The organism is Photobacterium piscicola, from assembly GCF_900166965.1.
GTDB lineage: Bacteria > Pseudomonadota > Gammaproteobacteria > Enterobacterales > Vibrionaceae > Photobacterium > Photobacterium piscicola.
This window is the reverse complement of sequence record NZ_FUZI01000005.1, coordinates 116,271-173,941: the sequence shown is the minus strand read 5'-3', so window position 1 is coordinate 173,941 and position 57,671 is coordinate 116,271. Positions and strand designations below refer to the sequence as shown.

At 43.4% G+C, this 57,671-nt stretch carries 46 protein-coding genes and 8 tRNA genes (1 of these 54 only partly in view); 23 read left to right on the top strand and 31 right to left on the bottom strand.

All coding sequences use genetic code 11. The features are described from left to right. From murC to lpxC, 5 genes are all read left to right on the top strand, one after another. Positions 1 to 1,091, top strand: partial view of a UDP-N-acetylmuramate--L-alanine ligase gene (gene murC, locus CZ809_RS14610; RefSeq protein ID WP_080158312.1) — the 3' portion only. The gene continues 373 nt to the left of window position 1, outside the view; the window shows 1,091 of its 1,464 coding nt (coding positions 374–1,464); its start codon lies beyond the left edge, outside the window; it ends in the stop codon at positions 1,089 to 1,091. Positions 1,092 to 1,364: 273 nt separating this feature from the next. Continuing rightward, a complete protein-coding gene (locus CZ809_RS14605; protein WP_080158311.1) occupies positions 1,365 to 2,150 on the top strand; it encodes a cell division protein FtsQ/DivIB in 786 nt (261 codons plus the stop codon). 12 nt (positions 2,151 to 2,162) lie between these two features. Next, on the top strand, positions 2,163 to 3,419 hold the full coding sequence (gene ftsA, locus CZ809_RS14600) for a cell division protein FtsA (RefSeq protein ID WP_080158310.1): 1,257 nt from the start codon (positions 2,163 to 2,165) through the stop codon (positions 3,417 to 3,419). A gap of 32 nt (positions 3,420 to 3,451) precedes the next feature. After that, positions 3,452 to 4,582: a cell division protein FtsZ gene (gene ftsZ, locus CZ809_RS14595; protein WP_080158309.1), complete on the top strand. Its 1,131-nt coding sequence runs from the start codon at positions 3,452 to 3,454 to the stop codon at positions 4,580 to 4,582. Positions 4,583 to 4,807: 225 nt separating this feature from the next. Further along, positions 4,808 to 5,725 carry a UDP-3-O-acyl-N-acetylglucosamine deacetylase gene (gene lpxC, locus CZ809_RS14590; RefSeq protein ID WP_045028092.1) on the top strand — a complete coding sequence of 306 codons (918 nt, stop codon included), beginning with the start codon at positions 4,808 to 4,810 and terminating at the stop codon, positions 5,723 to 5,725. Between the two features lie 65 nt (positions 5,726 to 5,790). Here lpxC and CZ809_RS14585 read toward each other — a convergent pair whose 3' ends face one another. Further along, positions 5,791 to 6,249, bottom strand: coding sequence for a DUF721 domain-containing protein (locus CZ809_RS14585; protein ID WP_080158308.1), 459 nt, complete (start codon positions 6,247 to 6,249; stop codon positions 5,791 to 5,793). A 448-nt stretch (positions 6,250 to 6,697) separates the two neighbouring features. On the opposite strand from CZ809_RS14585, the gene secA reads away from it, so the two are divergent. Further along, positions 6,698 to 9,433, top strand: coding sequence for a preprotein translocase subunit SecA (secA, locus tag CZ809_RS14580; protein ID WP_080158307.1), 2,736 nt, complete (start codon positions 6,698 to 6,700; stop codon positions 9,431 to 9,433). A 236-nt stretch (positions 9,434 to 9,669) separates the two neighbouring features. On the opposite strand, the gene mutT is transcribed toward secA, so the two are convergent. The 9 genes from mutT to nadC form a co-directional block, all read right to left on the bottom strand. After that, positions 9,670 to 10,077 carry an 8-oxo-dGTP diphosphatase MutT gene (mutT, locus tag CZ809_RS14575; RefSeq protein WP_080158398.1) on the bottom strand — a complete coding sequence of 136 codons (408 nt, stop codon included), beginning with the start codon at positions 10,075 to 10,077 and terminating at the stop codon, positions 9,670 to 9,672. A 132-nt stretch (positions 10,078 to 10,209) separates the two neighbouring features. Further along, the gene (gene yacG / locus CZ809_RS14570) at positions 10,210 to 10,410 is read right to left on the bottom strand and encodes a DNA gyrase inhibitor YacG (protein WP_080158306.1); all 201 of its coding nucleotides are present in this window, start codon (positions 10,408 to 10,410) and stop codon (positions 10,210 to 10,212) included. 7 nt (positions 10,411 to 10,417) lie between these two features. Further along, positions 10,418 to 11,155: a cell division protein ZapD gene (gene zapD / locus CZ809_RS14565; protein WP_080158305.1), complete on the bottom strand. Its 738-nt coding sequence runs from the start codon at positions 11,153 to 11,155 to the stop codon at positions 10,418 to 10,420. A 46-nt stretch (positions 11,156 to 11,201) separates the two neighbouring features. Beyond that, positions 11,202 to 11,807, bottom strand: a complete 606-nt coding sequence (gene coaE / locus CZ809_RS14560; RefSeq protein WP_080158304.1) for a dephospho-CoA kinase — start codon at positions 11,805 to 11,807, stop codon at positions 11,202 to 11,204. A 3-nt stretch (positions 11,808 to 11,810) separates the two neighbouring features. Continuing rightward, positions 11,811 to 12,686, bottom strand: coding sequence for a prepilin peptidase (locus CZ809_RS14555; RefSeq protein WP_080158303.1), 876 nt, complete (start codon positions 12,684 to 12,686; stop codon positions 11,811 to 11,813). Positions 12,687 to 12,749: 63 nt separating this feature from the next. Beyond that, the gene (locus CZ809_RS14550; protein ID WP_080158302.1) at positions 12,750 to 13,970 is read right to left on the bottom strand and encodes a type II secretion system F family protein; all 1,221 of its coding nucleotides are present in this window, start codon (positions 13,968 to 13,970) and stop codon (positions 12,750 to 12,752) included. A gap of 52 nt (positions 13,971 to 14,022) precedes the next feature. Further along, positions 14,023 to 15,708 (bottom strand): type IV-A pilus assembly ATPase PilB, encoded by a 1,686-nt coding sequence (pilB, locus tag CZ809_RS14545; RefSeq protein WP_080158301.1) that lies wholly within the window; start codon positions 15,706 to 15,708, stop codon positions 14,023 to 14,025. Positions 15,709 to 15,710: 2 nt separating this feature from the next. Beyond that, positions 15,711 to 16,127, bottom strand: a complete 417-nt coding sequence (locus tag CZ809_RS14540) for a pilin (RefSeq protein WP_080158300.1) — start codon at positions 16,125 to 16,127, stop codon at positions 15,711 to 15,713. Positions 16,128 to 16,497: 370 nt separating this feature from the next. Next, on the bottom strand, positions 16,498 to 17,385 hold the full coding sequence (nadC, locus tag CZ809_RS14535) for a carboxylating nicotinate-nucleotide diphosphorylase (RefSeq protein ID WP_080158397.1): 888 nt from the start codon (positions 17,383 to 17,385) through the stop codon (positions 16,498 to 16,500). 294 nt (positions 17,386 to 17,679) lie between these two features. On the opposite strand from nadC, the gene ampD reads away from it, so the two are divergent. From ampD to lpdA, 5 genes are all read left to right on the top strand, one after another. After that, positions 17,680 to 18,225, top strand: coding sequence for a 1,6-anhydro-N-acetylmuramyl-L-alanine amidase AmpD (ampD, locus tag CZ809_RS14530; protein WP_080158299.1), 546 nt, complete (start codon positions 17,680 to 17,682; stop codon positions 18,223 to 18,225). Positions 18,226 to 18,532: 307 nt separating this feature from the next. Further along, positions 18,533 to 19,306: a pyruvate dehydrogenase complex transcriptional repressor PdhR gene (gene pdhR, locus CZ809_RS14525; RefSeq protein WP_080158298.1), complete on the top strand. Its 774-nt coding sequence runs from the start codon at positions 18,533 to 18,535 to the stop codon at positions 19,304 to 19,306. Positions 19,307 to 19,387: 81 nt separating this feature from the next. Further along, positions 19,388 to 22,051, top strand: coding sequence for a pyruvate dehydrogenase (acetyl-transferring), homodimeric type (aceE, locus tag CZ809_RS14520; protein ID WP_080158297.1), 2,664 nt, complete (start codon positions 19,388 to 19,390; stop codon positions 22,049 to 22,051). Between the two features lie 12 nt (positions 22,052 to 22,063). Next, positions 22,064 to 23,935, top strand: a complete 1,872-nt coding sequence (gene aceF, locus CZ809_RS14515; RefSeq protein ID WP_080158296.1) for a pyruvate dehydrogenase complex dihydrolipoyllysine-residue acetyltransferase — start codon at positions 22,064 to 22,066, stop codon at positions 23,933 to 23,935. 196 nt (positions 23,936 to 24,131) lie between these two features. Continuing rightward, positions 24,132 to 25,562 (top strand): dihydrolipoyl dehydrogenase, encoded by a 1,431-nt coding sequence (gene lpdA, locus CZ809_RS14510; protein WP_080158295.1) that lies wholly within the window; start codon positions 24,132 to 24,134, stop codon positions 25,560 to 25,562. 93 nt (positions 25,563 to 25,655) lie between these two features. Here the strand turns inward: lpdA and CZ809_RS14505 are convergent, their stop codons facing one another. Further along, the gene (locus CZ809_RS14505; protein ID WP_080158294.1) at positions 25,656 to 27,575 is read right to left on the bottom strand and encodes a methyl-accepting chemotaxis protein; all 1,920 of its coding nucleotides are present in this window, start codon (positions 27,573 to 27,575) and stop codon (positions 25,656 to 25,658) included. Between the two features lie 426 nt (positions 27,576 to 28,001). Here CZ809_RS14505 and acnB point away from each other — a divergent pair, with 426 nt between their 5' ends. Next, entirely contained in the window at positions 28,002 to 30,599 is a 2,598-nt protein-coding gene (acnB, locus tag CZ809_RS14500; RefSeq protein WP_080158293.1) for a bifunctional aconitate hydratase 2/2-methylisocitrate dehydratase, read from the top strand. 111 nt (positions 30,600 to 30,710) lie between these two features. Here acnB and CZ809_RS14495 read toward each other — a convergent pair whose 3' ends face one another. The 3 genes from CZ809_RS14495 to CZ809_RS14485 form a co-directional block, all read right to left on the bottom strand. Further along, a complete protein-coding gene (locus CZ809_RS14495) occupies positions 30,711 to 31,844 on the bottom strand; it encodes a glycerate kinase (RefSeq protein WP_080158292.1) in 1,134 nt (377 codons plus the stop codon). 15 nt (positions 31,845 to 31,859) lie between these two features. Continuing rightward, entirely contained in the window at positions 31,860 to 33,125 is a 1,266-nt protein-coding gene (locus CZ809_RS14490; protein ID WP_080158291.1) for a GntP family permease, read from the bottom strand. Positions 33,126 to 33,255: 130 nt separating this feature from the next. Beyond that, the gene (locus CZ809_RS14485) at positions 33,256 to 34,413 is read right to left on the bottom strand and encodes a sugar diacid recognition domain-containing protein (RefSeq protein WP_080158290.1); all 1,158 of its coding nucleotides are present in this window, start codon (positions 34,411 to 34,413) and stop codon (positions 33,256 to 33,258) included. Positions 34,414 to 34,507: 94 nt separating this feature from the next. Here CZ809_RS14485 and CZ809_RS14480 point away from each other — a divergent pair, with 94 nt between their 5' ends. The 6 genes from CZ809_RS14480 (at position 34,508) to CZ809_RS14455 (ending at position 40,713) form a co-directional block, all read left to right on the top strand. After that, a complete protein-coding gene (locus tag CZ809_RS14480; RefSeq protein ID WP_080158396.1) occupies positions 34,508 to 34,876 on the top strand; it encodes a YacL family protein in 369 nt (122 codons plus the stop codon). Positions 34,877 to 35,068: 192 nt separating this feature from the next. After that, a complete protein-coding gene (locus CZ809_RS14475) occupies positions 35,069 to 35,407 on the top strand; it encodes a P-II family nitrogen regulator (RefSeq protein WP_080158289.1) in 339 nt (112 codons plus the stop codon). A gap of 50 nt (positions 35,408 to 35,457) precedes the next feature. Beyond that, positions 35,458 to 36,687: an ammonium transporter AmtB gene (locus CZ809_RS14470; RefSeq protein ID WP_080158288.1), complete on the top strand. Its 1,230-nt coding sequence runs from the start codon at positions 35,458 to 35,460 to the stop codon at positions 36,685 to 36,687. 176 nt (positions 36,688 to 36,863) lie between these two features. Continuing rightward, on the top strand, positions 36,864 to 37,877 hold the full coding sequence (locus tag CZ809_RS14465) for a Fe(3+) ABC transporter substrate-binding protein (protein WP_080158287.1): 1,014 nt from the start codon (positions 36,864 to 36,866) through the stop codon (positions 37,875 to 37,877). A gap of 170 nt (positions 37,878 to 38,047) precedes the next feature. Next, positions 38,048 to 39,676, top strand: a complete 1,629-nt coding sequence (locus CZ809_RS14460) for an ABC transporter permease (RefSeq protein WP_080158286.1) — start codon at positions 38,048 to 38,050, stop codon at positions 39,674 to 39,676. Next, the gene (locus tag CZ809_RS14455) at positions 39,676 to 40,713 is read left to right on the top strand and encodes an ABC transporter ATP-binding protein (protein ID WP_080158285.1); all 1,038 of its coding nucleotides are present in this window, start codon (positions 39,676 to 39,678) and stop codon (positions 40,711 to 40,713) included. The genes CZ809_RS14460 and CZ809_RS14455 overlap by 1 nt, the downstream gene beginning before the upstream one ends. A gap of 52 nt (positions 40,714 to 40,765) precedes the next feature. On the opposite strand, the gene CZ809_RS14450 is transcribed toward CZ809_RS14455, so the two are convergent. Next, positions 40,766 to 41,374 carry a TetR/AcrR family transcriptional regulator gene (locus CZ809_RS14450; protein ID WP_080158284.1) on the bottom strand — a complete coding sequence of 203 codons (609 nt, stop codon included), beginning with the start codon at positions 41,372 to 41,374 and terminating at the stop codon, positions 40,766 to 40,768. Between the two features lie 226 nt (positions 41,375 to 41,600). Between CZ809_RS14450 and hpt the strand changes: the two genes are divergently transcribed. Then, positions 41,601 to 42,134, top strand: a complete 534-nt coding sequence (gene hpt / locus CZ809_RS14445; RefSeq protein ID WP_080158283.1) for a hypoxanthine phosphoribosyltransferase — start codon at positions 41,601 to 41,603, stop codon at positions 42,132 to 42,134. A 48-nt stretch (positions 42,135 to 42,182) separates the two neighbouring features. Here hpt and can read toward each other — a convergent pair whose 3' ends face one another. Next, positions 42,183 to 42,878, bottom strand: coding sequence for a carbonate dehydratase (can, locus tag CZ809_RS14440; RefSeq protein ID WP_080158282.1), 696 nt, complete (start codon positions 42,876 to 42,878; stop codon positions 42,183 to 42,185). A gap of 118 nt (positions 42,879 to 42,996) precedes the next feature. Here can and CZ809_RS14435 point away from each other — a divergent pair, with 118 nt between their 5' ends. Then, positions 42,997 to 43,935, top strand: a complete 939-nt coding sequence (locus tag CZ809_RS14435; RefSeq protein WP_080158281.1) for an ABC transporter ATP-binding protein — start codon at positions 42,997 to 42,999, stop codon at positions 43,933 to 43,935. Continuing rightward, complete coding sequence (locus CZ809_RS14430; protein WP_080158280.1) at positions 43,932 to 44,702, top strand: ABC transporter permease; 771 nt, start codon at positions 43,932 to 43,934, stop codon at positions 44,700 to 44,702. Before CZ809_RS14435 ends, CZ809_RS14430 begins: the two co-directional genes overlap by 4 nt. A 101-nt stretch (positions 44,703 to 44,803) precedes the next feature. Here CZ809_RS14430 and panC read toward each other — a convergent pair whose 3' ends face one another. The 7 genes from panC to sfsA all read right to left on the bottom strand — a co-directional run bounded on the left by panC (position 44,804) and on the right by sfsA (position 50,992). Continuing rightward, positions 44,804 to 45,697 carry a pantoate--beta-alanine ligase gene (gene panC / locus CZ809_RS14425; protein WP_080158279.1) on the bottom strand — a complete coding sequence of 298 codons (894 nt, stop codon included), beginning with the start codon at positions 45,695 to 45,697 and terminating at the stop codon, positions 44,804 to 44,806. Positions 45,698 to 45,707: 10 nt separating this feature from the next. Beyond that, entirely contained in the window at positions 45,708 to 46,502 is a 795-nt protein-coding gene (panB, locus tag CZ809_RS14420; RefSeq protein ID WP_080158278.1) for a 3-methyl-2-oxobutanoate hydroxymethyltransferase, read from the bottom strand. Positions 46,503 to 46,526: 24 nt separating this feature from the next. Next, positions 46,527 to 47,012: a 2-amino-4-hydroxy-6-hydroxymethyldihydropteridine diphosphokinase gene (gene folK, locus CZ809_RS14415; RefSeq protein ID WP_080158277.1), complete on the bottom strand. Its 486-nt coding sequence runs from the start codon at positions 47,010 to 47,012 to the stop codon at positions 46,527 to 46,529. After that, positions 47,009 to 48,439 (bottom strand): polynucleotide adenylyltransferase PcnB, encoded by a 1,431-nt coding sequence (gene pcnB, locus CZ809_RS14410; protein WP_080158276.1) that lies wholly within the window; start codon positions 48,437 to 48,439, stop codon positions 47,009 to 47,011. The genes folK and pcnB overlap by 4 nt, the downstream gene beginning before the upstream one ends. Positions 48,440 to 48,493: 54 nt before the next feature. Then, on the bottom strand, positions 48,494 to 49,378 hold the full coding sequence (gluQRS, locus tag CZ809_RS14405; protein WP_080158275.1) for a tRNA glutamyl-Q(34) synthetase GluQRS: 885 nt from the start codon (positions 49,376 to 49,378) through the stop codon (positions 48,494 to 48,496). 321 nt (positions 49,379 to 49,699) lie between these two features. Continuing rightward, on the bottom strand, positions 49,700 to 50,149 hold the full coding sequence (gene dksA, locus CZ809_RS14400) for an RNA polymerase-binding protein DksA (RefSeq protein ID WP_080158274.1): 450 nt from the start codon (positions 50,147 to 50,149) through the stop codon (positions 49,700 to 49,702). A gap of 129 nt (positions 50,150 to 50,278) precedes the next feature. After that, complete coding sequence (gene sfsA / locus CZ809_RS14395) at positions 50,279 to 50,992, bottom strand: DNA/RNA nuclease SfsA (protein ID WP_080158273.1); 714 nt, start codon at positions 50,990 to 50,992, stop codon at positions 50,279 to 50,281. A gap of 91 nt (positions 50,993 to 51,083) precedes the next feature. On the opposite strand from sfsA, the gene hrpB reads away from it, so the two are divergent. Together hrpB and mrcB are read left to right on the top strand one after the other, a co-directional pair. Beyond that, positions 51,084 to 53,570: an ATP-dependent helicase HrpB gene (gene hrpB, locus CZ809_RS14390; protein WP_080158272.1), complete on the top strand. Its 2,487-nt coding sequence runs from the start codon at positions 51,084 to 51,086 to the stop codon at positions 53,568 to 53,570. A gap of 127 nt (positions 53,571 to 53,697) precedes the next feature. Next, entirely contained in the window at positions 53,698 to 56,124 is a 2,427-nt protein-coding gene (mrcB, locus tag CZ809_RS14385; protein ID WP_080158271.1) for a penicillin-binding protein 1B, read from the top strand. A gap of 591 nt (positions 56,125 to 56,715) precedes the next feature. Here the strand turns inward: mrcB and CZ809_RS14380 are convergent. From CZ809_RS14380 to CZ809_RS14345, 8 genes are all read right to left on the bottom strand, one after another. Beyond that, a tRNA-Thr gene (locus tag CZ809_RS14380) sits at positions 56,716 to 56,791 on the bottom strand. A 45-nt stretch (positions 56,792 to 56,836) separates the two neighbouring features. After that, positions 56,837 to 56,912: transfer RNA gene (locus CZ809_RS14375), tRNA-Phe, on the bottom strand. Positions 56,913 to 56,967: 55 nt separating this feature from the next. Then, positions 56,968 to 57,043, bottom strand: a tRNA-Thr gene (locus CZ809_RS14370). Between the two features lie 49 nt (positions 57,044 to 57,092). Then, positions 57,093 to 57,168, bottom strand: a tRNA-Asn gene (locus tag CZ809_RS14365). Between the two features lie 46 nt (positions 57,169 to 57,214). Further along, positions 57,215 to 57,290, bottom strand: a tRNA-Phe gene (locus CZ809_RS14360). Between the two features lie 55 nt (positions 57,291 to 57,345). Further along, positions 57,346 to 57,421, bottom strand: a tRNA-Thr gene (locus CZ809_RS14355). A gap of 48 nt (positions 57,422 to 57,469) precedes the next feature. Beyond that, positions 57,470 to 57,545: transfer RNA gene (locus CZ809_RS14350), tRNA-Asn, on the bottom strand. 45 nt (positions 57,546 to 57,590) lie between these two features. Then, positions 57,591 to 57,666 (bottom strand) — tRNA-Phe (locus tag CZ809_RS14345). Positions 57,667 to 57,671 lie beyond the last annotated feature (5 nt).

Here is a 57,671-nt window from a genome sequence, read left to right as displayed (position 1 = left end):
TTGCGATTGCGGGAACGCATGGTAAAACCACCACCACCGCACTGACGACACAGATTTATTCTGAAGCGGGTCTTGATCCAACGTTTGTTAACGGCGGTTTAGTTAAAAGTGCTGGTACTAATGCGCGTTTAGGTTGTAGTCGGTATTTAATCGCTGAAGCTGATGAAAGCGATGCGTCATTTTTACACTTACAACCAATGGTGTGTGTAGTCACTAACATTGAAGCTGATCATATGGATACTTATGGTGGCGACTTTGAAGTGTTAAAACAAACCTTCATTGATTTCCTCCATAACCTGCCATTTTATGGTTTAGCGGTAATGTGTATTGATGATCCAGTGGTACGTGAATTATTACCACGTGTTGGTCGTCCAATGTTGACTTATGGTTTTGCTGAAGATGCCGATGTGCGCTTAGTTAACTATACTCAAACGGGCCAACAGGGTCATTTTACGGTATTGCGTAATGATAAGCCGGCATTGAATATTACGCTTAATATTCCAGGTAAACACAACGCATTGAATGCAACGGCTGCAATTGCAGTGGCAACTGAAGAAGGTGTCAGTGATGATGCTATCATGCGCGCTTTAGTTGAATTTGAAGGCACAGGGCGTCGTTTTGATCACTTAGGTGAGTTTGAAACGGGTAATGGTAACGTGATGCTGGTGGATGATTATGGTCATCACCCAAGCGAAGTGGATGTTACTATTCAAGCTGCACGTGCAGGTTGGCCTGATAAGCGTTTAGTGATGATATTTCAGCCCCACCGCTACAGTCGTACCCGTGATTTATACGATGATTTTGCTAATGTATTAGAGCAAGTCGATGTGCTAGTGATGCTGGATGTGTATGCTGCGGGTGAAACCCCGATTGCTGGTGCTGATAGTCGTTCGTTGTGTCGTACAATCCGTTCACGCGCGAAAATTGATCCTATCTTTGTGCCACAAGCAGAGCATTTGCCTGCAGTATTAGCCAATATTATCCAAAATGATGATTTGGTTCTGACACAAGGCGCGGGTGATGTTGGCAAAATAGCCCGCCAATTGGCTGAATTACAGCTGAATATTCCAGCTATGCGTCAAGATGCTTAATTGGTATTTTTTGCTTTGATCGAGAGCATAAACACCGATCACTGGCTGTAAAAGGGTAATTCCAGTGCCAGTGATCGCTATTTTTTGCGATTTCTCGACAAATAGATAAATTTATTGTCAGGTTATGCTCGGAAAACGCCTTATGAGTGTTGGAGTGGGTCGAGTTGCTCGGTATAATCGTTTAACTTTGCTCGTTATACCTGACTGAGCGCACCATCATAAAATACCTTTATGGAATGGTTTGGCTTAAATGGTAAGGTAAATAGACACGCGATGACTGAACAAGTCGTAAATAAAGAGCATATATCATCCTCTCCTCGTGGTTTGAAGCGTTGGGGCGGATTAGCGTTTTTTCTCTTTGTCATTGGTTTTACGGTTTGGCTTGTCAGTGCTACCAAAGACTGGATGACAGATGCAAACCGATTACCCTTGTCAAATTTAGTCATTCAAGGGCAGCTACATTATCTGACTAAAGATGATGTCAGACAGTCAATTTTACATCTTCATCATCTGGGTAGTTTTATGACCCAAGATGTAAATAGTATTCAAGCATCCGTCGAGGCATTGCCTTGGGTTGCTCAAGCTGCTGTACGTAAACAATGGCCGAATACCATTAAAGTGTTTTTGGTTGAAAATCAACCTGTCGCTGAATGGAACGGAACCTATTTAGTTAATCGTGCAGGGGCTGTTTTTAAAGCACCAGCATTGCAAGTGGCAGGATTAGGGTTAACCAACCTGATTGGCCCAAAAGGCAGTAGCGAAGAAGTTTTAGCTGGATTGCGTGAAATGCGTCCGGTACTGAAAAAAGCGGGTTTTGGGATTGCGTCATTATCATTTAATGAACGTCGTGCTTGGCGCGTGGTATTAACAAACGGCATTAGACTTGAATTGGGGCATGACGCTCGAATGCAACGTATAAAACGTTTTATCGAGATTTATCCTGAGTTATTAAAGCAGGGTAAGCCGATTGATTATGTAGATTTGCGTTATGATACTGGCGCAGCTGTGGGTTGGAAAACAATGCCGGAGTATGATAAACATGCGCCGGATAAAAAATAAGAGCGTGCACTGATGACTAAGGCTGCAGATAAAAAACTCATAGTTGGTCTTGATATCGGCACTTCCAAAGTTTGCGCTTTGGTTGGGGAGGTCCTACCTGATGGCAATGTTAATGTCATTGGTGTGGGTAGCAGCCCATCACGCGGAATGGATAAAGGTGGGGTTAATGACCTCGAGTCAGTAGTAAAGTCAGTTCAGCGTGCTGTTGATCAGGCTGAACTCATGGCTGATTGCCAAATTGGTTCCGTGTGTTTATCGCTATCAGGTAAACATATTAGTTGCCAAACAGAAAAAGGCATGGTGCCTATTTCTGATAAAGAAGTGACTCAAGATGACGTCGATAATGTTATTCATACGGCGAAATCAGTAAAAATAAGCGATGAGCAACGTACGTTGCATGTAATTCCTCAGGAATTTGCGATTGATTACCAAGAGGGCATTAAAAACCCAGTTGGTTTATCAGGTGTTCGTATGGAAGCAAGTGTTCATTTGATCACTTGTCATAACGACATGGCACGCAACATCGTTAAAGCAGTAGAGCGTTGTGGTTTAACTGTTGATCATCTGATTTTCTCAGGATTAGCAGCAAGCCATGCTGTACTGACCCCAGATGAGCGTGAGCTCGGCGTATGCGTGGTCGATATCGGCGGCGGTACAATGGATCTTGCCATTTGGTCTGGTGGCGCATTACGTCATGCGGAAGTGATTCCCTATGCTGGTAATGTTGTGACTAGTGATATTGCTTATGCGTTTGGTACACCGCCGGGTGACGCTGAAGATATTAAAGTGAAATACGGTTGTGCACTGAGTGAATTGGTGAGCAAAGATGCTAAGGTTGATGTACCGAGTGTTGGTGGTCGTCCATCTAGAAGCTTGCAAAGTCAAACACTAGCAGAAGTAATAGAGCCTCGATATAGTGAATTGCTAGGGTTAGTAAATCAAAAATTACTAACCGTACAAGATCAATTGCGAGAGGCTGGTGTTAAACACCACCTAGCAGCGGGCATCGTCCTTACCGGGGGCGCTGCGCAAATGGAAGGTTTAACTGAATGTGCTGAGCGGGTTTTCCGCAATCAAGTACGTATTGGTCAGCCTCTTGATCTGAGTGGATTGACTGACTATGTTCAGGCTCCACCCTATGCTACTGCAGTAGGATTACTGCACTACGGAAAGGATAGTCAATCATTTGATGAAAATGCACAAGAACCGAAACGCTCGGTAACTGGGCTATTTTCACGAATCAGTGGTTGGTTCGAAAAGAATTTTTAAACCTGATGCGAACAGGATAACGGAGAGAACAAATGTTTGAACCGATGATGGAAATGTCTGATGAAGCTGTAATTAAGGTCATTGGCGTTGGCGGCGGCGGCGGTAATGCAGTCGATCACATGGTACGTGAGTCTATTGAAGGCGTGCAGTTCATTAGTGTTAACACTGATGCACAAGCTCTTCGTAAAACAAGCGTAAGTACTGTTATTCAAATCGGTGGTGATATCACTAAAGGTTTGGGTGCTGGTGCAAACCCACAAGTGGGCCGTGATTCAGCGCTAGAAGATCGTGAAGCAATCAAGAAAGAGCTTGAAGGCTCTGACATGATCTTCATTGCAGCGGGCATGGGTGGTGGTACCGGTACTGGTGCTGCACCAATCATTGCTGAAGTAGCGAAAGAGCTTGGTATTCTTACTGTTGCTGTTGTGACTAAACCATTTAGCTTCGAAGGTAAGAAGCGTATGGCATTTGCAGAGCAAGGTATTGATGAGCTTTCTAAGCATGTTGATTCATTAATTACTATTCCTAACGAAAAGCTACTTAAAGTACTTGGTCGTGGTATCACATTACTTGATGCCTTTGCGAAAGCAAACGACGTACTTAAGAATGCGGTTCAAGGTATTGCTGAGCTAATCACTCGCCCTGGCATGATCAACGTCGACTTTGCGGACGTACGTACCGTAATGTCGGAAATGGGTCATGCAATGATGGGTAGTGGTGTTGCTGCTGGTGATGACCGTGCTGAAGAAGCTGCTGAAATGGCAATTTCTAGCCCATTACTAGAAGATATCGATCTTGCTGGCGCACGTGGTGTTTTAGTTAACATTACTGCTGGTATGGACATGCGTCTAGACGAATTCGAAACTGTGGGTAACACAGTTAAAGCATTCGCTTCTGATAACGCAACTGTGGTTATCGGTACATCACTTGACCCAGATATGACTGATGAGCTACGTGTAACCGTAGTGGCAACAGGCATTGGTAAAGAGTGTAAGCCTGATATCACATTAGTAACGTCATCAAAACCAGCCCCTGCTGTTGCACAGGAAAAACCTGCTGCAATCGCTGAAGAGAAGCCTGTTGAAACTCAACAAGCTAAAACTCAGGGTGCGGATCATGATTACTTAGATATCCCTGCATTCTTGCGTAAGCAAGCGGACTAAAATAGCCAACATATTGATTGTGGCGGCTAATTTAGCTGAGTAAGAGTTGCATCTTTTGTTTCACCACAAAAGATGCTCTTTTGTATCCGCAGTGAATTATTTTGGATATTTTTTAGGTTATGGTATGATAAGTGTTCAATTCACCAATTCGGTGTTGAGAATAGTTTCTATTCACCTAATAAGTTTGCAAGCAAAAGTTTGTTTAACCGTTGAGATATAAAGCAGATGATCAGACAACGTACACTTAAAAGCATTGTGCAGACGACTGGTGTGGGCCTCCACTCTGGACGTAAAGTGACGCTTATCCTGCGTCCTGCAGCCGCAAATACTGGCGTGATTTATCGCCGTACTGACCTTAATCCACCTGTGGATTTCCCTGCAAATGCAGACTCAGTGCGCGATACCATGTTATGTACCGCTCTTGTGAATGAACAAGGCGTGCGCATTTCAACTGTTGAGCACTTGAATGCTGCACTAGCCGGTATGGGTATCGATAATGTGATTATCGAAGTTGATGCACCTGAAATTCCTATTATGGATGGTAGCGCAAGCCCATTTATTTACCTGCTTCAATCAGCAGGTATTGATACGCTAAATTCGCCCAAGCGTTTTTTACGTATTAAAAAGCCTGTTCGCATTGAAGATGGCGACAAGTGGGCGGAACTCGTACCTTATAACGGTTTCCGTCTCGATTTTGCTATCGACTTTAACCACCCTGCGATTGATTCAGATCAGCAGCGTCTAGTGTTAGATTTTTCAAGCCAGTCTTTTGTTAAAAAGATTAGCCGTGCACGTACTTTCGGTTTCATGCGCGATATCGAATACCTTCAGTCACAAAACTTGTGTCTTGGTGGTAGCTTTGATAACGCAATTGTACTGGATGACTACCGTATCCTGAACGATGACGGTTTGCGTTTTGACAATGAACTTGTCACTCACAAAGTATTGGATGCCATTGGTGACCTTTACATGTGTGGTCACAATATCATTGGTGAAATGCGCGCTTATAAATCAGGTCATGCGCTGAACAACCAACTACTGCGCGCAGTATTGGCTGATCAAGAAGCCTATGAGTGGTCAACCTTTGAAGATGAGCGTGAAGTGCCAGTCACTTTTGCTCAACCGGGTATGGTATTGGCGTAAATCACGCAATTACCTTGTATTAAAAAACGCCGAGCATATTTGTTCGGCGTTTTTGTATCTGTGATTTAGCTGGTTTTCTTTTTCGCCAACTTCGCTAACCGTTCAAGGCAAGCTTTGACTTTATTCGGCGCATTTTCAGCGGTGGCTAATAAATGTTGTGCAGCCACATCACTGATTGGCTTTTGAATAATATCGGGAATTTTTTCTTGCTTACGAATAGCGACTGCTGCAAGGGTTGGATTTACTTTTACTTCAATATCTTGCAATTTAGGTAATAGTTTTTCACGTAATTTGGTTATTAATTGGTAACGTTCATAATTGAGTCGCATTGACCACGCCGCAGATGCGGTTTCAATGATCAGTACCCCTTGGCGGTAATTACTGACGCGGCAATGTTCGGCACAATTGAGATGGGCTTTAACTGCGCTATCAAGTTTACTTAACGCCGCCGCCCGTTGTTGAATCGATGTTAGACCATCACTATCAAGTAGATGTGCTGCGGTTTGTGGACGATGATCTCTCATGATTTTAGTTCCTGAATATGCAACAGAATAAAAATGTCACTTTTGCGGATATGATCTTAATTTTTCAAAGATAAAAACATTTGCTGTGGCTTTTATCATAGGCGATGACACTAATATGACTTATCATATCAGGCATATAGGTTAGTATATGTTGAATGATATGTCTGCCTGGCAACAGCAAGCATTGGATTTTTTGTACTGAAGCGGCAATAAATTGTATTAGTTTAGCATTGAGCGTGATGCTTTTTGCTAGGATAGTAATGTTAGCCCTTGAAAAGCGACTATCGCGACACAATATCAATATTACACGTTTTAGGATTAACCTCTTAGTCACCGTTGTGACGATTCCTGTGGGATAGGGATGGCTTAGGTCCCCCAAGGAATGAAACCCGAATTAAGCGATTCAGCAATAGAAACGCTGATATAACAAAGAGAAAACGGCATCACCATGTTATCAAAACTACTGACTAAAGTTATCGGTAGCCGTAACGACCGCACTCTGCGTCGTATGCGCAAAATTGTTGATCAAATCAATAAGCTAGAACCTCAGTTTGAAAGCCTACAAGATCATGAGCTGCAAGCAAAAACAGCTGAATTTCGTGAGCGTTTAGATCAAGGCGAAACGCTAGATCAACTACTACCAGAAGCCTTTGCGACTGTTCGCGAAGCATCAAGCCGTGTCTATGGCATGCGTCACTTTGACGTCCAGCTACTGGGTGGCATGGTTCTAAATGACTGCAAAATTGCTGAAATGCGTACTGGTGAGGGTAAAACTCTTACTGCAACATTGCCGTCATACCTTAACGCACTTACCGGTAAAGGTGTTCACATCGTAACAGTGAACGACTACCTAGCCGCGCGTGATGCCGAAACTAACCGTGAATTATTTGAATTCCTCGGCATGACTGTTGGCGTTAACGTACCAAATATGTCACCGCAAGCGAAAAAAGAAGCTTACGCCGCCGATGTACTTTACGGTACTAACAATGAATTTGGTTTTGATTACCTACGTGACAACATGGCATTCCGCCCTGAAGATCGTGTTCAACGTGAACGCTTCTTCGCGGTTGTCGATGAAGTTGACTCCATCCTAATCGATGAAGCGCGTACACCGCTGATTATCTCAGGTCCAGCTGAAGATAGCTCAGAAATGTACATCAAAGTGAACAAGCTAATCCCGTTATTGGTACGTCAAGATAAAGAAGACAGCGCCGATTACCGTGGTGAAGGTCACTACACCGTTGATGAAAAATCAAAGCAAGCGCACTTTACCGAAACGGGTCAAGAATTCATTGAAGAATTGTTGATTACCAACGATATTATGGCAGAGAACGATACCCTATATTCTCCGGCTAATATTAGTTTACTACACCACGTTAATGCCGGTTTACGTGCACACGTGTTGTTTGAAAAAGACGTCGATTATATTGTGCAAGACGATGAAGTTGTCATTGTCGATGAGCATACTGGCCGTACTATGCCAGGTCGTCGTTGGTCTGAAGGTCTTCACCAAGCTGTTGAAGCGAAAGAAGGCGTTAAGATTCAAAACGAAAACCAAACCTTGGCATCGATTACCTTCCAGAACTATTTCCGTTTATACGAAAAATTATCTGGTATGACAGGTACAGCGGATACTGAAGCGTTTGAATTCCAGTCTATTTATAATCTAGATACAGTAGTGTTACCGACTAACCGTCCAATGGCACGTATTGATAACGGCGATTTAGTCTACATGACTGAAGCTGAAAAATTTGCCGCGATCAGTGAAGATATTACCGAGCGTGTTAAAAACGGTCAGCCATGTCTTGTCGGTACTGTGTCGATTGAAAAATCAGAGCTATTATCAAACGCACTGAAAAAAGCCGGTATCAAGCACAACGTATTGAATGCGAAATTCCACGAAAAAGAAGCAGACATCATCGCTGAAGCGGGTGCGCCAAGTGCGGTAACTATCGCAACTAACATGGCCGGTCGTGGTACCGATATCATGTTGGGTGGTTCATGGAAATCAGATGTTGAGAAGCTAACTGATCCAACGGCTGAGCAAATTGCTAAAATTCGTGCTGATTGGCAAATCAAACATGATGCCGTATTAGCATCGGGTGGTTTACACATTCTTGGTACTGAGCGTCATGAATCACGCCGTATCGATAATCAGTTACGTGGTCGTGCTGGTCGTCAGGGTGATGCAGGTTCTTCTCGTTTCTATCTTTCAATGGAAGATGGCCTAATGCGTATCTTCGCTTCTGATCGTGTTTCAGGCATGATGAAGAAGCTGGGTATGGAAGAAGGCGAAGCGATTGAGCACCCATGGGTATCAAAAGCTATCGAAAACGCGCAACGTAAAGTTGAAGGTCGTAACTTCGATATTCGTAAGCAATTACTTGAATTTGATGATGTGGCTAACGATCAGCGTCAGGTAGTGTATGAACTACGTGATGAGTTGATGAATGCGAACGATATCAGCGAAATGATTGAGCACAACCGTGAAGACGTGTTGAATGCCATCATTGATAACTACATTCCGCAGCAATCGCTAGAAGAAATGTGGGATATCGACGGTCTAGAAGCGCGTCTAAAAGAAGACTTTGATTTAGAGCTACCAATCAAACATTGGTTAGACACTGAAGATAAGCTTTATGAAGAAGCGTTGCGTGAACGTATCATCGAAAAAGCATTTGAGCTATACCGTGAAAAAGAACAAGTTGTTGGCGCTGAAGTGCTACGTAACTTTGAGAAAACGGTTATGCTGCAAAACCTCGATACGTTATGGAAAGAACACCTAGCGGCGATGGATCATCTTCGTCAAGGTATTCACCTACGTGGTTATGCACAAAAGAACCCTAAGCAAGAGTACAAGCGTGAGTCGTTTGAACTGTTTGAAGAGATGCTTGATAACTTAAAGAGTGATGTTGTTTCTATCCTAAGTAAGGTACGAGTACAGCAGCAGGAAGAAGTTGATCGCATGGAAGAAGAACGTCGTCAAATGGCAGAAATGCTAGCGCGTCGTCAACAATTCCAACATCAAAATGCTGACAATCAGATTGTTGATGAATCATCTCAAGCAGAAGACGATGGCCATCAAGGTACGTTTGAACGCGAAGAGCGTAAAGTCGGCCGTAATGAGCCTTGTCCATGTGGTTCTGGTAAGAAATACAAGCAGTGTCACGGTAAGATCGACTAAGATCGCCGTTAAGCTGTAATAAAAAAGGTCGCTTTTGAGCGACCTTTTTTTATGGCTGTAATTTTTAGTGTAAGAAACCTACCGTCATTCCCTACAGTGAGGTTACGAACGAGATAGGGAATCTACTATTCATACGCCGTAGAGTTAATATTATTTTTGGTATCTGTTAGGCTCAAGCTCATTGTGAGTAGATCCCGGATAATTTCGTACCTCAATTTCCGGGATGACGGAATAAATTATCCCCCATAAACCTCAACTATCTTCGCCAATACCGCCGCATTAGCCTCAGGGAATGGGTATTGCTCAAGATCGTCAATGGCGACCCACAATCCGGCTTGGCCTTCATTACCACATGCTTCACCTGTGAATGCTGTGATGGCGAAAAAATCAAACTGTAAGGCTTTATCAGGGTAATCATGAGCAAGGCTAATCAATGGCGTTAGCGTAGTGACTTGAATCCCTACTTCCTCGTTAAGTTCACGAATAACCGCTTGTTCAGCAGTCTCATTGGCTTCTACTTTGCCGCCTGCAAATTCCCATAATCCACCTTGATGAGCATTGGCGTGGCGACGAGTAATAAAGATGTGATCTTGGGTTGAATTTAAAATGATCCCTGCTGCGATCCAAACACGTTTTTTAGGCATAACTTCTTTTGACATAAGATCGTACCTACATAAAATCAGACAAGAAAAATATTGTTATTAAAAAGGGCGAGCTAATGTTGACATTGGCTCGCCCTTAATCAGTTATCCGTTACTTTGTCGCTGAATGAAGAGTTAGTAGGTATCTTCTGACCAACCATCGGCATCTGACATATCAGGTGCACCTGCAATAGATTTCTCTTCATCTGCCCACTCACCAAGATCGATCAATTGGCAGCGTTTACAGCAAAATGGACGGTATGGACTTTGTTCGCCCCACACTACATCCGTTTTACAGGTTGGGCATTTCACCACTGTCGGTTGAGATTGTGACATAGTTACCTCAGCAAATAGCTAGTTTAAAGTCGATATTACTTGCCACTGTCGAGCCTTCTTCATAAGGAGAAAAGCGAATAGAGAAGTGGCTGCGATGACCTGATACTACAGGATAAACACCATAGCTTGCATCGATTTCAATACGAAGTAAACACGATAGGCTTGCATCATTTTGGAAAAAACCATTATGTGCTGATTGTGGTTGGTATTGTGCTGATTGACGGACTAAGTGTAGCCATAGCTTGAGTGCTTCATCGACTTCAGCTAATTGGTCAAGCCATGCTTGAGTCGTTTGTTGACGTTCTTCTAATGGCATTTGACGCCAAAAGTGCAGCGCTGGCAGATCGAAACTACAAGTGCCACCAGGAATAGAGAAACGTTGACGAATCGAGCTTAGAAAACGATCTTCACGCAGGCTTTGGCCCAAACGTGGTGCAGCTAATAAGTTTTTCTGAGCATGACTCATGTTATCGAGTAATGATTGAATCGCGGTTGGATCAACACCGTCATAGTCTAACCATGCTTTTAATTTAGTGCTTTGCTTATCGAGCGCTTTCGCAAGATCAGTTTTAACCGGAATTTGTTCTATTAACTCTAACAGATCAAATAAGGCATTAAAGAAAATCGTATATTGCCATGGGTCGCTAAGGTCGCTGCTGTCATGTAATTGTTTGAGTAAGTGTTCTAGGCGTAGGTAAATACGCACTTTTTCATTGAGAGGGTGTTCATAGCGATGTATTTGCATAACGGAAACCAGTGGAAGCCAAAAAATAATGAATGCGCGCTAAGCGTTATTTTGCTGCTTGCGCTAGAGCAAGATAATGCAGATGTAGCTGAGCAACTTGCGTCAACAGTGCCTGATTATCACCGTTATTACAAATGATATCATCGGCAGCATCGAGCCGTTGTTGGCGCGAAGCTTGCGCTGCAAGAATATTTTTTATTTGCTCAAGCGATACATTGTCTCGCTGCTGGGTACGCATTATCTGTGTTTGTTGGTCAACGTCAACCACCAGTAATCGATCGGTTAGGGTTTGCAGGTTATTCTCGATCATTAACGGCACAATCAGCAGACAATACGGCGATGTAGCACGCTCTATATCAGCTAACATCTTTTCACGTATCAACGGGTGAAGCAGTTGATTGAGCCAGTTTTTGAGTTGTGGATCACTAAAAATAGCGGTTCTTAGTTGGCTACGATCAAGGTTGCCATCGCTTAGCAGTATGTGATTACCGAATTTTTCCGTGATGCGGGCTAAACCGACACTGCCGACTGCCACTACTTCACGGGCGATAATATCGGCATCAATTAAATCGATGCCATAGTCAGCAAACATATTAGCGACGGTTGTTTTACCACTGCCAATACCACCGGTTAAACCAATTACAATTGTCATCAATCAGAATCCTAAATAAGAGCCAACATACCAATTTAAAATTGGTTGGCCCCATAGCATAGCAATCCAGCCAGCGACAGCAAGGTATGGTCCAAAAGAGAACGGGGTTTGTTGATCTTCCTGCTTGATACGTAGCATGATAATGCCGCATATTGCGCCGACAAGAGAGGAAAGTAGCACCACAAATGGCAATAATGACCAGCCTACCCATGCGCCAATCGCCGCCAGTAGTTTAAAATCACCATAGCCCATGCCATCTTTTTTGGTCAGTAATTTAAACGCCCAAAATACCGACCACAGCGATAAATACCCCGCCATTGCGCCAATAATAGAATCAGTTAATGAAACCGGACTGATACCACTTAAGGCCAATAAAATGCCCGCCCACATCAATGGCAGCGTGATTTGATCCGGCAGTAGCATTTTGTCGATATCAATAAAGGTCAGCGCGATCAGAGCAAAGCTTGCGCCTAAAACAGCAACTGCCCACCAAGTTGGCGGCAACATAAGCGCGACGGTTAGGCTAATAATCGCGGTCAGAAGTTCAATTGCGGGATAGCGCTTACTGATCGGCGCATGGCACTCGCGGCATTTGCCTTTTAATACTAACCAGCTAATAAGCGGAATATTTTCTAGCGCACTGATAGCATGATTGCAGTGGGGGCACCGAGAACGGGGAACGCTGAGATTAAATGGCGTTGGATCATTTTGAAGCGGTACATCAAGTTCAGGAAAGCAATCATGGCATTCTTGACGCCACTGACGTTCCATCATGATCGGTAGTCGATAAATAACCACATTTAAAAAACTACCAATCAACAACCCCAAAATCGTGGCAAACAGTGGATACAGCCACGGGTAATAACTCAGTACAGCCATGCAATACTCTCTTAAAAAATACATTTGATAACGTTAATGTCACGGCTATTGATTGGAGTGTAATTACCCTATAACGCTCATTAGCGTAAAGATAGGCATGTACATCGCGACTAATAAACCACCGATAATGATACCAAGAATAATGATAATAAACGGTTCCATAATTTGGCCCAGATTATCAACAGTATTATCAACATCATCTTCGTATAACTGTGCCATTTTATTGAGCATATCATCAAGTGCCCCCGATTCTTCACCAATCATCACCATTTGCAGCATTAATTCTGGAAAAACATCGGCTTGACGCAGGGCTAAGTATAATGGCATACCGGCGGCGGTACTGTTATAGACTTCATCAATCGCTTGTTCGATATAAAGATTATTACTGGTTTTTCCCGCTGATTGAATGCCAGTTAATAGTGGAATACCAGCATTAAAGGTGGTGGCGAGAGTACGAGCAAAACGAGAAATGGTCGCTTTAAGTAATACTCCCCCAACAATCGGCAGCTTTAGGCTCAGTTTATCGACACGATAATGAAAACCATAATAATGGCGATAGCAATAGCGGTAGATAACGATGGTAAGCACAATGCCACCGCCAAGATAATAACCATAATCAATTAAAAAATCAGACGCTTTCATTACTTGGCGCGTAAACCACGGCAGTTCTGCGCCAAAGCCACTAAAAATAGCCGCAAATTGAGGAATAACAAACACCAGCATTAATACTGTTACTAAGATAGCGGTGATAGAGACCATCGAAGGGTAGATCATCGCTTTGATGATCTTTTTTCGCATAGCTTCGGCTTTTTCACGATACACCGCAATGCGACCAAATACTTGTCCAAGGTGGCCGGTTTGCTCACCCGTATCAACCAAGTCACAATAAAATTTATCAAACAAAGGTGAGCTAGAGCGCATTGCTTTGGCTAATGATGATCCGGCCTCAACTTGATTGGTTACCTGAATTAGGGTGGCGCGCATTTCTGCTTTGTGGTGACTGTTAGCCATTAAGGTTAATGCTTGTACTACAGGAACGCCTGATTCAACCATAGTCGATAATTGACGCGTCACCATGGTGACATCTTCGGGTTTCATTTGGTTGCGAAGTCGATTTAAGGTGCTGGGAGAGGTGCGTTTGATCTTTTTAATATTGATCATTTGCTCGGTGAGCTGATGACGGACTTCTTGTTCTTGAAATCCCATTGTGACCCCTGAGACTTTACGTCCGGCTTGATTGATGCCCCGCCATTGGTAGTAACGAATTTTAGTGGCAGCAACCATAAGAGATCCTTTTTAAAAATACAGTGATGGAAAGTAAAGTCGAGTGATGTTATTAGAGTTGTAGTACCCGTTGTAATTCGACAAGGCTAGTAATGCCTTCAACTAATTTATCTACTCCTGATTCGCGTAGTCGTTGCATGCCTTGGCTGGCAGCAATATCTTCTAATTGTAAGCTGGTGGCGTTTTGCATTAATGCTTCAGCAATTTCACGGCTAAATTGCATCACTTCATAAATACCCACTCGGCCAACATAGCCTTTGTTGCAATCATCACAGCCTTCTTTATGGGCTTGATAAACACTAGTGTTAAGTGGCAGTTTTAAGCGTTCACAAGTTAAGTCATCAAGCAGATGCGGTTGCTTACAGTGACTGCATAATCGACGTGCTAACCGCTGCGCAATAATTAAACTCAGTGATGAGGCAAGGTTAAAATCTTCCACCCCCATGTTGGTTAAACGGGTAATGGTTTCCGCAGCTGAGTTGGTGTGCAGGGTTGATAACACCAAGTGCCCAGTTTGCGCCGCTTTAACCGCAATTTCGGCAGTTTCAAGGTCACGAATTTCACCGACCATTACTACATCTGGGTCTTGACGTAGAAACGATCGCAATGCTTCAGCAAATCCAAGTCCAGCCTGATTATTGATTTGAACTTGGTTGATACCTTGGAGGTTGATCTCAACCGGATCTTCGGCGGTAGAAATATTGCGCTCGTCAGTGTTTAAAATACTTAAACCGGTATAGAGCGATACGGTTTTGCCACTACCTGTAGGGCCAGTCATTAAAATCATCCCTTGCGGGCGTTGCAGCGCGGTTAAATAAGCCTGCTTTTGAGCATCGCTATATCCTAAAATATCAATGTTTAAGCTGGCACTGGAACTGTCTAAAATTCGCAGTACCACTTTCTCGCCCCACAAGGTTGGTAGGGTCGACACCCGCAGATCAATTGCCAGTGACTCTGATAATTTAAGTTTAATGCGGCCATCTTGTGGTTGACGGCGTTCGGCAATATTGAGCTTCGACATTACCTTCAAACGGGTTGATAACCGCCGCGACAAACTGGCAGGCGGTGTTAAATGCTGATGTAAAATGCCATCACAACGAAATCGAATTCGATAGCTGGTTTCATAGGGTTCAAAGTGAATGTCGGATGCTTTACGGCGCAGGGCATCCATTAAGACTTGGTTGATATAACGAGTAACCGGAGCGCTGTCTTGGCTTAAATCGGTGGCTTCATCAAGTTCAAGATCGTTGATATCAATTAAGTTACCTAAATCTTCATCACTGATTTGACGGCTGTTACCAACATCACCGATATCACTGCCATAAACCCGTCGAATCGCCGATTCAAGTTGTTTATTGTCTAATAACAGTGCTTCAACGTTCTTACCAATAGCGAAGCGAAATTCATCTTGCGCCTCGACATTGGTAGGATCGCTAAGGCCGACGAAAAGGGTGCTATTGTCTTGCGCAAGCGGCAGCACGCGATGGCGTAATACCAGTTCACGTTGGTAGACACTTTGACAGCAACCTTGAAAGTCATAGTGGTGGACATCCACTCGATCTAGATTGAACAGGTGTGATAATGAACGTGCCAGTTCATCATCCGCCATGATGCCTAAGCGAGTAATGGCGGTCGGGACATTGATCCCTTCCGCCGTCACCGACTCGACTATTTGCTGCTCCTGCTCGCGGCTGATTAACTCAGCTTGGAACAGGATCGAGGCGAGGTTGGTTTGCATGGTTATGGTTTTGGTTTTGTTGTGTCTTCTTTACAGCCATCAACTGGTGGCATGCCCTTATCTGCGAGACAGTTCCAACCCTCATCAGCATCACGATTAAATGTTAGTTTTTTAGTATCTAAAGACCCTGATTTAAACTCAAACGTAAGACCTAAACCATTATCTGCAACATCTATTTCCCCTAGTGGATTAGCGTCTGCTGCAATATTTAATGTAGTAACACCACCACTAATCTCTCCTTCTTCTTGAATCACTAATTCTGCTGGAGTGATAAGGGCTTTCATTGTGGCCATAGCTGAAGCCATTTCACTTTTAGCCACATAATCTTTATAAGCTGGAACTGCAATTGCTGATAACACACCAATGATCGCCACTACGATCATCAATTCAATAAGAGTAAAGCCTTGTTGCTTTTTCATATTCCATTCCTTGAAGGTTTTAAGTTGTCCAACATGGACAAAGGGGTAGTGCTGTGGAACTAGAATAAAAGGCTTAAGATATTGATTGAATAACAGTGGTGTTATTGCTCGGCGCAGTTTGAATTATTTGTGCCATTGTTGCAGCAGTTACAAAATAGGGCTGGAGTTGGGGCGCAGAAATGAGGCAGGTTGTGAGGTGAATAAGGGGCGAGGGAGAGCAGGAAAAGCAAGAGAAAAGGGATTAAGGAAAACAAGGGGCGAGGGTGAAGTGGAGAAAGGGAGAGCAAGGACGAGGAAAACCAGGAACGAGACGAGTGGCGAGATAAAAACTGTTCTTCCTCGCCCCTCTATACCTGCTCTTCCTCGCGGACTACCTAAACCGCATCGACAAATCCATTGCTCGCACATGCTTGGTTAGCGCACCGACTGAAATATAATCTACACCCGTTAACGCACATTCGCGAATATTATTCAGAGTAATATCACCAGAATTTTCCAAAGCCGCACGACCTGCGTTAATTTTTACCGCTTCACGCATCATCTCTAATGAAAAATTATCCAGCATAATAATATCTGCGCCAGCGGCAATCGCTTGTTCTAATTCGGCTAGCGATTCGGTTTCTATTTCTACCGGTTTGCCGGGGTTTAATTGCTTGGCCGTGGCGATTGCTTTTTCAATGCCACCGCAAGCCATGATGTGGTTTTCTTTAATTAAGTATGCATCAAACACGCCAATGCGATGGTTAAAACCACCACCACAACTGACCGCGTATTTAAGGGCGCTGCGCAAGCCGGGAACGGTTTTTCGGGTATCTAATAGACGAGTATTGGTGCCGACCAGTTGGTTTACATATTCCGCAGTAAGGGTGGCGCAACCTGATAAGGTTTGAATAAAGTTCATCGCATTACGCTCACCAGTGAGTAATGCTCGTGATGGGCCACTTAGGGTACATAATACTTGGTTGGGTTTGACTACCTCACCATCGGTAACCTGCCACTCAATCACCACTTCACCGCCTAATTGGGCAAACACTTCATCGGCCCACAATTGACCACAAAAAACGCCATATTCACGGGTAATAATAGTGGCGGTGCTGTGACTATTCGCGGCAATTAAATTGGCGGTAATATCACGGCTAGCATCAATCTCACCACCTAAATCTTCACGCAGAGTATCAGCAACGGCGCGAGTGATTTCTAGCGGTAGTTGCTGTTTAAGGTAAGTAAGGCGAGCACTGCTGTCGTGTTTCTGTTCCATAGTCGTCATGTCGTATCCATAGCAAGAGTTTGCCGGTAAGTGAATTACCGCGAGTGATAGCAAAAGCATACAGGGAATAGATTCAGTTTTCGAGGGGAAGCGGGGGCGAGTAGCGAGTGATGAGGTTAAGAGTTACGAGGGGAAGCGGGGGCGAGGTTGATAGTTTTCGAGGAGCGAGGGAAAGCAGGAAGAGCTGGGGGCGTGTGGAATCTTTTTTTCCGTGACTATTTACAGAGAGATAGTTTTAGTTTTTCCTACGATACTCGATACCTATTTCTTTACTTTGAGGTTGATATGACTTTAACCATTAATCGCGATCACTGGCTTGATGACGTTAAACACGTGCCATCGCCATTTTGTGATACTCGCCCTGATGATGATATTTCACTGCTGGTGGTGCATAACATTAGTTTGCCGCCGGGGGAGTTTGGTGGACCTTACATTGAGCAGTTATTTACGGGGCGGCTTGATCCTAACGAACATGCTTATTTCGCATTAATTCATCAGTTCCGCGTTTCGGCTCACTGTTTGATTCGCCGTGATGGGAGTATTATTCAGTTCGTACCGTTTAATGCGCGAGCATGGCATGCGGGAATTTCTTGCTTTGAAGGGCGTGATAAATGTAACGATTATTCGATTGGCATTGAACTTGAAGGTTGTGACTATTTACCTTTTACATCGTGTCAGTATGAAACATTAGCCACTCTTACCCAAAAAATAATGCAGCAGTATCCTGCTATTACGCGCCAGCGAATTACCGGGCATGAATTTATTGCGCCTGGGCGAAAAACAGATCCCGGATTAGTGTTTGATTGGCATGGCTATAAAGGCCAATTGTAAGCGGTGAATTATTAATAGATTGGTTAATTAGTACTGATAAATCATAGGCTTTTTATCTAAATCTTCTTTTACTTAGCATCAGAATGGAATTTAGTTGGTCGCTTAGTGTCTGATTGATTGTTATTTGATGTGGTTGTATGTGTTTAAGTTGTGTTAACGAATGCGCGTTCTATGATTTCAATCAAGTTGAGTGTGGACTTTCACGATTATTTCTGTAAACTTTCCACGTCAGCAAATTGGTAATACCAATTACCCGTATTGTTAGTTTTGTTATGAAGCAGATTGATTATAAGAAGCATTCATCATAATGACCTATAAACGTATTCGCCAACCCAAACTTTGTGAGGCTATCGAAAAAGAGCTTGAGTGTTTGATTGTTGAAGGGACGTTATCTCCGGGACAACAACTGCCTCCTGAGCGTGAACTAGCAAAGCAATTTGATGTTTCTCGCCCTTCTGTTCGTGAGGCGATTCAACGCTTAGAAGCCAAACATTTACTGACGCGTCGTCAAGGTGGCGGCACATTTGTGACAGAAAATTTGTGGGAAAGTTTTTCTGAGCCACTGCTCGATTTATTAGCGGCACACCCTGAAACACAATTAGATTTAGTTGAAGCGCGCCATGCGCTAGAGGGATTAGCGGCATATTATGCGGCCCTGCGTGGTAATGATGATGACTTTGATCGTATTAAAGATTGTCATGTGCGGATTCAACAAGCACAACAACAAGGCGATTTAGCCGCCGAAGCAACTGCGGTAATGCAATACCTTATTGCGGTTACAGAGTCGGCACATAATGTGGTGTTATTGCACATTATTCGTAGTTTAGCGCCATTGTTGGAACAGAACGTATTACAGAATTTTGAATACCTTAATCGTCATCAAGCGGTGGTGGATAAGGTGAGCAAACATAGGGCCAATATTGTTGCGGCGATTGTTTCAAAACAGCCTAAAAAGGCGCGTGAAGCATCCCATGCACATTTGGCTTACATTGAGGAAACTTTGTTGGATTTATCGCGAGAAGATAGCAGGCGTCAACGCTCTCTTCGCCGAATCCAGCAACGCAAGGACGGGCTTGACTAGGGTTCTTTATCAGCCAAAGGCCATTTGCAAGTCGCGACATTGTTAGTTTAGTTGATTGATTATAACGAAAGGATAGATCGCATGTCTGAAGTCATGAAGAGTGACGTGGATGCACTGGAAACTCAAGATTGGTTAGAAGCCCTTGAATCAGTAGTCCGTGAAGAAGGTGTTGAACGCGCACAGTACTTACTAGAGCAAGTATTGGATAAAGCACGTTTAGATGGTGTTGATATGGCAACAGGCATCAACACTAATTACATTAATACGATTCCTGCGGCGCAAGAACCTGCGTACCCAGGTGATACTACGCTAGAGCGTCGTATCCGTTCTATCATTCGCTGGAACGCGATCATGATCGTATTGCGTGCTTCAAAGAAAGATTTAGACCTAGGCGGCCACATGGCGTCTTACCAGTCTGCTTCGGCTTTCTATGAAGTATGTTTTAACCACTTCTTCCGCGCACCTAATGACGTGGATGGCGGCGATTTGGTTTATTACCAAGGTCACATCTCTCCAGGAATCTACTCTCGTGCTTTCGTTGAAGGCCGTTTAACAGCAGATCAGCTTGATAACTTCCGTCAAGAAGTTGATGGCAAAGGTATTCCTTCATACCCACACCCTAAGTTAATGCCTGAATTCTGGCAGTTCCCAACGGTATCTATGGGTCTAGGTCCTATCTCTGCGATCTACCAAGCGCGTTTCCTTAAATATTTAGAAGGCCGTGGTCTTAAAGACACTTCAGCGCAACGTGTTTACGCGTTCCTAGGTGACGGCGAGATGGATGAGCCAGAATCACGTGGTGCGATTTCTTTCGCTGCGCGTGAGAAGCTAGATAACCTATGTTTCCTTATCAACTGTAACCTACAGCGCCTAGATGGTCCGGTTATGGGTAACGGTAAGATCATTCAAGAGCTAGAAGGCCTATTTAAAGGTGCTGGCTGGAATGTGGTTAAAGTGATCTGGGGTAACAACTGGGATTCACTACTAGCAAAAGACACTACTGGTAAGTTACTTCAGTTAATGAACGAAACTATCGATGGTGACTACCAGACATTTAAATCTAAAGATGGCGCTTATGTACGTGAGCACTTCTTTGGTAAATACCCTGAGACTGCGGCACTGGTTGCTGACATGACAGATGAGCAAATCTTTGAACTGAAACGTGGTGGTCACGATTCATCTAAGCTATTTGCTGCATTTACCAATGCAAAAGATACTCAAGGTAAGCCGACTGTTATTCTTGCTAAAACTGTTAAAGGTTACGGCATGGGTGAAGCAGCAGAAGGTAAGAACATCGCTCACGGCGTGAAGAAAATGGACATGACTCATGTTCAATACCTACGTGATCGTTTAGGTCTACAAGATCTTATCTCTGATGAAGCAATTAAATCATTGCCTTACCTAGAGCTTGAACAAGGCTCTGCAGAGTACAACTACCTACACGCTCGTCGTGAAGCACTATTAGGTTACACACCTAAGCGTAGCCCTAAGTTCACTCAAGAATTTAAAGTACCTGAGCTAGAAGAGTTTGCACCATTGCTGGTTGAGCAAAAGCGTGAAATCTCTACCACAATGGCTTACGTTCGTACGCTTAATATTCTATTGAAAGATAAGAATATCGGTAAGAACATCGTGCCTATCATCTGTGATGAAGCGCGTACATTTGGTATGGAAGGTCTGTTCCGTCAAGTGGGTATCTACAACCCTGCGGGTCAAACTTACACTCCAGAAGACCGTGGCGTTGTTTCTTACTACAAAGAAGCAAACTCAGGTCAGGTACTGCAAGAAGGTATCAACGAATTAGGTTCAATGGCATCTTGGGTTGCTGCTGCAACATCATACAGCACTAACAACCTACCAATGATTCCGTTCTACATTTACTACTCAATGTTTGGCTTCCAACGCGTTGGCGACATGGCGTGGATGGCTGGTGACCAACAAGCTCGTGGCTTCCTATTAGGTGCTACTGCCGGTCGTACTACCCTGAACGGTGAAGGTCTACAGCACGAAGATGGCCACTCACACATCATGGCTAACACAGTGCCAAACTGTATCTCTTACGATCCAACGTTTGCTTACGAGCTAGCGGTTATCATGCAAGACGGTATTCGTCGCATGTATGGTGAGAGCCAAGAGAACATTTATTACTACCTAACAGTAATGAATGAGAACTACGCAATGCCTGGCATGCCTGAAGGCGCTGAAGAAGGCATTCGTAAGGGTATCTACAAGTTAGAATCTTATGCTGGTAGCAACAAAGTTCAGCTAATGAGCTCAGGTACTATCATGAATGAAGTGCGCGCTGCGGCTCAAATTCTAAGTGATGATTACGGCGTTGCATCTGATGTTTACTCAGTAACATCATTCAACGAATTAACCCGTGACGGTCAAGATGTAGAGCGTTATAACATGCTGCACCCACAAGCGGAGCAGAAAGTACCTTACATCACAACGGTTATGGGTTCTGAGCCTGCAATCGCTGCGACTGACTACATGAAGAACTACGCAGAACAAGTTCGCGCGTTCATGCCTTCTGAGTCATTTAAAGTTCTGGGTACTGATGGCTTCGGTCGTTCAGACAGCCGCGCTAACCTACGTCGTCACTTTGAAGTTAATGCAGGCTACGTTGTTGTTGCTGCACTTTCTGAATTGGCAAAACGTGGTGACATTGAGAATTCTGTTGTTGCAGATGCAATTGCTAAATTCAACATTGATGCAGACAAGATCAACCCGCTATACGCGTAAGAGGCAAATATAATGGCAATCGAAATTAATGTACCTGATATCGGTGCGGATGAGGTTGAAGTAACTGAGATTCTTGTTAGCGTTGGCGACAAGGTTGAAGAAGAACAATCACTGATCACTGTTGAAGGCGATAAAGCATCAATGGAAGTGCCTGCTTCTCAAGCGGGTATCGTAAAAGAAATTAAAATCGCGGTGGGTGATTCAGTCTCTACTGGTTCATTGATCATGATCTTTGAAGCTGAAGGCGCAGCGGTAGCAGCTCCTGTAGCAGAAGCAGCACCTGTGGCAGCGGCAGCCGCTGAGCTTAAAGAAGTACATGTGCCTGATATCGGCGGTGATGAAGTTGAAGTCACTGAAATCATGGTTGCTATCGGCGACAGCATCGAAGAAGAGCAATCACTACTTACCGTTGAAGGCGATAAAGCATCAATGGAAGTACCTGCACCGTTCGCTGGTGTACTAAAAGAAATTAAAATCGCAACAGGTGATAAAGTTTCAACTGGCTCACTAGTGATGATTTTTGAAGTTGCTGGTTCAGCGCCAGTAGCGGCTCCTGCTCAAGCAGCAGCACCTGTAGCGGCGGCACCTGCTGTTGCAGCAGCAAAAGAAGTTCATGTGCCTGATATCGGCGGTGATGAAGTTGAAGTCACTGAAATCATGGTTGCGGTTGGCGATACAGTAGAAGAAGAGCAATCTCTAATTACTGTTGAAGGCGACAAAGCATCAATGGAAGTACCAGCACCGTTTGCAGGTACTATCAAAGAAATCAAAATCGCTGCTGGCGACAAGGTTTCTACTGGCTCGCTAATCATGATCTTTGAAGTTGCTGGCGCAGCACCGGTTGCAGTTGCGGCGGCTCCTGTTCAAGCGGCAGCACCTGCGCCTACAGCGGCACCTGTTGCATCAGCTCCAGCTGCTGCAACAACGGGCGATTTTGAAGAAAACAACGATTATGCACATGCATCACCTGTTGTTCGTCGTCTAGCACGTGAGTTTGGCGTTAACCTTGCGAAAGTAAAAGGTACAGGCCGTAAGAACCGCGTTCTGAAAGAAGACGTTCAAAGCTTCGTTAAAGATGCACTTAAGCGTCTTGAATCTGGTGCTGCAGCATCGGCTTCAGGTAAAGGCGATGGCGCAGCTCTAGGTCTACTACCTTGGCCGAAGATTGACTTCAGCAAGTTTGGTGACACTGAAGTTAAGCCGCTGTCTCGCATTAAGAAGATTTCTGGCGCGAACCTGCACCGTAACTGGGTAATGATTCCACACGTTACACAGTGGGATAATGCAGATATCACTGAGCTTGAAGCATTCCGTAAAGACCAAAACGCTATCGAAGCGAAGAAAGACTCTGGCATGAAGATCACGCCACTAGTGTTCATTCTTAAAGCGGCAGCGAAAGCACTGGAAGCGTTCCCTTCATTCAACTCTTCACTATCAGATGATGGCGAGAGCTTGATTTTGAAGAAATACATCAACATCGGCATCGCGGTAGATACACCGAATGGCTTGGTTGTTCCTGTATTTAAAGACGTGAACAAGAAAGGTATTTACGAGCTATCTGAAGAGCTAATGACTATCTCTAAGAAAGCACGTGCTGGTAAGCTAACTGCATCAGATATGCAAGGTGGCTGTTTCACTATCTCAAGCCTAGGTGGCTTAGGTGGTACTGCGTTCACACCAATCGTGAATGCGCCAGAAGTAGGTATCCTTGGTGTATCTAAGTCTGAAATGAAGCCAGTATGGAACGGTAAAGAGTTTGAACCGCGTCTACAACTGCCATTATCACTATCATACGATCACCGTGTGATTGATGGTGCTGAAGGTGCACGTTTCATTACTTACTTAAATGGTTGTCTATCTGACATCCGTCGTTTGGTACTATAAGGTTTCACATCCACAACGCCATGCCTACCTTAAGTAGGCATGGAATTGTTGTTTAGCTCACAGGCTGCAGTAATTTATTTTTCATGTTGTTAACAGGTCTGTAAACTTGTTACTCAATTTGACGGTGAATTTAGCATTAAAAAGTACAGCGTAGCTGATAGCCTGTTAGGGATAAAAGACTTACAACGAGGTCATGATGAGCAAAGAAATTAAAGCCCAGGTAGTGGTGTTGGGTTCAGGCCCTGCTGGTTATTCTGCGGCATTCCGTTGTGCAGACTTAGGTCTAGATACGGTTCTAATCGAAAAATTTAATACTCTTGGCGGCGTATGTCTTAACGTCGGTTGTATTCCATCAAAAGCTCTGCTTCACGTAGCGAAAGTTATCGAAGAAGCAAAAGCGATGGCTGAACATGGCGTGATTTTCGGTGAGCCACAAACCGATATTAATAAAATCCGCTTATGGAAAGATAAAGTAATTACCCAACTTACTGGCGGTCTTGGCGGTATGGCTAAGATGCGTAAAGTTAACGTGGTTAACGGTTACGGTAAATTTACTGGCCCTAATTCAATCGTTGTTGAAGGTGCTGATGGTCAAACGACTGTTACTTTTGACAATGCAATTATCGCTGCGGGTTCACGCCCAATTAAACTGCCTTTCATTCCACATGAAGACCCACGTATTTGGGATTCAACAGATGCGCTAGAGCTTAAAGAAGTACCTCAAAAGTTACTGATTATGGGCGGCGGTATCATTGGTCTTGAAATGGGTACGGTTTACCACGCGCTAGGTTCTGATGTCGACGTTGTTGAGATGTTCGATCAAGTTATTCCAGCAGCTGATAAAGATATCATTAAAGTCTTCACTAAGCGTATTGCGAAGAAATTCAACCTAATGCTTGAAACGAAAGTGACAGCAGTTGAAGCGAAAGAAGACGGTATCTACGTTTCAATGGAAGGTAAGAAAGCGCCTGCGGAACCTACACGTTATGATGCAGTACTTGTTGCTATCGGTCGTGTACCAAATGGTCAGCTAATCGATGCTGAGAAAGCGGGTATCAATGTTGATGAGCGTGGCTTTATTCACGTTGATAAGCAAATGCGTACTAACGTTGCTCACATTCATGCGATTGGTGACGTTGTTGGCCAACCAATGCTTGCTCACAAAGGTGTGCATGAAGGTCACGTAGCGGCTGAAGTTATTTCAGGTAAGAAGCACTACTTCGATCCTAAAGTTATTCCTTCAATTGCCTACACTGAGCCAGAAGTGGCGTGGGTAGGTAAGACTGAGAAAGAAGCGAAAGCTGAAGGCATTAACTACGAAGTTGCTACATTCCCATGGGCTGCATCTGGCCGTGCTATCGCATCTGATTGTGCTGATGGTATGACTAAGATGATCTTCGATAAAGACACTCACCGCGTTATCGGTGGTGCTATCGTAGGTACTAACGGTGGTGAATTATTAGGTGAAATCGGTCTAGCGATCGAGATGGGTTGTGATGCGGAAGATATCGCATTAACAATTCACGCTCACCCAACATTGCATGAATCAATTGGTCTTGCAGCAGAAGTATTTGAAGGTTCAATCACTGACCTGCCAAATGCAAAAGCAGTAAAGCGTAACAAGTAATTCTTGCTTAATGCTTTGTAAATAAAAAAGCGCCTAAGGGCGCTTTTTTGTTAGCTATAGTTTTGTAAACCGATAGCGATTTAAGGTTGATAATTACAATTTAAAAGTGCCGACCATATCATCCAAACGCTGTGAAAGTTGGCGCAATGATTGGCTAGAATCTGCCAGTTGCTCTGCTGTTTCTGCGGTTAACTGAGTGGTTTCATTGATCTCTTCAATATTGCAATTAATGTCGCGCACCACAATTGATTGCTCTTCGGTTGCCGTTGCGACCTGAGTATTCATATCGGCAATTAAGCTAATACGATCCGCAATGGAAATTAAAGCGGTAGAGGCTTGATCAGATGCTGAGACGCCATTGTCTGATAGCTGACGACTTTGCTCTATTGCACTAACGGCATTTGATGCTTCTTGTTGTAAGCGGTTAATCATCGTTTGAATTTCATCTGTCGAAGTTGCCGTTCGACTAGCAAGATTGCGAACTTCATCGGCAACCACGGCAAACCCGCGTCCTTGTTCTCCCGCTCGTGCCGCTTCAATGGCAGCATTTAATGCCAACAGATTTGTTTGTTCTGAAATTCCTCGAATCACATCTAAAATACTGCCAATAGATTGAGTGTTATTAGCCAATGAATCAATCACATCACTAACCTGACCGATATCGGATGACAGTTGATTAATGGTATTGCGGGCTTCACTCACCACTTGCTGACCATCATGGGTTTGTTGTTCGGCTTGTTGAGTCGATTCGGCGGCGAGGGCGGCATTACTGGCAATTTCATTAACCGTTGCTCCCATTTCATTGATTGCAGTTACAACCAATAAGGTTCTATCGCGTTGGCTATGGCTATTATCAAGGGTTAATTGAGCTTGAGATGCCACTGATTCTGCCGCTTGACGAAGGGCGTTCCCCGTTTCTGCAACGTCAATCACTGAATGGTGGATCTTACCAATAAAGCCATTAAATCCTGATGATAATTGTCCAATTTCATCATTAGCTTCAACGTTTAAACGGTGGCGTAAATCACCATCGCCTTCACCAAGATTCTTAAACATTAATGCTAGGTTTTTAATTGGGCGAGTAATACTGCTGGCGAGAAAAATAGCGATAACAATAAAGATTGCAGCAATAATGGCGGTAAATAAAATAACTTGATTACGAATAGTCGTGAGGGCAGCAAAGGCTTCTTTTTTTGGAAGTTCGCCAATCACATACCAATCCATGGCGGGAATGTAGCTCGCTGCTAAAAAGACATCTTCATTATTACTCTTTGTTTCTATCACACTAAAACTTTGTTTATTTAATAAGGTGGTGGCCACGGTTGAATCAAATAAGGTCGTAATTGAATTGTGACCTAGCATTTTGTCGTTATCACGATGGATTTTAATGGTGCCTTTACTATCGACTAAATAGACAAATCCGGTTTGTTCAATTTTAAATTGGCTAATAAAACTTGCCATATCATCAAGAGATTTAGAGAGCCCCGCTAAAGTATCACCCTGTGGTTGCTGATAGTTAACAAACAGTTTTACCTCACCAGTTTTTTCTCTAAAGATACTGAGGCTGCGAGTGTGGTTCGCTTGAATAGCGTCAAAAAACCATTGATCTTGTTGAGGGGTCAGTTGGCGTAAAAAACCATTTTGGTTCCAGTAATCGCCGTTGTGACGGTTAGCAATAGAGACATCTAATAACTGGTATTGATTCTGAATATTACGTAATTCTTTGACTAAACGGGTTTTATCTTGCGGGGCTTTGGTGGCTAACACACTGTCGATAACGTAGCTGTTATTGGCAAGTTGCTCTGCGGCTGATTGTAACTGAGTGACTTCTTTTTCGACATTATTACGAATTTGCAACAAGATCGAGGGCAATTCTAAGTCTAAGATTCGAGTGGTAATGGCTGCGCGAACTTGGCTTTGACTAAGGACACTGACTAAGGTCGTTGAAGCGAGTACCGCCATGGTGATGGCGATGATCAGTTTTGATTTGATGCTTAAATGTTTGTAATTCATAAGACGGCTTATATTTATGAGCAAATGAACAGACCATACGTGGTTACGTCATGATGGTCGGTGAAATGAAAATACAGGCTTATGTATCGGCGTATTTATGAAAAAACTTTAGTGATTTATGGCGCGCAATATGAGCTAGCGCTAACTTTAGTGAGCAATATTGATACTTGTCACATGAGATTTAGTGGCAGGGTTATCAATATTTAGCGGTGACTGAGGCGATATTTATTAAAACTGTGAATGTTGTAAAACATCGACTTATTTTAATTTTAGGTTAAAAATGCTATGGTATTTAACAGTTTTGATCTCTAATTAGCCGTTAAGATGTCAGGTATAGATTAAATCGCAATGACTGATCAGTGAGAGATCATTTAACTTCCAAGGATGTTCGGCGTTATCGTCGAGCCAATATAAGAGGAATATGTCGTGCTTGAAGCCTACCGTAAACACGTCGAAGAGCGTGCGGCAGAGGGGGTTGTTGCTCAACCTCTTAATGCTGAACAGGTTGCCGCTCTGATTGAGCTATTAAAAACCCCGCCGCAAGGTGAGGAAGCGGCACTACTGGATTTATTAGAAAACCGTATTCCACCGGGTGTGGACGAAGCTGCTTATGTAAAAGCGGGTTTTCTGGCTGCAATCACTACTGGTGAAGCACAATCGCCATTAGTTGACAAAACCAAGGCCGCGCAGTTATTAGGGACCATGCAAGGTGGTTACAATATCGAACCACTAGTGTCATTACTTGATGATACTGAGCTTGCCCCTATCGCTGTTAGTGCGCTATCTCATACTTTACTGATGTTTGACTCATTCTATGATGTTGAGCAAAAAGCCAAAGCGGGCAATACTTTTGCCAAGCAAGTGATGCAATCATGGGCTGATGCCGAGTGGTTCTTATCTAAGCCTGCTCTTGCTGAAAAAATCACTCTTACCGTATTTAAAGTCAGTGGTGAAACCAATACTGATGACTTATCTCCTGCGCCTGATGCGTGGTCACGACCGGATATTCCGTTACATGCATTAGCGATGCTAAAAATTGAGCGTGAAGGGATCACACCCGATCAAGCGGGAGTGATTGGTCCGATTACGCAAATTGAGGCCCTTAAACAACAAGGTCATCAATTAGTGTATGTTGGTGATGTAGTGGGAACCGGATCATCACGAAAATCAGCAACTAACTCAGTGCTATGGTTTATGGGGGATGATATTCCTTACGTACCTAATAAGCGTGCTGGTGGCTACGTGCTTGGTGGTAAGATCGCGCCGATCTTCTTTAATACTATGGAAGATGCTGGTGCACTGCCGATTGAAGTTGATGTAACAAAACTTGCTATGGGCGATGTGATTGACGTTTATCCGTTTAAAGGTGAAGTGCGTCGTCATGATAACGATGAATTGGTCTCAACCTTTAAACTAAAAACCGAGGTCTTGATTGATGAAGTGCGTGCGGGTGGGCGAATTCCATTGATCATTGGTCGTGGCCTAACCGATCGTGCTCGTCAAGCGTTAGGCTTGGCTGCATCTGATGTGTTCCGTCGTCCTGTGGCCGTTAAAGATAACGGTAAAGGTTATACTCTAGCGCAGAAGATGGTCGGTAAAGCGTGTGGTGTTGAAGGGGTTCGTCCTGGCACCTATTGTGAGCCTAAGATGACCACCGTTGGTTCGCAAGATACCACCGGCCCCATGACGCGTGATGAACTGAAAGACTTAGCCTGTTTAGGTTTTTCTGCCGATTTAACCATGCAGTCTTTCTGTCATACTTCTGCTTATCCAAAACCGATTGATGTTAATACGCACCATACATTGCCTGATTTTATTATGAATCGTGGTGGAGTGGCATTACGTCCTAAAGATGGTGTTATTCACTCATGGCTTAACCGCATGTTATTGCCAGATACTGTTGGTACGGGGGGCGATTCACATACCCGTTTCCCATTAGGTATTTCATTCCCTGCGGGTTCTGGTTTAGTGGCATTTGCTGCGGCAACGGGCGTGATGCCGCTTGATATGCCGGAATCTATTTTGGTGCGTTTTAAAGGTGAGATGCAAGCGGGGATTACCCTGCGAGATCTGGTTCATGCGATTCCTTATTTTGCTATTCAGCAAGGGCTATTAACGGTTGAAAAATCGGGTAAGATCAATGAATTCTCAGGTCGTGTACTTGAGATTGAAGGGGTTGAGCATTTATCGGTTGAGCAAGCGTTTGAACTTTCTGATGCATCGGCAGAGCGAAGTGCTGCAGGCTGTACCGTTAAATTGTCGCCAGAATCGATCACTGAATATTTAAACTCAAATATTGTAATGCTGAAGTGGATGATCGCTGAAGGCTATGGTGATCGTCGTACCATTGAGCGCCGAATTACTGCGATGCAAGCATGGTTAGCCAATCCTGAGTTAATGACCGCAGATAAAGATGCTGAATATGCGCATGTGATCGAGATTGATCTGGCAGACATTAAAGAGCCAATTCTGTGTGCGCCGAATGATCCTGATGATGCGCGTTTATTGTCTGAGGTGGCGGGAACCGCGATTGATGAAGTATTTATCGGCTCATGTATGACTAACATTGGTCATTTCCGTGCGGCAGGTAAGTTACTTGAGAAATTTGGTGGCCAACTAGATACGCGCTTATGGGTGGCACCACCAACTAAGATGGATAAAGACCAGCTTACCGAAGAAGGTTATTACGGTATTTTTGGTCGTGCTGGAGTACGTATTGAAACACCGGGATGTTCATTGTGTATGGGTAACCAAGCACGAGTGAAAGATAAAGCTACGGTAATGTCGACCTCGACCCGTAACTTCCCTAACCGTTTAGGTAATGGTGCCAATGTGTATTTATCTTCGGCTGAGTTAGCCGCGGTCGGGGCTATTTTAGGTCGTATTCCAACTATGGATGAATACCTAACTTATGCTAAACAGATTGATGCAACAGCGGCTGATACTTACCGTTATCTCAATTTTGATCGCATGGCGGATTACACTAACAAAGCTGATGAAGTCATTATTCAGCAACCGGTTTAATTGACATTATTGTTGACGTAACGGTTATTGAATAAAAATAAAGAGCGAAAAACGCCGCGAATAATCGCGGCGTTTTTATTAGTATTGCTTAATTATTTATGAGCCAATGCATTAGCGGTTCAAGCAATACATTGCTGCCACATTACGGGCGGTTAATTCAATATTGATTGCCGCATTGCTAAAGGCTTGTTCAAGACTCATCGCTGCGGGAACAACACTAAATACCGCGTCAATTCCATGGTCATAAACCACGCCACAATCTTGGCTTAAACAACCTGCAATACCAATTACGGGTTTATGGTATTGCTTGGCTGTACGTGCGACGCCAATCGGCGTTTTACCATGAATGGTTTGGCTATCAATACGTCCTTCACCTGTGATCACTAGATCTGCATCCTGAACAATGTCGCCCAAGTTAACCGCGTCGATCACGATCTCGATGCCTGAACGTAATTGAGCATTAAATAAACCTAATAACGCCGCGCCCATACCGCCAGCAGCACCTGCTCCTGCTGTATTTTTGATATCTACACCTAAGTCTTGTTTTATGATTGCGGCATAGTGAGCAAGATGCTGATCAAGCGTGGCAACCATTGCTGGGGTAGCTCCTTTTTGAGGGCCAAACACCTGTGATGCCCCTTTTTCACCACAAAGGGGATTATCAACATCACACGCCACTTCCAGTTTTATATTGGCAAGACGCGGATCGACCGTTGTGATATCAATGGTTGCCAGTTGTGCTAATGCTTGACCACCAAACTTAAGCGCTTGACCGTTGCTATCTAATAGCTGTACGCCAAGTGCTTGCGCCATACCGATACCGCCGTCATTGGTCGCACTGCCACCGATACCAACAATAATATGGTTAACTCCGTGATCCAGTGCCGCTAGAATCAATTCGCCAGTACCATAACTCGTCGTGAGCATTGGGTTACGCAGGTCAGGGCTAACAAGGTGCAAACCAGATGCCGCTGCCATTTCAATAACCGCAGTTTTACCGTCACCCATGAGGCCAAAAAAAGCGTTAACTTGGGTTCCCAAAGGACCTGTAACTGCGTGCTCTATGATGGTGCCGTTACTGGCATCAACCAATGATTGCACCGTGCCTTCACCGCCATCAGCCATTGGTAATTTAATGTATTCAGCCGTTGGTATTACTTGGCGAAATCCTGCTTCAATTGCAGTTGCCACTTCCATTGCGGTCAGGCTTTCTTTGTATGAGTCAGGAGCAATAATAATTTTCATAATCAATCAGCCTTGTTAAATAGTGAAGCCAAATACGCCAAAGATAAGTGTAGAAACGGTAGCAATCATTAAGCCAACAGCGGTTTCATAAGGGATTAGTTTTAAACGTTCATGCATATCCATATGAACTGAGCCGCCTGTCGCATGGAAGAAGCTACCGTGAGGCATATGGTCAAATACGGTGGCGCCAGCATGGATCATTGCCGCACCTGCAATGGCTGGGACACCTAATTCTAAAATAGTATGACTAAACACGCTTGAGGCTACCGCAGTACCCGCGGTGGTTGATGCTGTGGCTAGTGACATCATGGCACCAGAGATAGGCGCGAGTAAGTAAGAGGGTAATCCCGATGCTGTTAACACATCAATTAAGCCACTTTTTAAGCCTGAATTGGCAATGATGCCCGCGAGAGTACCAGTACCTAGTAACATCACCGCCACTGGCGCCATGCGGTTTAATCCAGAAACCGCAAAGTGGTTGGTATCACGGAAACGCTTCATGGCAATTGCACCCATTAAACCGCCTAATGGAAGGGCGATAAGTGGATCGACATTAATACCAGCGATAGGACGTAGGGCTAATAATGCAATGGCAACTAATGGAGCAACAATGGCGGTAGCAAAAGAGGGTAAACGGCTCAAATCAACATCAATAACTTCGTGGGCTTGGACTTTACTGCCTTTATTGACTAATTTTTTAGCAATAAAGTAAGCAAATAACATTCCACACAGTCCCGGAATAACACCTGCTGCCATGACGGATGTTAGAGGGACATTAAACGCATCTGCCGCAGCAATAGAGTTAGGATTGGGTGACATAACGTTACCCGCTTTACCGCCACCGACCATCGCTAATAGGATCGCCATTTTAGAAAGATCGGCACGACGGGCAATGGCTAATGCAATTGGGGCTACGGTAATAACCGCAACGTCCACAAAGACGCCAACCGCAGTAAGGATCATAGTTGCCATCGCAAGGGCTAATAACGCGCGCGTTTCACCCACTTTTTTGACAATTGTTTCTGCAATGGAGGTTGCGGCACCGGATTCAATTAAGACGCCAGCCAAGACACCAGCGGCGAGAATACGTAATACTGCAGTGACAATACCTTGAGCGCCACCAATCATCATGGTGACGGTCTCGGTTAAAGAGATACCACCAACAATGCCGCCCACCAGAGCACCAATGATCATGCCATAAGCGGGCGGTACGCGTTTTAAGATCAGTCCGATAGCGACGACCAGTGCTGCGAGGGCACCAAGGGTGGATACTTCAACCATTGTTCCATTCCAGTGAAAAGTTAAGATGGCTGCACTGTAGTGAATTTTGAAATGAGAAGCTTTAGGCAAACTAACAAATAAAGTGTGGTTAGCTTGCTAGTAATTTGTGCATTTGCACAAATTACGTTAATTATGATTGACTAATGATAGCTAAATACAAACGAGTGATGTCACTTATCTTATTGATTTGTAAGTTGGTTTGTTGCTCGATTTTATCAAGTCGATAACGAAGTGTATTTCGGTGAATATGTAGCACTTGGCAGGTTTGAGCTAAATCACAATTTTGATCAAAAAATGCCGTTAGGGTTTTGACTAAGATTCCACGCGGATCATGGTGCTTTAATTTTTCAAGTGGCGCTTGCAGTTGTTGGTAACGCCACGCCTCTGCGGTTATTTTATTGAGGAGCACGGGTAGAATATGATCTTGGTAAAAAAATACCTGTTGTGATGTTTGTTGATGGTGATTAAGGGCTGCTTCCATGGTTGCAGTGGCGGTTAAATAAGATTGTGCCAGCCCTTGAATTGTCGGGAAATAATCGCCTAGCGCAATTTTAATGGTGTAATTGGCTTCTTTATTAATACGTTTTAGCAGCTTATAAACCCGTTTTTGTTCAAGATCCCGTGACCAACCTTTGTTAGTGAGTGTGATTGGTTTCAGTACCACTACTTCGTTGCGAGAAACTGAACTAATTGCCACTAAGTTATCCCGCTCAGGGTATTCAAGCAAATGAACTAAATGCTGCAAGTTTTCTAAAGAAAAAGCTTCACCATCATGAGGTAGCACTTTAATGACAGTCGCAATCCGTGGTTGTTCGAGCTCGATTTCTAATCGCTCAGCAATCGTATTTAGCTGCATGTCATCAAGGTTATCGTTATTGATGAGCTGCATCACCAACTCTTCACGGTGGCGTTTATGCCATTCCACTTGGGTCATTAAAGCGGCTTGCTCAACAATTAGCTCGGCTGTCATTTTGACCAATTCACCATAATTACGCACGTCATCAGGATCCCCTGAAATACCTACGACACCAATAGCTTGTTGCTGAAACATAATTGGCAGATTGATGCCTGGTTTTACCCCTTGCAGTTGTTGAGAGGTTGCTTGATCTATCTCGATAATATGGTGGTTATTCAGCGCCAAAATAGCACCGTCATGGTATTGGTTTAGACGTTGTGGGTCGCCCGAGCCAATAATGCGCCCATGACAATCTATTACATTGACTGAATGCTTAATGATTTTCATAGTACGGGCAACGATTTGTCGAGCAATAGTGGTATTGAGTTGCATTTTAGTGAGAGATCCTGACAATGGGCGCCAAGCGCATTCTGCGAGCAGTGTAGCAGTTAACAACGAAGATGATCAGAGATGGGGTACTGAAGGTATGGATTACGAATTTAAAAAAAATACCTTGGACGGTAGTTATCATGCCATTTTTTCAATGGGCCATGAGGTATTAGGTCATTGGATCATTGACGAGCTTGGCAAGGATGTCGAAAAAATAGATATGGTAATAGATCAACTTAGTGCATTGAAAAATAGCACCAAAGAATGGCGATTAACGGGTGATGAACTGACGTTATGTTTACAAGATAACGAAGCTTTGGTTCAAGCTAACTGTCTGTTTTCTGAAGAAGATGAAGATTTTGAAGAAGATTTTCATTTTTATGATGAAGAAAGTATGTCGGTGTGTGGTTTTGAAGATTTAGCGCAAGCATTAGAAGCTTGGCGAGCATTTGTGATCCGTTTTTAATCAGGTTATTTATCAGTAGCCGTTAGATGCTATATTACAGTGAAAAGGCTGCACCTATATGGTGCGGCCTTTTTTTGTTTATGGTGATTTGTTTTTTTAATTTCTTTATTAAACAGTTAGTTAAATAATTGGCACGATGATTGTTTGTTGTTTAATCATAATGGGGAATACATTGAAAGTAAGGAGCAAATCATGAAAATAATTAATGCGATTATTAAGCCATTTAAATTAGATGATGTACGCGAAGCATTGGCCGTTGTCGGTGTTGAAGGAATGACAGTATCAGAAGTAAAAGGATTTGGGCGTCAAAAAGGGCATACCGAATTATACCGTGGCGCTGAATACCAAATTGATTTTTTGCCTAAAGTAAAATTAGAAATCGCGACTCAGGCAGAAAATTTGGATGATATTGTTGATGCTATCAGCAAGGCTGCGCAAACAGGAAAAATCGGTGATGGCAAAATATTTGTTTATGATCTTGAACATGCCGTACGTATTCGAACAGGAGAAGTAGACAGAGAGGCGCTTTAGTCGCAGCATGGATATAGGATCATAAACATCAGGTATAAGGGAAGGTTACCATGGAATTATCAACGACAGTAATTGAATTACGCTACGCACTCGATACATTTTTCTTTTTGATTTCAGGTGCATTAGTGATGTGGATGGCAGCAGGTTTTGCCATGTTAGAAGCAGGTTTAGTCCGTTCAAAAAATACTACTGAAATACTCACCAAGAACTTTTGTTTATACGCCATTGCGTGTACGACATTTTTATTAGTCGGCTATAACATCATGTATGTCGATAACAGCGGCGGTGGTTGGTTACCCTCATTTGGCGCATTAATTGGTACTCAAGCTGAAGGCGCAGATCACTCTTTAGAATCCGATTTCTTTTTTCAGGTCGTCTTTGTTGCTACCGCAATGTCAGTAGTATCAGGTGCGGTTGCTGAGCGTATGAAGTTGTGGTCATTTTTATTATTTTCAGTGGTGTTAACTGGCTTTATTTATCCGGTTGAAGGTTACTGGACATGGGGCGGTGGTTTCCTTTCTGAAGCGGGTTTTAGTGACTTTGCTGGTTCTGGTATCGTTCATATGGCAGGTGCTGCCGCTGCATTAGCGGGTGTATTACTGCTTGGCGCTCGAAAAGGTAAATACGGTAAAAACGGTGAAGTGCACCCTATTCCTGGTTCAAACATGCCCTTAGCCACTGTCGGTACATTTATTCTATGGTTTGGTTGGTTTGGCTTTAACGGTGGTTCACAGTTAATGCTGTCTGATTTTGAGAATGCGACCGCTGTTGGACAAATATTTTTAAACACTAATGCCGCCGCTGCTGCTGGTGCCATTATTGCTCTTGCGGTGTGTAAAATCTTATGGGGTAAAGCTGACCTTACTATGATTCTTAACGGCGCATTGGCCGGCTTGGTTGCCATTACTGCTGACCCATTATCACCATCACCATTAGCTGCAGTTGCGATTGGTGGTGTTGCAGGAGCATTAGTGGTGTTTAGTATTATTGGCTTTGATAAGGTAAAAGTTGATGATCCCGTCGGTGCGATTTCTGTTCATGGCGTGTGTGGTTTATTTGGCTTAATGATGGTGCCGTTAAGTAATCCAGATGCCGATTTCATGACTCAGTTATTTGGTGCTGCAGTTATCTTTGGTTGGGTATTTGGTGCAAGTTTAGTGGTATGGGGAATATTGAAATTCACTATTGGTATTCGTGTCAGTGAAGATGAAGAGCTTGAAGGTATGGACTCACATGACTGTGGTGTTGATGCTTATCCTGAATTTGTCAGTGTAAAATAGCAATAATAGCTGCATTTAAGTGCTGTTAAAGTGTAAAAAAGCGTCATCGCTTGCGGTGGCGTTTTTTTGTAATGAAGTGTTACAGCTCGATTGTGTTCGAATGTGAAAAACGTATAATCCTTTATTAATCTAATTGAGAAATATTATCATTACATTTTGCATTAAGGGATTTAGCAATGAAAAAACTTTTAGCTACCGCTGTTTTCTTCGGTTTGACCGCACCTCAAATCGCGACAGCGGCGGAAGAAGTCAATGTCTACTCATACCGCCAGCCATTCCTTGTTGAGCCAATGTTTAATGAGTTCACCAAAGAGACGGGTATTAAGGTTAACGTTAAGTTTGCTAAAGAAGGCATTGCTGAAAAACTTCAGCAAGAAGGTGAGTACAGTCCTGCGGATGTGGTACTGACAACCGATATTAGCCGTTTAGTGGAATTGTCGGATAAAAAGTTGGTTCAGCCTGTTGATAGCAAAGTTATTGATACGAATATTCCGGCACAATTTCGTGATAATGAAGATGAGTGGTTTGCATTAACACTGCGTTCTCGTAATGTTTATTCATCAAAAGATCGCGTCGGTAAATTACCCGCATCTTTTGATTACAGTGATTTAGCTAAGCCTGAATGGAAAGGTAAACTATGTACGCGTTCAGGAAAGCACCCATATAACGTTTCACTTGTTTCAGCGATGATTGCCCACAATGGTGAAGCGGCAACGAAAACTTGGCTTGAAGGTGTGAAAGCGAATTTAGCGCGTAAGCCTCAAGGTAATGACCGTGGTCAAGTACAAGCGGTGAAAGAAGGTTTATGTGATATCGCCATTGGTAACAGCTACTACCTAGGCAAAATGGTTAACGATCCAAACCAAAAAGCATGGGCAGAAGCGGTTGAAATTAACTTCCCAGGCCAACAAGGTAACGGTACTCACGTTAACGTCAGCGGTATGGCAATGGCGAAATACGCACCGAATAAAGATAATGCGCTAAAGTTAATGGAATTCTTAACGGCAACCACAGCCCAACAAATGTACGCTGAAGTGAACTATGAATACCCAGTAAAAGCGGGTGTTAAGCGTTCAGAGTTAGTCGCATCATGGGGCGAATTTAAAGCTGATGATGTATCACTTGATCAAGTAGCACAATACCATAAAGCTGCGATTAAATTGCTTGATGAAGTGAAGTTTGATCTGTAATTAGTTACAAAATAAATGGGGTGTTAAGCCCCATTTTTCAGTTTAACTTAGTCTCTTTTGCAATAAGTTGTGGTAGCTTCTCATGCTTACTTTCAGTGAGTGAATTTACTGATAAAGTGGCCTGATGTTGTGGGCTTAAATATATTGAAAAACGTACTAAGTAGTAGTAAATGAAAGAAAAGTTTTTATTTTGGCGGGTTAACAGTTGGTTGTTTGGCTCGCTGTTAGTGTTGCCTATTATCGCTATATTTATTACCGCCATGGGTAATTCAGATCAGGTGTTTTCACACTTGATGAATACAGTGATGTCTACCTACGCGTTAAATACCCTTGGGCTGGTGGTTGGTACGGTGTTACTTACCTTAGTTTTTGGGCTTCCAAGTGCATGGTTAATGGCGATGTGCCGTTTACCGGGCGAAAAAATACTTCAATGGGCACTTATTTTACCCCTCGCAATGCCTGGTTATATCGTCGGCTACCTTTACACCCATTGGTTTGATTATGCAGGTCCAATTCAAATTTGGTTGCGTGACTTTTTTGGTTGGCAGCATGTTAGCGATTACTGGTTCCCTGACTTACGCTCATTATGGGGCGCATGTTTTGTCTTAGCGCTGGTGTTATATCCGTATGTGTATTTATTAGTCCGTGCCACGTTCATGGAGCAAAGTAATAACCTGCTTCAATCAGCACGACTATTAGGTTGTTCACCTTGGCAAAGTTTTCGTCGAATTTCATTACCACTAGCGCGTCCTGCGATTGCTGTTGGCGTGTCATTAGTAGCAATGGAAGCCTTGGGTGATTTTGGTACCGTGAGTTATTTTGCTTTAAATACCCTCACGACAGCGGTATACGATACTTGGCTTGGCTATTCTAATCTCAATGCTGCCGCTAAAATTTCTGCAATTATGTTGATGGTTATTTTTTTACTGATCAGTAGCGAGCGTTTTAGTCGTCGTAAGCAAAAAATGTTTCAACAACAATGTGGCAATGACAGCCATACTAAATATCAATTAAGTGGCTGGAAAAAATGGCTGGCGGTAGGTTGGTGTTGGGGATTAGTTGGATGTGCATTTATTTTACCGATGCTGCAATTAGGTTATTACGCCATTGATTATTTCTCAGTAAGTTGGACCGCACAATTTAAGACCTACAGTTTTAATAGCTTAATGGTGTCATTGGCGGCGGCTATGGTGGCTGTTTGTCTTGCTTTGATGGTTAATTTTTATCAACGCTTAGATGGTCGTAGTGTCAGCACTATACCGATGCGATTGGCTTCATTAGGTTATGCTGTACCCGGTACCGTATTAGCGATTGGCGTGATGATCCCTCTAACCAGTGCTGATCATTTAGTGAATGATATTGCTCGAAGCTTAGATCTGGGGCGTCCTGGGCTGATTTTTTCTGGGTCAATGTTTGCGATTATCTTTGCCTTTGTGGTGCGCTTCGCTGCGGTAGCGATTGGTAGCATTGAAAGTAGTTTAGTGAAAATTCCACCCTCGTTAGATATGGCGGCAAAAACCATGGGTTATGCATCGACGCCAATGTTACGTAAAGTGCATTTACCTTTGATTCGTCGAGGATGCTTAATTGCCGGTTTGCTGGTATTTATTGAATCAATGAAAGAACTCAATGCGGCAATCTTATTGCGACCGTTTAATTTTGAAACCTTAGCTACTTACGTGTTTAATTTCGCTTCTGATGAACAGTTAGAAGTGGCGGCTTTTCCCGCTATTTTATTAGTTATTGTAGGCTTGATTCCGCTGGTTATGGTTAATCGTTCTTTGGAGCAAAAACATTAATGAAACATGCATTATCCGTCGCTGATCTTAGTTGTTGTTACCATGGACAGCCAATCTTACAAGATTTGTCGTTAGCGGTAGAACGGGGTGAAATTGTGTGTTTGCTTGGCGCGAGTGGCTGTGGCAAAACAACCTTATTAAAAGCCATCGCAGGGTTATTACCACTTGCTAATGGCAGCATGGCAATCAATGACCGTACCATTGTGGATCAGCAATTATGTTTACCTCCAGAGCAACGTAATATCGGTATGATCTTTCAAGATTATGCCTTATTTCCTCATTTAACGGTGGCTGAAAATATAGCGTTTGGTTTGCGCTATTGGGATAAACCGCGAGTGACAGCCAAGATTAAGCAGATGCTAGAATTGGTACATTTAACGGAGCTTGATGATCGTTATCCACACCAATTATCGGGGGGGCAACAACAGCGGGTTGCGATTGCACGGGCATTAGCCAATGAACCGGATTTAATTTTATTGGATGAGCCGTTTTCTAATATTGATACTCAAGTGCGCCATAGCTTGATTCGTGATATTCGCCAAATATTTAAAGACCAAGGTGTTACCGCTATTTTTGTAACCCACAGTCGAGAAGAAGCGTTTGCCTTTGCTGATAAAATGGCGGTAATGAACCATGGCGTAATTGAACAATTTGGAACGGCGACTGAACTTTACTATCAACCAAGTAGTCGTTTTGTGGCTGAATTTTTAGGTGTCGGATCATATCTACCAGCAACGGTGACAGCAAATCAACAATTACTGACCCCATTTGGTGAGCAAACATGCGCGGCAGAACCACCATTGATGACTGGTACTTATGTGGATTGGTTATTACGACCACAACATTTGACTGTGATGCCGGAAACTGAAGGTAGTGCGGTGATAATTGAACAGCAGTTTATGGGAGACAGTTGTCGTTACATCGTTGAATTTGAAGGGCATAAATTAGTGATTAATTCTAATTTATTATTAAATGTCGGTCAGCGAGTAACGGTTAATGTGATTCCGCATTCCGCGGTTATATTTGCTCAAGCATAAATAAATCAAGGCTTGTGAGAGCAAGCCTTGATTGTTTGCATTAGCTATTTAGTTAGTTTTTCTGCGTAAGCACTTGCAGATAAGTTTGCGCTTGTTCACGTAAAATATCTTGATCTGGGTGCTGATTTGCTTGCATGTAAATCACATAACACATGCCATGCAGCATTTTGGCTAAGTTCTCAGGGGTTTGATTAGACGTGATTTCACCGCTATCGATTGCTTGAGAAAAGGCGTGCTGCACTTGCTTGAGGTTCTTTTTGTTGCTTTCAATAAATTGTGGCCACACTTCTTCACGTACGGATGTGCTCCATTCAAACCATACTTTAATCCAATCTTGTTGCTCTAGTACGGTATCAATCAAATTATTTGTGATGCAAGTAAGACGCGCATGTAAGGTTTTATTGGAAGCGCCAATACATTCGGTAAGCAAGTCATTAAATTGGGTTGAAACTTCCATTAAGACTTGTTCAACCAATGCTTCTCGTGTTGGAAAATAGTTAAAAACAGTCGCCACTGATACATTTGCCATTTCTGCAATATCAGCATGGCCTGCACGACCAATACCGCGACGAGAGAAAACTTCAATTGAGTAATCAAGCAGTTGTTGCTTTCTTTTTTCTGGTGATAAGCGTGTACGTGGTTTCTTGGTAATCGTATCCATAATTATTTATTCCCTAACCCTGTTTGTATTTAGCGTATTTATGTTTATTTTTTATACATAAACACTACAGCAGCAACTGAGTTGATTCAAACTGAACTATCAATAAGTGTTTCGGATTTTGGACACTATTGATTAAATAACGCTTAAGATGAATGAATGCTACAATAACGACCTTTGGAATATATAGCCTCAGTAGGCTAACGCGGTCGCGTTGATGGAGAATAAAATGAAGCACACAATCGAAGTAATGATTTCTGAGCAGGATGTCCAGGAACGCATCAAAGAGCTAGGGAAGCAGATCACGGAACATTATAAAGACTCGACAGACCTAGTAATGGTTGGCTTACTACGTGGCTCATTTGTCTTTATGGCAGATTTAGCACGTGCGATTGATATTCCGCATGAAGTGGATTTCATGACTGCATCAAGTTACGGTAATACTATGCAAAGTAATCGTGATGTGCGTATTTTGAAAGACTTAGATGACGACATCAAAGGCAAAGATGTGCTATTGGTGGAAGATATTATCGATACTGGTAATACTTTAAGTAAAGTGTGCGAAATTCTATCGCTACGTGAACCAAAATCAATCAGCATCTGTACGCTATTAGATAAGCCAGAACGTCGTGAAGTTGATGTGAAAGTTGATTGGTACGGCTTTGTTATTCCAGATGAGTTCGTGGTTGGTGTTGGCATCGATTACGCACAAAAATACCGTCATTTACCGTTCATTGGTAAAGTTATTCCAGACGCAGAATAAAATAAAGAAAGCGACCATCATGGTCGCTTTTTTTATGGTTGTTATTCGTTATTTGTTATTTTCTAGCGTGGCTTGATGCTGCATTACTTGCTCTTCAAATGGCGGTAATAACGATGACATCGCTGCTTGATAAGTGATTTCAAGACTTTCACGGCTGGTCGCAGTTACGCCCAAATCTTTTAAAATGCCGTTACTGGTACCGTAAATCCACCCATGAATTTTGACATCTTGGCCTCGATCCCATGCTTGTTGCATGATAGTGGAATTGCCGAGATGATAAACCTGAGAGGCAACATTAATCTCACACAATTTGTCATCCCACTTTTCACGCGGTAGGCTACCCAGATCTGAACGGTGTTTAAGGTACAGATCGCGAATGTGTAATAACCAGTTATTGATAAGCCCTAAAGGTGGGTTTTCGATGGCGGCAGTAACACCGCCACAGCCATAGTGACCACAGATGATAATATGCTTAACTTTAAGTACATCAACCGCGTACTGAACCACGGATAAGCAATTTAAATCAGTATGGATAACTTGGTTGGCAACATTACGGTGTACAAATAATTCACCGGAGGTTAAACCGGTTAGGCGTTCAGCTGGAACTCGACTGTCAGAACAGCCAATCCAAAGATATTGTGGGTGTTGTGCTTCTGCGAGGTGAGAAAAAAATTCCGGATCTTCATCCTTAATGTTTTCTGACCATGAAAGGTTGTTTGCGAAGAGCTGCTTTATATCTGCCATGATAATGCCTTATATTAATATGTTCCTTACTATACACAAGCTGCGCTGATAGCAAATCGGATTAGTTGTTAGTGTTTTGTCACTAGCCTATAAATATTTAACAGAAAGATTGCATATAATGAACGCTTTAGAAATAAAAAATGTAAGCAAAACTTACAAAGGCGGCGTAAAGGCGCTGAAAAATATGAGTCTTAATGTCGAGCAAGGAGACTTTTTTGCTTTGCTTGGGCCTAACGGTGCGGGTAAATCGACCACCATCGGGATTATTAGCTCGCTGGTTAATAAAACTTCGGGATCCGTGAGTATTTTTGGTTATGACTTAGATACTCAAAAAGTGGATGCTAAAAATCAGCTTGGCCTAGTGCCACAAGAATTTAATTTTAACCCTTTTGAAACCGTTGAACAGATTGTTGTTAATCAGGCGGGTTTTTATGGGGTTGAACGAACACTGGCGAAACAACGGGCACAAAAATATTTAACCCAATTAGATTTGTGGGGTAAACGTCATGATCGTGCTCGTAATCTTTCTGGTGGTATGAAGCGTCGATTAATGATTGCTCGAGCATTAATGCATGAGCCAAAGTTGTTGATTTTAGACGAGCCTACCGCTGGGGTTGATATTGAACTACGTCGCTCAATGTGGACCTTTCTCCAGCGTATTAATCGTGAAGGGGTAACGATCATTTTAACCACTCATTACCTTGAAGAAGCCGAAATGTTGTGTCGCAATATCGGTATTATTAATCATGGTGAGTTAGTTGAGCACACCTCAATGAAAGCCTTATTGAGCCAGCTTGAATTAGAAACCTTTATTTTAGATATTGATACCACAACAGTTACACCAACTCTTGCGGTGGGTGAGTGTCGATTGATAGACAGTAATACTCTTGAAGTCGATCTTAATAAAGGCGATGACTTAAACAGCGTCTTTAGCACCTTAACTACTCAAGGTATTGTGGTGCGTTCAATGCGAAATAAGAGTAACCGTTTAGAAGAGTTATTTGTAAACCTAGTTAATACAGATCGACCTTCTGCTGTGGCAGGTGATAAAGAATGAAAAAACAATATTGGATTGCATTTAAAAGTTTAATTACCAAAGAAATTCATCGATTTACTCGAATTTGGGTACAAACCTTGGTACCACCCGCGATTACGATGACGCTGTATTTTATTATCTTTGGTAATTTGATTGGGCAGCGCATTGGTGACATGGAAGGCTTTAGCTACATGGAATACATTGTGCCCGGATTGATTATGATGTCGGTGATCACTAACTCTTATTCTAATGTTGCCTCCTCTTTTTTTAGTGCCAAATTTCAACATAACATCGAAGAGTTACTCGTTGCACCAGTACCTAACTATATCATTATTGCCGGTTATGTTGGCGGTGGTGTGCTGCGTGGGTTAGGTGTTGGGTTGATTGTTTCTGTGGTGTCATTGTTGTTTGTTTCACTCAATATTGCTCATCTATGGGTGATCATTGCAACGGTAGTGATGACATCGATTGTGTTTTCATTGGGTGGATTAATTAACGCTATTTTTGCACGTACTTTTGATGATATCAGTATTATTCCAACCTTTGTGTTAACCCCATTAACGTATCTTGGTGGTGTGTTCTATTCAATTAATCTATTGCCTGAAGTGTGGCAAGTGGTGTCAAAGGTCAATCCGATTGTGTATATGGTTAATGCCTTTAGATATGGTTTTTTAGGGGTGTCTGATGTGGGTATTGGAACGTCATTTGCGGTATTAAGTGTGTTTGTTATTGCACTTTATGGTGTGGCTTATTACCTGATTTCTCGTGGGATTGGCTTACGTTCATAAGCGTATTGAGCACGAGCTTAAGCTACCTAACAAATAATAGTTAAAAAAATACCGCCCGTTAATGGTTAACGGGCGGTATTTTTTTAGTCAGCCTTTAGCTATTAATTAGCTTCAGCGACGTCTTCTTCAACCGCGACAGCAGGGGATAAGTCTACTACTTGGTTGTCGATTAAACGTGCTTTACCTAATTGTGCTGACATTAAAATAACCGCTTGTTGGGTTGTGTCAGTGATAGGCAATAAGGTTACTGCATCACGGATAAAGCTTTTATCTGGTTGCAGGCCTGCAGCACGGAGTTGATCGTTAGCATCAACAATTAATTCGTCATAGTCATTACGACCACCACGCATTTGGCTGCTGATCCAACGCATTGTACGGGCTAAAACAGGTGCACGTTGGCGTTCATCAACGGTAAGGTTACCGTTACGCGAACTCATGGCTAAGCCATCCATTTCACGTACTGTTGGTACGCCAACAATTTTAATATCCATCGCTAGATCAATCACCATTTGACGAATAAGCGCCAATTGTTGGTAATCTTTCTCGCCAAAACAAGCTACATCGGGTTGGACGATATTAAATAGTTTATTAACGATGGTTGCTACGCCACGGAAATGACCTGGACGTAATTCGCCTTCTAAAATAGTCGATAATCCAGGGACATCAATGTAAGTTTGATTATTAAGTCCGGCTGGGTACATGATTTCTGGGGTTGGAGTAAATACCACATCCACCATATTTTGCTGTTGTAACTTAGCAATATCTTGTTCAAGAGTACGTGGATAATTGGTTAAATCTTCAGTTTTTTCAAACTGCATTGGATTAACAAAAATACTCGCAACAACAACATCAGCATGCTTACGTGCTTTACGCATTAACGTAAGATGGCCTTCATGTAAGTTACCCATGGTTGGAACAAAGGCAATTCGACGGCCTGCGCGGCGCCACGTCGTAATTTGCTCTCTTAACTGGGCAATATCGGCGAATGTTTGCATCTCTTATTCCTTATTCAAAGGTATGCTGAGATCCTGGAAATGCACCAGACTCAACATCTTCAATGTATTTAGTAACCGCAGCACGCATATCTCCTGTTTCTGCAAGGAAGTTCTTAGAGAACTTCGGCATGTAGTTTGCAGAAATACCAAACATGTCGTGCATAACCAGTATTTGGCCATCGGTCGCATTACCCGCACCGATACCAATTACAGGCACATCCACCGCCTTGGTAATACGTTCAGCAAGGCTTGCTGGAACACATTCCAATACGATGATTTGGGCACCAGCTTTAGCGAGGGTAATGGCATCATTAACCATTGTCTCAGCTTGATCCAAATTGCGGCCTTGAACTTTATAACCGCCAAAAATATTGACAGACTGAGGTGTTAAACCAAGGTGAGCACATACAGGGACAGCTCGTTGTGTAAGGGTTGAAATTGTTTCAGCAACCCAAGCGCCACCTTCGATTTTGACCATATTTGCCCCTGCGCGCATTAGTTTTGCGGCATTTTCACAAGCTTGTGCTGGGGTTGCGAAGGTCATGAATGGCATGTCAGCCATTAGCAGCGAGTTAGGGCTGCCTGCACGAACGCTACGCGTATGGTAAGCGATGTCATCAATGGTTACTGGAAGGGTATCGTTACGGCCTTGGAGAACCATGCCTAACGAGTCACCGACTAACATAACCGGCATATTCTGCTGCTCAAATAATTGAGAAAAACTCGCGTCGTATGCTGTTACTGATGCAAATTTACGACCTTCTTGCTTCCATTTTAGGAGATCGTTGATGGTGATTTTTTTCATAGCTTCTTTCTCGCTCTGATGAATTTATGCTTGCCAAATAGCTAAGCCATTACGGTTAACCTGAGTCAATAACGTGCATAAAGAAGTGTGATCAGGCAAAACTAAAGCAGGGTTAATTTCGGCAAGTGGATACAGTACGAACTCCCGTACTTTCATTCCATAGTGCGGCACGGTTAAGCGCTCACACTGGTGCTGTAGATCACCATATAAAAGAATATCGAGATCTAGTGTCCGTGGACCCCAGCGTTCATCTTTGCGAACACGTCCTTGTTCGAGCTCAATTGCTTGAGTGTGATCAAGCAACTCAAGCGGAGCTAATGTGGTGTCGATAGCAACAACCGCATTTATGTAATCAGGTTGATTTTGCGGTCCCATAGGTGTACTGCTGTACAGCGAGGAGACGCTAATAACTTGTGTATTGGGTAGGTGTTGCAGTGCTTTGATAGCAGTTTGAGCTTGGGCGACAGGATCGCCCAAGTTACTACCAATCGCAATATAAGCGCGAATCATGATTTTACTTGTGGTTTTTTACGACGTGGTTGCTGTGGGCGACGACGACGTGGACGACGAGCACCACCATCATTGATGTGAGTTACCATTTGACCGCGTTGGTTGTAATCTGCGTCTTGGAACTCATTCCACCATAGTGCTAATTCTTTGATATCGCTGCCTTCAAACAAGCTACGCATTTCTAAGAAATCATAAGCGGCACGGAATTTAGGGTGTTCCATGGTCTTAAAGGCACGTTTACCGCTACGACGACTAAAGCGCAATTGTTGCTGCCAGATATCGCGAACGGTCGTGGTATGGCGACGTGGAATCGCAATGGAGCGCACTTGTTCGTCAAGAATATCGTTACTGGCAACCATAAAGGCATCATAGAATGATAAGCCACTGGCAAAAGAGACTTCTTCTGCACGGGTCATCATTGGATACCACAGCATTGCAGCATAAATGAAGGCTGGATTAACACGTTTATCTTCAGCCATTCGTTTATCGGTCGAGGCAAGGATATGCTCGATCATTTTCTCTGTTTTGCTGTTGTTATTCTCCGTGAAATGGTCAGATAAAATGGGGAATAACTGCTGGAATAAGTTATATTCACGCAGCATACGGTAAGTTTCTAGACCTTGACCCGATTGCAGTAGCTTAAGGCTTTCTTCAAACAGACGCGCAGATGGAATATCTTGCATCAGTGTTGCGAGCTCACGAATTGGCGCAGCGGTAACAGGATCGATATCCATGTCTAGCTTAACAGCAAAGCGTACCGCTCGTAGCATACGTACTGGATCTTCACGGTAACGGGTTTCTGGATCACCCATTAATCGAATTACACGATTATTGAGATCTTCAATACCTTTGGCATAGTCAGTAACGGTGAAGTCTTTAACGCTGTAATAAAGTGCGTTAATGGTAAAGTCACGGCGCTCTGCATCTTCTTCGATGGTGCCGTAAACATTATCACGTAATAACATGCCTTCTTCACTGCGAGAAGAGAGCTGTGGTTTTTGCTTATCTTTAGGCGGTGTCACTTGTATTGGCGCGTCTGAGTGGTGGCCTCGAAAGGTTGCTACTTCAATAATGTCACGTCCAAATAGGATGTGAGCAAGACGGAAACGACGGCCGATTAAACGACAGTTACGAAACAGTTTTTTGATTTCTTCAGGTGTTGCATTGGTTGCAATATCGAAGTCTTTCGGCTGTTTGTGAAGCAATAAATCGCGGACGCCGCCACCAACAAGGTAAGCGTCGTAACCAGCTTTGTTTAGACGATATAGTACTTTCAGCGCATTTTCGCTGATATCTTTTCGTGAAATGCCGTGCTCTGGGCGTTGGTAAACTTGCAAAGTTTGTTCCTCTGGAACGCGAGTACTACTGTCGCGATTCAATACTTTACGGCAAAAGTTGGCTACTCGATTAAAGATAATACACCCCATTTTGTGCACATGGTTCAACAAACAGCCGTGTATGATATATCACGGCAGACTATTTTAGAATGCTAGTGTGATAGCAGTCGTCTTTGGTAGCTGCTTGAGCTGCCAATGAGTGATGCCCCACTGTAAAATTTGTTCTACGCTTTCTGTGACAAGCTCTGTCGGAGGCGAAAAGCCTAAAAAGCGTAGCGCTGCCATTAATGCAGGCCGAGGATTGTGTTTATCAATCGCTGGCGCATGATTTTGTTTTGACAATTTATTGCCATTGTCAGTAATGGCGAGCGGTAAGTGCAAATAGCTCACTTCAGGATGTCTTAGTTGTCGGTACAGACCAATTTGACGCCCAGTAGGCTCAATTAAATCTGCACCGCGTACAACTTCGGTGATCCCTTGTTCGATATCATCTAGCACTACAGCAAGATTATAAGCAAATAAGCCATCGCGGCGACGAATGATAAAATCTTCACTCGCCAATGCTAATGGCAATTCGATACGGCCATGTAATCGGTCATCGAAATGGGTTATTGGTGTGTCTACTTGTAATCGAACCGCACCATTGTTGTGCCGTTGATTGAGGGTACGACAGGTACCAGGGTAATAGCCGCCCGTTTGTTTAATGTCTTTTCGACTACACTGACAATAATATGCATTCCCTTGTGCTAACCAAGTTTCGATCTGAGCCTGATAGGCGTCAAGACGTAAACTTTGGTAGATGATATTGCCATCCCACATAAAACCAAAGGCTTCCAGTGTGCGCAGAATATCATCAGCTGCCCCTTGCATTTCGCGAGGTGGATCAAGATCTTCGATCCTAACTATCCATTTCCCTTGCTGAGATTTTGCTTGGAGGTAGCTACCAAGAGCTGCAATTAACGATCCGAAATGCAATGGCCCTGAGGGCGATGGTGCAAAACGACCGACATATTGATTTGTGTTAGTCATACATTAATAAACGGTTATAAAATCCAAATAGATTATTATCTAACTTGGTACGGCAATGTAAATGTCGCCCAGAGTCAGGGGTAAATATGACAAGATATATTCCCTCCAAACTGAATAAGACTCTCTGCAATGAGAGCACTATTCAGTTTGGTGCCTAGTTATCTATAACGCGTGGTTATGACTACAAGGCAGAGCTCGTGCGACATCGGTAAGTAAACAACCATTAGGTTAATTACAGCGTGTTATTTTGAGCGCTAGTGTAAACGAAAGAGGGAGCTTACGCTCCCTCTAAAATTAGCTTTGACCTGATTAAAGGCGTAATTAGCCAGCCATTTGCTTTTCTTTGATCTCTGCAAGTGTTTTACAGTCGATGCAAAGATCTGCAGTTGGACGAGCTTCAAGACGGCGAATGCCGATCTCTACACCACAAGAATCACAGAAGCCGAAATCATCTTCTTCGATACGCTTGATTGTCTTGTCAATTTTCTTGATCAGTTTACGCTCGCGGTCACGATTACGAAGTTCAAGGCTGAACTCTTCTTCTTGTGCGGCACGATCCACTGGATCGGGGAAGTTAGCGGCTTCATCTTGCATGTGGTTTACAGTGCGATCAACTTCAACGCGAAGTTGGTTACGCCATGCTGATAGAATTTTATGGAAATGCTCTAATTGAGCTTCGCCCATGTATTCTTCGCCAGCTTTTTCCTGATAAGGTTCAACCCCAGCAATAGCCAGGATGCCTAGTGATTTTTTAACGTTGGTCTCTGGCATATAGCATCTCCTAATGTACCTAATAACCGTCACTGGTTAATTTTGGGCGGTATCTATACCAGAAAGGTTACTGCGTGGCAATTAATGTATAACTTCAATTCTACGTCAATGTGAAGAAAACAGCATTTTTTATGTCAAATGCTGAAATTGTATACAGTCTTCGAGTTTTATTTCAGCAGCATTGATAGTTGCTCGATAGCAAAGAATTTCCACTCCCGCACTGATAGCTTGGTGTAATAATCGCGCGTATTCTGGATCAATATGCTGCGCAACATTGACCTGATTAATTCCCGTATGTAACACCGCAAAAAATAAAACCGCTCGTGATCCTTGTTGTGCCATTTCGGTCAGTTCGCGTAAATGTTTTTGACCACGAGTAGTAACCGCATCTGGAAAATAACCTTGGCCATTATCAGCCAGCAGAGTCACACTTTTTACTTCAATATAGCAGGGCTGACGGGTTTGTGATTCAAGTAATAAATCAATGCGACTATTTTCAGTACCGTATTTCACTTCAGTACGTAAATTATCGTAACCATTGAGTTCAATGATACGTTGTTGTTCTATCGCTTCTTTAACCAGATGATTGGCTTGAATGGTGTTAACACAAATCCAATCATTGTGCTTTGTTTGCGCTAATTCCCAGCTGTTAGGGTATTTGCGTTTTTTATTATCAGAGGTTGAATACCACACCGTGGTCCCAGGTTCTGCACACCCCGTCATCGCCCCAGTATTGGCGCAGTGAATGGTTCTAATCTCACCATCATCTAATGTGATATCAGCTAAGAAGCGTTTGTAACGTTTAATTAAAGTGGCTGCGTGTAGTGGCGGAGCAAATTTCATTTTGGCCTCAAGTATGGATTATTATTTTTGGTTGTCGGTAGGCTTTCGTTACAATGTGATTCTGTTTTGATCATGACATAAGGTGACGCCCTTGTCACAACTCCCTATTGATGACGTTTTAGCTACTTTGTTTGCGGCACTCGCTAACCATACTCAAATAATTTTAAAAGCTCCACCTGGGGCGGGTAAATCAACCCGTTTGCCATTGGCGTTGTTGGAAACAAATACCATCGAGGGGCGAATTATTATGTTGGAGCCGCGGCGGTTAGCGGCGAGAAACATTGCGAGTTATTTGGCGCAGCAATTGGGTGAAGGTGTTGGTCAAACTGTTGGCTTACGAGTGCGTGGTGAAACTAAAGTCAGTGCTCAAACACGGTTAGAGATTGTGACGGAAGGCGTTATGACGCGAATGTTGCAGCATGATCCCGAACTGGCTGGAATTGGGCTAATTATTTTTGATGAGTTTCATGAGCGCAGTATTCATGCCGATACTGCATTAGCGTTAGCGATTGAGGTTCAGCAAGCCCTGCGGGATGATTTACAATTATTGGTAATGTCAGCCACTCTAGATCAAACCGCATTGGCGCAGTTACTTCCTACAGCGGCGTATGTTGAGTCACAAGGACGTTGTTTTCCGGTGGAATATCGCTACCAACATGTTAATGACCCTCGGGATGTAATTGATCACATGGCGGCTGCGATTAGCCAGTTACTCGCGCAAGAATCCGGTTCGGTATTAGCGTTCTTACCCGGTGTTGGTGAAATAAAACGCCTCGCGCAAGCATTGGCTGCACGTTTATCTAATAACAATATCAATATTTGTCCGTTGTATGGTCAGTTACCCATCGAACAACAACAGCAAGCCATTAATCCTGCTCCAATTGGTCAACGCAAAGTAGTACTGGCGACCAATATTGCCGAAACCAGTTTGACCATTGAGGGAATTCGATTAGTGGTTGATAGTGGTTTTGAACGGATCGCACAGTGGGAGCCAAAAACAGGGATTAGTCGCTTACAGCAAGTACGTATTGCTCAATCATCGGCAGAGCAGCGTGCGGGTCGTGCTGGACGCTTAGAAGCGGGTATTTGTTTACGGATGTACAGTGAGGAATTATTACAACGTCAACCAGCAACACCTCAACCTGAAATTTTGCGCAGTGATTTAACCGCGCTGGCGATGGAGTTGGTGCAATGGGGATGTCATGATCCACAAGACTTACAATGGCTAGATGTGCCACCGATGATTGCATTGCAACAGTCTCAGCAATTATTGCAGCAATTAGGCGCGATTGATGAACGTGGTCAGCAAACACCACGTGGGCAAGTGATGCAAACTATAGGCGCAGATCCACGTCATGGCGCAATGCTGGCTTTTGCTCAACAAAGCGCACATCAGCAACAAGATCTCACTATTGTAACGACAGCAGCAATGCTGGTGGCGTTATTAGAAGATCCACCACGTGGGATTGATAATCCAGATTTAGCGTTTCAGCTGCACTTACTTGAGACCAAGAAACTCGCTAGAAGTCATGCTTATTTGCAACGGGCGCAACAACACCTTACAACGCTAGCGGTATCTAAAAATACACCGCTCAAGGTTAATAATCATTGGGCGGCTATTTTACTTGCGGTTGGTTTTCCTGATCGTATTGCGCAGTCCCGCACTGATGATGGTCGTTATCAGTTAGCCAATGGTCAAGGGGTAGGACTTGATAGTAGCCAAAGCCTTGCTTCTCAACCATTGTTAGTGGTGGCTGATGTTGTTAAAACCCGTCAAGGTGATAGTCGTATTTTCTCAGCCATTGCAGCTGACGTCAGTGTATTACAACAAACCTTACCGTTATTGTTTACTGAATGTGATTGGCTCGATTGGGATGATAAAAAAGGCCGTTTAAGTGCTGAGCATCGAATTTATTGTGGCAAATTAATTGTCGCGCGTAGCCTTGCTGCCACGCCAGATCCCGCATTAGCCAGTGAAGCATTACTCAACGCAGTTAAACGTAAAGGATTGAGTGTTTTACATTGGACAGAAAAAGCCAATGCATTATTGATTCGTGGTCGTTGTGCCAATCAATGGTTACCTGAACTTGGTTTGCCAGCGTTAGACGAGGCGAGTTTACTCTTTAATGCGGAACAATGGTTATTGCCTTATCTAAACGGGATTACGACGTTAAAAGGCTTACAAAAAGTCAATATGGCGATGGCACTAGAAGCTTATCTTGGTTGGAATAATAAACAACAACTCGATCAATTATTGCCAACCCATTATCAAGTGCCAACGGGATCAAATATAACGATCCGTTATCAAGAACAGCAACAACCCGTGTTGGCGGTTAAGTTACAAGAAATGTTTGGTGAGCCAACAACGCCGACTATCGCTAACGGTAAAGTGGCTTTAGTGCTGGAGTTGTTATCACCAGCGCAACGACCATTGCAGATCACGCAAGATTTAGCGGGTTTTTGGTCGGGATCATACAAGGAAGTTCAAAAAGAAATGAAAGGGCGTTATCCCAAGCATCCATGGCCTGATGATCCTGCAAATCATATTCCAACCCGCAAAATTAAAAAATACCTTTAATGACGATAAACAAGCTCGATACCTGTATATATAATCAGGTATAGTGTTACGGTAAATTTACATTAATGATGCTGGGCAGTGTTATTGCTGCCAGCTTAAATATAGGAATGATGGTAGTTGATTGATTATGATTAAGTTGTCGCAACCCAAAAAAACACCCGCGAAAACTCCCTCGCCTTCGAAAAAAAAAGCGGCGTTAAAACCTGCAGCAAAAAAAGCATCTCCTAAAAAATCAGCAGCAAAAAAAACGCCCGCAAAAAAAAAGCCTTCTAAAAAAGACGCCACGCCTCATCCATGGCTGCGAAAACTTGGGCGTTTAAGTTTTAAAATAATGCTGGTTGTGATCGCTATTTTATTGGTTATTGGTATCTATTTAGATACGGTGGTACGCAATAAAATGGATGGTCAAATTTGGGATCTACCTTCGGTTGTCTATGGTCGCGTGCTGACCTTACATGCGGGTCAAGCAATGACCTTAAGTGATGTTCGCCATGAATTGAATGTATTGCAATATCATAAAGTAGCAACGCCCCAGCGTATGGGCGAGTATTCTGCATCATCAACCCGCATTGAATTAATGCGTCGTCCCTTTAAGTTTGTTGATGATCCGCAGCCGCAACAACATGTCATGCTGACTTTTTCAGGCGGCACTCTGGCTACCATTACCGATCTGACAACCAAGAAATCATTAAAAACCCTCAAGATAGAACCAAAGCTATTAGGGATGTTAGGGCTTACAGGTAATGAGCAACGGATCTTCATGGCGCGGGATCAATTTCCACCATTATTAATCGATGCACTGCTAACAACCGAAGATCGTGATTTTTATCAGCATGAAGGAGTGTCACCGCTGGCAATTTTACGGGCGGTGGTGGTTAACCTCAAAGCGGGACATACCGTGCAAGGGGGCAGTACGCTGACTCAGCAGTTAGCGAAAAATTTATTTTTAAGCCGTGAACGTAGTTTATGGCGCAAAGTACGTGAAGCGTATATCGCCGTTATTATTGATTATCGTTACAGTAAAGATCGGATTTTAGAAGCTTATTTAAATGAAATTTATCTTGGGCAGAATGGTGCCAAAGAAGTGCATGGTTTCCCTCTTGCAGCACGCTTTTATTTTGGGCGTCCGTTAGAAGAACTGCGACCAGATCAACTCGCGATGTTGGTTGGAATGGTGAAAGGGCCATCACAATTTAATCCGTGGCGTCATCCGGAACGCACCATGAAACGTCGTGATTTAGTGTTGATGTTACTGCTGAAAAATAATTACCTTACAGGTGCTGAATATGAAAAAGCCGTATCAGAGCCATTAGGTATTCAAAAGACCCCTAAGATAGCCAGTCGTCAGCCAGCGTATTTTCAACAATTGCAACGTGAACTAGAACAAGATGTTGGTGATATTTACAAATCAGGTAAAGGATTACGTATTTTCAGTACTCTTGATCCAGTGTCGCAACAAGCCGCAGAAAAAACCATTGCGGTGATGGTGCCACGGTTAAATAAAAAAGCTGGTGTCAACGTTGAAACGGCAATGGTAGTGGTTGATCGTCAATATGGTGCAGTAAGAGCACTGATTGGTGGTAGCCGTCCTGGCTACGCTGGATTTAACCGTGCGCTGGATGCCAGTCGTCAAATAGGCTCGCTTGCTAAGCCTGCGGTTTATTTAGCAGCGTTGAGTCAGCCACAGAAGTTTACTTTGGCGACAACACTAAATGATAGTGCCATTGTGCTAAAGGGCAGTAAGGGCACATCGTGGCGACCAAGAAACTATGATCGTAAATTTCGTGGTCAAGTACCGTTATATTATGCTTTAGCGCATTCATTAAATGTGCCGACGGTAAATTTAGGTTTAAAAGTCGGGTTAGGAACGGTAATTAACACCATGGCTAAACTGGGGGTTAAGCGGGATGAGATTCCACACTTACCCTCAATATTATTAGGCGCATTTAGTTTATCACCGTTTGAAGTTGCACAAATGTTCCAGAGTATTACCAATAACGGCCGTAAAGCGCCGCTATACAGCTTGGATGCCGTTGTTGATAGTCGAGGACGAGTCCTGTACCAACATCAGTCTAAGATTGAGCAAGTGGTTCCTGAGCAAGCAGCTTGGTTGACAACTTATGATATGAAAAAAGTGGTTAGCCAAGGCACAGCCCGTTTTCTTCAGAGTAAATTTAGTTCGGCTAAGTTAGCGGGTAAAACGGGAACAACGGATAATAACCGTGATAGTTGGTTTGCTGGGGCTGATGGTCGCGAGGTTGGCGTAGTATGGGTTGGAAGGGATGATAACACCCCTGTGCGTTTGACGGGCTCTAGTGGTGCATTACGGGTTTATGCTGATTATCTTGCTCGCCGTCAACCGGTGCCGTTAAATATTGGCTGGCCACCTTACATTACGACGATTAAGTATCAGCGAACATCAAATGGCAGTCTGCGGTTTGATTGTAATGGTAATGTTGCGTTACCTGCATGGGATCGCAATGGGGATTTAAAAGCGAAGTGTCATGATAATCAGCCCGCAACATGGATTAAACATATGTTTGCGGGTGAGTAGAAGAGAGGTAACAGCAGGGGCGAGTTTTCGAGGGGTGAGGAAGAGCTGAAGATAGGGGTAACAGCAGGGACGAGTTTTTTAGAGACGAGGAAGAGCTGAAGATAGGTATAACAGCAGGGACGAGTTTTTTAGGGACGAGGAAGGGCAAAAGATAGGTATAACAGCAGGGACGAGTTTTTTAGATACGAGGAAGAGCTGAAGATAGGTGTAACAGCAGGGACGAGTTTTTTAGAGACGAGGAAGAGCTGAAGATAGGCGTAACAGCAGGGGCGAGTTTTCGAGGGGTGAGGAAGAGCTGAAGATAGGTGTAACAGCAGGGACGAGTTTTTTAGAGACGAGGAAGAGCTGAAGATAGGCGTAACAGCAGGGACGAGTTTTTTAGAGACGAGGAAGAGCTGAAGATAGGTGTAACAGCAGGGACGAGTTTTTTTAGAGACGAGTAAGGGCAGTAGCAAGATTATTATTGACAATGATATTGCTGGTGTTAAAAATTTCGAACCCTCGAACCCTCGAACCCTCGAACCCTCGAACCCTCGTTCCTCTTTTCTCTAGACGAAAAAAAACCTCATCAAAGATGAGGTTTTCAAAAGATGGTGCCGACTACCGGAGTCGAACTGGTGACCTACTGATTACAAGTCAGTTGCTCTACCTACTGAGCTAAGTCGGCACACTAATTCTTTTTAAATAATGAGCTAAGTCATTATCTTTAATATGGTGCCTCGAGGCGGAATCGAACCACCGACACGAGGATTTTCAATCCTCTGCTCTACCGACTGAGCTATCAAGGCAAACACAGCAATATAATTGCTATTGTTGCATTTCTTACCGAGGTAAGAGAATAAATGGTGCCGACTACCGGAGTCGAACTGGTGACCTACTGATTACAAGTCAGTTGCTCTACCTACTGAGCTAAGTCGGCACATTAATTCTTTTATATTCCTTTACTCTATTGAGTGAAGAAATAAATTTGGCTCCCTCTACTGGACTTGAACCAGTGACATACGGATTAACAGTCCGGCGTTCTACCAACTGAACTAAGAGGGAATTAACTTTTACTATTCAACACGACGAATCGTATCAAATTTTAATATGGTGCCTCGAGGCGGAATCGAACCACCGACACGAGGATTTTCAATCCTCTGCTCTACCGACTGAGCTATCAAGGCAAACACAGCAATATAATTGCTATTGTTGCATTTCTTACCGAAGTAAGAGAATAAATGGTGCCGACTACCGGAGTCGAACTGGTGACCTACTGATTACAAGTCAGTTGCTCTACCTACTGAGCTAAGTCGGCACATTAATTCTGTAATCTCTCCGCTCTATTGAGCCAAGAAATAAATAGTGGCTCCCTCTACTGGACTTGAACCAGTGACATACGGATTAACAGTCCGGCGTTCTACCAACTGAACTAAGAGGGAACAGATTTTATCGTTGCTTAACACCAAACTTCAAAAGAGAAGAAATGGTGCCTCGAGGCGGAATCGAACCACCGACACGAGGATTTTCAATCCTCTGCTCTACCGACTGAGCTATCAAGGCAACGG

Coding starts and splice junctions, on each gene's coding strand:
- CZ809_RS14605 (WP_080158311.1), top strand. CDS start 1,365: ATGACTGAACAAGTCGTAAATAAAGAGCATATATCATCCTCTCCTCGT.
- ftsA (WP_080158310.1), top strand. CDS start 2,163: ATGACTAAGGCTGCAGATAAAAAACTCATAGTTGGTCTTGATATCGGC.
- ftsZ (WP_080158309.1), top strand. CDS start 3,452: ATGTTTGAACCGATGATGGAAATGTCTGATGAAGCTGTAATTAAGGTC.
- lpxC (WP_045028092.1), top strand. CDS start 4,808: ATGATCAGACAACGTACACTTAAAAGCATTGTGCAGACGACTGGTGTG.
- CZ809_RS14585 (WP_080158308.1), bottom strand. CDS start 6,249: ATGAGAGATCATCGTCCACAAACCGCAGCACATCTACTTGATAGTGAT.
- secA (WP_080158307.1), top strand. CDS start 6,698: ATGTTATCAAAACTACTGACTAAAGTTATCGGTAGCCGTAACGACCGC.
- mutT (WP_080158398.1), bottom strand. CDS start 10,077: ATGCCTAAAAAACGTGTTTGGATCGCAGCAGGGATCATTTTAAATTCA.
- yacG (WP_080158306.1), bottom strand. CDS start 10,410: ATGTCACAATCTCAACCGACAGTGGTGAAATGCCCAACCTGTAAAACG.
- zapD (WP_080158305.1), bottom strand. CDS start 11,155: ATGCAAATACATCGCTATGAACACCCTCTCAATGAAAAAGTGCGTATT.
- coaE (WP_080158304.1), bottom strand. CDS start 11,807: ATGACAATTGTAATTGGTTTAACCGGTGGTATTGGCAGTGGTAAAACA.
- CZ809_RS14555 (WP_080158303.1), bottom strand. CDS start 12,686: ATGGCTGTACTGAGTTATTACCCGTGGCTGTATCCACTGTTTGCCACG.
- CZ809_RS14550 (WP_080158302.1), bottom strand. CDS start 13,970: ATGGTTGCTGCCACTAAAATTCGTTACTACCAATGGCGGGGCATCAAT.
- pilB (WP_080158301.1), bottom strand. CDS start 15,708: ATGCAAACCAACCTCGCCTCGATCCTGTTCCAAGCTGAGTTAATCAGC.
- CZ809_RS14540 (WP_080158300.1), bottom strand. CDS start 16,127: ATGAAAAAGCAACAAGGCTTTACTCTTATTGAATTGATGATCGTAGTG.
- nadC (WP_080158397.1), bottom strand. CDS start 17,385: ATGGAACAGAAACACGACAGCAGTGCTCGCCTTACTTACCTTAAACAG.
- ampD (WP_080158299.1), top strand. CDS start 17,680: ATGACTTTAACCATTAATCGCGATCACTGGCTTGATGACGTTAAACAC.
- pdhR (WP_080158298.1), top strand. CDS start 18,533: ATGACCTATAAACGTATTCGCCAACCCAAACTTTGTGAGGCTATCGAA.
- aceE (WP_080158297.1), top strand. CDS start 19,388: ATGTCTGAAGTCATGAAGAGTGACGTGGATGCACTGGAAACTCAAGAT.
- aceF (WP_080158296.1), top strand. CDS start 22,064: ATGGCAATCGAAATTAATGTACCTGATATCGGTGCGGATGAGGTTGAA.
- lpdA (WP_080158295.1), top strand. CDS start 24,132: ATGAGCAAAGAAATTAAAGCCCAGGTAGTGGTGTTGGGTTCAGGCCCT.
- CZ809_RS14505 (WP_080158294.1), bottom strand. CDS start 27,575: ATGAATTACAAACATTTAAGCATCAAATCAAAACTGATCATCGCCATC.
- CZ809_RS14495 (WP_080158292.1), bottom strand. CDS start 31,844: ATGAAAATTATTATTGCTCCTGACTCATACAAAGAAAGCCTGACCGCA.
- CZ809_RS14490 (WP_080158291.1), bottom strand. CDS start 33,125: ATGGTTGAAGTATCCACCCTTGGTGCCCTCGCAGCACTGGTCGTCGCT.
- CZ809_RS14485 (WP_080158290.1), bottom strand. CDS start 34,413: ATGCAACTCAATACCACTATTGCTCGACAAATCGTTGCCCGTACTATG.
- CZ809_RS14480 (WP_080158396.1), top strand. CDS start 34,508: ATGGATTACGAATTTAAAAAAAATACCTTGGACGGTAGTTATCATGCC.
- CZ809_RS14475 (WP_080158289.1), top strand. CDS start 35,069: ATGAAAATAATTAATGCGATTATTAAGCCATTTAAATTAGATGATGTA.
- CZ809_RS14470 (WP_080158288.1), top strand. CDS start 35,458: ATGGAATTATCAACGACAGTAATTGAATTACGCTACGCACTCGATACA.
- CZ809_RS14465 (WP_080158287.1), top strand. CDS start 36,864: ATGAAAAAACTTTTAGCTACCGCTGTTTTCTTCGGTTTGACCGCACCT.
- CZ809_RS14460 (WP_080158286.1), top strand. CDS start 38,048: ATGAAAGAAAAGTTTTTATTTTGGCGGGTTAACAGTTGGTTGTTTGGC.
- CZ809_RS14455 (WP_080158285.1), top strand. CDS start 39,676: ATGAAACATGCATTATCCGTCGCTGATCTTAGTTGTTGTTACCATGGA.
- CZ809_RS14450 (WP_080158284.1), bottom strand. CDS start 41,374: ATGGATACGATTACCAAGAAACCACGTACACGCTTATCACCAGAAAAA.
- hpt (WP_080158283.1), top strand. CDS start 41,601: ATGAAGCACACAATCGAAGTAATGATTTCTGAGCAGGATGTCCAGGAA.
- can (WP_080158282.1), bottom strand. CDS start 42,878: ATGGCAGATATAAAGCAGCTCTTCGCAAACAACCTTTCATGGTCAGAA.
- CZ809_RS14435 (WP_080158281.1), top strand. CDS start 42,997: ATGAACGCTTTAGAAATAAAAAATGTAAGCAAAACTTACAAAGGCGGC.
- CZ809_RS14430 (WP_080158280.1), top strand. CDS start 43,932: ATGAAAAAACAATATTGGATTGCATTTAAAAGTTTAATTACCAAAGAA.
- panC (WP_080158279.1), bottom strand. CDS start 45,697: ATGCAAACATTCGCCGATATTGCCCAGTTAAGAGAGCAAATTACGACG.
- panB (WP_080158278.1), bottom strand. CDS start 46,502: ATGAAAAAAATCACCATCAACGATCTCCTAAAATGGAAGCAAGAAGGT.
- folK (WP_080158277.1), bottom strand. CDS start 47,012: ATGATTCGCGCTTATATTGCGATTGGTAGTAACTTGGGCGATCCTGTC.
- pcnB (WP_080158276.1), bottom strand. CDS start 48,439: ATGGGGTGTATTATCTTTAATCGAGTAGCCAACTTTTGCCGTAAAGTA.
- gluQRS (WP_080158275.1), bottom strand. CDS start 49,378: ATGACTAACACAAATCAATATGTCGGTCGTTTTGCACCATCGCCCTCA.
- dksA (WP_080158274.1), bottom strand. CDS start 50,149: ATGCCAGAGACCAACGTTAAAAAATCACTAGGCATCCTGGCTATTGCT.
- sfsA (WP_080158273.1), bottom strand. CDS start 50,992: ATGAAATTTGCTCCGCCACTACACGCAGCCACTTTAATTAAACGTTAC.
- mrcB (WP_080158271.1), top strand. CDS start 53,698: ATGATTAAGTTGTCGCAACCCAAAAAAACACCCGCGAAAACTCCCTCG.